Raw genomic sequence first — 57,671 nt, forward strand, 5'->3', positions numbered from 1 at the left:
ATTCATACTAGCGGCACGACCACGACGATCACTCTTATGAATGTTATCAATCAAATTCTGGTCATTGGTGTAAGCATGAACGGTTTCCACGTGGCCAGACTCAATGCCGTATTCGTTCTCTAATACAGATAGAATTGGAGTAATGGCGTTGGTCGTACAAGAGGCAGCTGAAATGATACGGTCATCTTCGGTAACATCGCTATCATTCACACCAAACACTATATTCTTCATTTCTTTGCCGGGTGCCGTTAATACAACACGGCTAATACCAGGTCGATTCAAGTGTACATTCAACCCATCACGATCACGCCAGCGACCAGTGTTATCCACTAACAGAGCGTCATCAATACCATGAGCGTGATAATCCACTTCAGCAGGATCAGATGCGTAAATAATCTTTACTGGCAAGCCGTTAATGATCAGAGCTTGATTAACCTCATCTACTTTCACTAAGCCTTCGTAGACGCCATGCACAGAGTCATATTTGAGCAGGCTAGCGCGCTTGGATAAATCATTATTGCAAGCTTTACGAACCACAATAGCTGCCAAATTCATCCCTGGTGTAGTGTGTCCCAAAGTGCACATTCGACGAGCTACTAACCGGCCAATTCGACCAAAGCCGTATAACACTACAGGCGTTTCCGCACCGCTTTTAGGCTTAGCGGCCAACACAGATGCAATATCTGCTTCAGCCAGCAAAGACTCTAATTCAACAACGGTATGAGAGACATCGCTTGCTAATACTTGCTCTAACACTTGATACACTTGAGTGAGATCTGATTCAGGATGCTGATCAAAAGCCGCCATCAAGCCTGTCACAGAATCGGCCATTAATGGATTACCAGCCAATTCAATTTTCACTGATCTTTCACGCCCAAGCTTGCCCAAAAGAGGAATCATTGATTCCGCCTGAGCAAGTGTTTGTAACCAAGTATTTGTCATGTTCTGCCCCTCGAAAACACACTGTCAAACCAAAATTTGATCGCAGCTTAACGGCAGATTAAGACAAAAACAAATTGTAAGAAGGCAACAAAAAACCTTTAAAATCGGTAATTTAGGGCGTTTTTTTAGAGAAATAACGAAATAAATAGTAGAGGTTAGAAACTTTACCACATAATCTCAAAGCAAAACCTAATTCGCCTTTAAACAACAAGGTTATGTGGTAATTTGGCAACAAAAACTGGTAGAAACTTTCATAAATTATTTTATAAATGGCGCTTTCGTTCAGCTAAAATCCCCAATAAACAAAAGCAAGCGAACACAAGAACGGGGCGATATATTAAATCTACTTGTGTAATCCCCCAGTAAACCAATGGCTGACTCCAGAGTGTCAGTAAGCCGTACCCAAAAGTACACATCAAGATAAAGGCTGACACTCGCGCAATGAAAATCCAAGAAGAAACCAGCTTCTTCAGAAAACCATTTATTTTGTCGCCATAAATGACCAAACAAGTCGCCACTAGCGCCAAAGAAATATCATGTAAATGAGATTGAACAAAGTGAGCTAGGCGAAGATTTAAATCGAGAATAAGCATGGTTAATGAATCAAACAACTTTCTAATTAAGAGTTAATATATACAACTGTCAGCAATGCTATTGGTTTTTTCGAGACAAAGCTTCTACGTCAATCTTTCCCGACCTAGATTGCACTCTAGGTCGTTCATCTACATAAGCAAGCGACACATCAAAAGTGGTATTACGCAACTCAATCGTAGTGCCCTCTCGGAAAAGCCATCTCGCCTTGCCAATACCATTAGATAAATAACCCGCTGCTGGTGCTCCGTATTTCTGCTCTAACAATTTACCAAGAGAACGGCGATTTTCATTGCTCTCAACTACACCGGACAATAAAGCCTGTTGGATATAACCAGATGAATTTGTGAACACAGTAGCATTGGTTACACCTAAGATTCCTTCTGTTCCCAAACTGTAGCTGGTTTGACCTTCTTTATAGGAAGGATAACTTGTTATTCCCATGCTTCGCAGCTTGCTATTCAACCTACTTAGACTTAAATCGTTGAATCGTAAGCCAAACAACTCTGCATAACTTGAAGCGCCTACAACGCTCTGAGTTGCGGCATAAACAGACAAACTTCCCAATCCACTCAAAAAAAGCAGGCAGATAAACACAATTGACGCTTTTCTTTCTAGCATTAATAGTTTCTCTCTAAAACATCATCCAGTTTAAACAGGCAAAAAACACCAAATCTGATATATAATACAACACTATAAACACCTTCTACTCAAGGTGCTGAAAATTTTATTGTCTAAGCTCGACTTATTTTTGGGCTTTATTTATTTGAGGTAACAAATGGCACTTGTTATTGGTATCACTGGCGTATCAGGAAGTGGGAAAAGTCGGCTCTGTTCTTTATTAGCAGAAGGTCAAGGCGACAAAATCACTGTTCTATGCCAAGACAGTTTCTACAATGGTTGCGGTAGCATTGACCCTGACGTCTATAATTTTGACGATTTGAGTTCATTGGATCTTGAAAGCCTTACTCTGGCCATTCATAACTGCAAGAACCGCCAGCAGCCAAATGAAATTCCTGTGTATGATCATTCACAACACAAGCGTACTGGTTACCGCAACCTAGACCCAACACACGTAGTACTGGTTGAAGGTCACATGATGTTCCAAGACCCAGGTATTCGTGATGCGGTCGATTATCTTTTGTTTGTTGATACTGACATGGACATCGCCATTGTACGACGCCTAAAGCGCGATATTGCAGAGCGCGGCCGTGATGTAAACGAAGTAACAAGCCGCTACATGCGCCACGTTCGTCAAGCAGCCCTGAAAACCATTGATATTCGCAATAAAGCGGACTTTATTATTCCGAATAACAAAAGCTTTACCAATGCCGCGAACTTGCTGCGTAACCACATTGATTACCTACTAAAAGAAAAAGGCGCTAAATAAGCGCCTTTTTTACTTTATTTCCAATATGATCTTAAAAAATCACTTACTTCTTAATATCATCGAAGAAGCGTTTCACGCCATCAAACCAGCTCGTTTGCTTAGGTGAGTGATTCGTACCTTCACCCATGCTTTCTGCCAGCTCTGTAAACAATTCTTTTTGGCGAGCAGTAAGATTCACAGGAGTTTCAATCACCACCTTACAAATCAAATCACCTACTGGGCCGCCGCGTACAGGTTTGACACCTTTACCACGCAAACGGAACAGCTTATCAGTTTGACACTCTGGCGTTACTTTCAAGCGCACTCGGCCATCCAGCGTAGGCACATCGATATCGCCACCTAATGCCGCAGTTGAAAAGCTAATAGGAACTTCGCAATATAAATTCGCGCCATCACGCTCAAAAATGCTGTGTGGTTTCACAGACACTTGAACAAACAAGTCCCCTGAAGGTCCACCTTGAGAACCCGCTTCGCCTTCGCCTGATAAACGAATTCGATCACCTGTATCAACGCCCGCCGGAATTTTAACGTTGAGTGTTTTGTATTCTTGCGTGCGACCTTGTCCATGACATTCAGGGCATGGGTCAGAAATAACCTGACCTTGACCATGACAGTCAGGACACGCTTGTTGAACAGAGAAGAAACCTTGAGACATGCGGACTTGGCCAGCGCCACCACATGTAGTACAGGTTTTCGGCTTAGAACCTTTCTTCGCACCTGAGCCATCACAAGGCTTACAGCTCACCAATGTTGGGATGCGAATTTTTTCGTCACAACCCCAAACCGCTTGCTCAAGATCCAATTCCAATGTGTAACGCAAATCGGAGCCACGACGTGTTCGGCTTTGACCGCCACCACCACCGCCGCCAAAGATATCGCCGAATACATCGCCAAAAATGTCACTAAAGCCACCAGCACCGCCGCCGTAACCACCACCACCTTGACCATTTACACCTTCATGACCAAATCGATCATAGGCAGAGCGCTTTTCCTCTGAAGATAAAATTTCATAGGCTTCAGCTAACTCTTTGAATTTTTCAAGGGCTTCTGGATTATCAGGGTTTTTATCTGGATGATACTTATTCGCTAAAGAGCGATAAGCCTTTTTGATGTCTTTCTTATCCGCGTCTTTGGCAACACCAAGAACGTCGTAATAGTCTCTTTTACTCATTGCAGGAATTCCTGAATTAAAAAGCCTGAATTGAAAAGTTTGAATTGAAAAGTCTGATTTTATAAAATCCACACTTATAAAATCTAATTCAACCTGCTTACTTAGAAGTGTTGTAAACAGCAAAGCACGGTGTTAAACCGTGCTTCCTGTAAACAGCCCCAATAAAGGGGCTACGAAATAAGGTTTAACGCTTATTTTTTGTCGTCTTTCACTTCTTCGAATTCAGCATCAACAGCATCATCATTTGATTGAGCACCCGCTTCTTCAGCGGCGCCTGCTGCTTGCTCGCCAGCTTCTGCTTCAGCGTACATTTTCTGAGCCAAAGAACCAGACGCTTGAGTCAACGCATTGGTTTTCTCTTCGATCTGCTCTTTGTCATTCGACGTTAGCGCTTCTTCAAGTTCAGTGATCGCTGTTTCAATCGCTGTTTTCTCTTCTTCTGTTGCTTTATCGCCAGCATCAGTCAACGTTTTACGCGTTGCGTGAATCATGCCGTCAGCCGTGTTACGAACTTGTACAAGCTCTTCGAACTTACGATCTTCTTCTGCATTCGCTTCAGCATCTTGAACCATTTGTTCAACTTCTTCATCACTCAAACCAGAAGACGCTTTGATTACGATAGACTGCTCTTTACCTGTTGCTTTGTCTTTCGCTGAAACACTCAAGATACCGTTGGCATCGATATCGAAGCTTACTTCGATTTGAGGTACACCACGTGGAGCCGGTGGAATATCAGCCAAGTCAAAACGACCTAGAGATTTGTTTTGAGCCGCTTGCTTACGTTCACCCTGTACCGCGTGAATCGTTACCGCATTCTGGTTATCTTCTGCTGTCGAGAACGTTTGAGATTTCTTAGTCGGAATCGTTGTGTTTTTCTCGATCAAGGCAGTCATTACACCACCCATTGTTTCGATACCTAGAGACAACGGCGTTACGTCAAGAAGAAGAACGTCTTTTACGTCACCAGCTAATACCGCACCTTGAATAGAAGCACCAATAGCAACCGCTTCATCAGGGTTTACGTCTTTACGTGGCTCTTTACCGAAGAACTCAGTTACTTTCGTTTGAACCAATGGCATACGTGTTTGACCACCAACCAAGATAACTTCATCGATCTCAGACGCAGAAAGCTCAGCATCTTTAAGCGCTTTACGGCAAGGCTCAAGTGAGTTCAATACTAGATCTTCAACCAAAGACTCCAACTTAGAACGAGTCAATTTCACGTTCAAGTGTTTAGGGCCAGTCGCGTCCGCTGTGATGTAAGGTAAGTTCACTTCTGTTTGTGACGCAGAAGACAACTCAACTTTCGCTTTTTCACCCGCTTCTTTCAAACGCTGTAGAGCCAACGGATCATTATGCAAATCGATACCAGACTGTTTCTTAAATTCGTCTGCTAAGAACTCGATAACGCGCATGTCGAAATCTTCACCACCTAGGAAAGTATCACCATTTGTAGACAATACTTCGAACTGTTTCTCACCATCTACATCTGCGATTTCGATGATAGAGATATCGAATGTACCACCACCAAGGTCATATACAGCGATTGTAGAATCGCCAGTACTTTTGTCTAAGCCGTAAGCCAATGCCGCTGCTGTAGGCTCGTTGATGATACGCTTTACTTCTAGACCAGCGATTTTACCCGCATCTTTTGTTGCTTGACGTTGGGAGTCATTGAAGTAAGCAGGAACCGTGATAACCGCTTCACTTACGCTCTCACCTAGATAATCTTCAGCTGTTTTCTTCATTTTCTTAAGAACTTCAGCAGATACTTGTGGTGGCGCTTTCTTATCGCCTTTGATTTCTACCCAAGCATCGCCATTATCAGCTGAAACGATTTTGTACGGCACCATAGAGATGTCTTTCTGTACAACGTCGTCTTTAAACTTACGACCAATCAAACGCTTAACAGCAAACAAAGTGTTTGTTGGGTTTGTTACTGCTTGACGTTTTGCAGATTGACCAACCAATACTTCGCCGTCTTCAGCAAAGGCAACAATCGAAGGCGTTGTGCGATCGCCTTCTGCATTTTCAATTACGCGTGCTTTTTCGCCGTCTAATACTGCTAGACAAGAGTTCGTTGTACCTAAGTCAATACCAATGATTTTACCCATGGTTTGTATCTCCAATATTTTGTTTATTACGTTAATAATTCTGTATTTGGGTGCGCTTCTGAGTATTTCAAGCACTGAGCGTCAAAAAAATGACACTCTAATTTATGCTGCGCTTGAAACAACAACCATTGCTGGGCGTAAAAGACGTCCATGAAGCGTATAGCCTTTCTGTACAACATCCATAACTGTATTCGGCTCTAACTCTGGATTAGGTACCATTGTCATAGCTTGATGCAGTTCTGGACTGAAAGGTTCGCCATGTGGGTCAACGACTTTCACTTCAAAGCGTGCCAACGTTTCAATCAAATCTTTCAGGGTTAATTCAACACCTTCACGAAGAGGGTCTGCTTCACCTGTCGCTGTTTCTGACGCTAGAGCACGCTCTAGGTTATCTGCAACATTAATAATGGACTTAGCAAATTTTTCAACGCCGAATTTATGTGCTTTTTCAACGTCTTGCTCTGCTCGACGACGCACATTTTGCGAGTCTGCTTGAGCACGAAGTGCCGCTTCTTTATATTGCGCAACTTCTTCTAATGCTTTTGCTAATTCATCGTTTTCAGCGACTTCTTCTAAAACCTCAACCTCAGGCTCTAAAATCTCTTCCACTGTGTCGTTCTGTGTTTCGCTTTTCAAATCTTGCTCCGCTTCTAGGTTAGGATTTTTTTGCTGTTCACTCATGGTGCACTCCAAATAACAGAAATAATTGATTCTCTGTGCTGGTTATATGGGGACAGCTTTTTGCCTTTCAACACTAAAACCATATTAATTTTATGGGATTTTTCAACTTCATTTATAAAGCGTAAAAAAGGAAAACTACAGGTAAAAAAAACTGAATAAAAACAAGCATAAAAAAAGCTGAAACAGCAGCCCTTAATATTTAACAGAACAAAAAAACCTAAGGTTCGATAATAATAAATTGTCACGATACTATTCTGTTGCGACCACTTTCCTTTGCTTGATACAACTTATTATCTGCTTCAGTGAGCATTTTATCTGGAGTTCCCCCAGATCGGCAGCTGGTTCCTCCACTAACAGTAATCACTCGATCAATACCTTCTATAGTTAAGCTCTCGACTTTATTGTCGAATACGCTCGACCAAGGCGAACGCCTCATCATTAGAGGTGTCTAGTAAAGCAACAAGTATTTCTTCTCCGCCAAAGCGCCCAACAAAGTCCTGTTTACGGGTTTGTGATTGGATACATTTTGCTATTTCACATAGAGCATCATCTCCAACCAAGTGACCGTACTCATCATTAATTCTTTTGAAGTGATCAATATCAAAGAGAATTAATGCCAACGATTGTTGATCGGATACAGGAGAGCTCAATAAGGCTTGCAGCTGAGCGTCAACAAAACGTCGGTTAAACAAGCCCGTTAAGTCATCTTGATGCAGCAATGTATTAATCTTTTCCGTCTTTTCATTAAAGACTTTAGCAAGGTCGTCAAACTCTTGATAAGTCACATCGTCATGATTAATTAGATTCATTCGTGCGGAGCTTTTTTGTATATGATCTGAGAAAAACTCGATACCTCGCCGAATCCGCTTAATCGTATAATGCGCCAACAGAACTCCAAGTAACCCCAAGCCAAACATTAACGACAATATATTCAAAATGCTCGACTGCAATCTATCATTCAGCTCTTGTTGGTTTTTCTCTATTACAGCTTGTAACACTGTCATATCAACATTCAATCCAACAACCCAATCCCACTCAGGAATCGCGGCCACATAAGTTAAGGAGTTGTAATAGCCTTATGCTCTCAATATGTTAACTAGACACACAACACTACCCTGTTTATTTAAACATCAGCCAAAATTATTAAGCCCTTTACAAAGGATAAAAAAAAGAAATAACTCTCTCTAACACTTGTCAAAAAACAGCCAAGTACTGTATAAATAACCATATGTATTTTTTCTCTTTTGGAGCCCTCTATGCTGACTAGCATTGCTATTTCCAATTTCGCGATTGTTGAAGCCTTGGAGCTTGAATTTAAACAAGGTATGACGGTTATTTCAGGTGAAACCGGTGCAGGTAAATCCATCATGGTGGATGCTTTATCCCTTTGTTTAGGCGATCGTACGGATGCTGCTGTCGTCAGGCACGGAGAGAAAAAAGCCGATATCAGTGCGAGCTTCGATATACAGCATTATCCACACGTACATGAATGGCTTGAAGAGAGAGACCTAGAGCACGATCAGCATTGCATCTTACGGCGTGTCATTAGTAAAGAGGGGCGCTCAAAAGCCTATATTAATGGCCGCCCGTGTACTTTGAGTGACTTAAAAGAAGTCGGCAGTCATCTAGTCGATATTCATGGTCAACACGAACACCAGTCGCTACTTAAGAAAAATGCTCAAAGACAACAACTAGATGCTTATGGACAACTCACCGATTTAGCAAAAAAAGTTAGCGTACAATATGCGACTTGGCGACAGTTAAAAGAAGAACTGTCAGCAAAACAGAGCCGATCTTCAGAACAAGACGCGAAAGTTCAACTTCTGTCCTACCAAGCACAAGAGCTGCAACGCCTTGATTTAAAAGAAGGCGAAATTGAATCTCTAGAAAGCGAGCAGAGCTTCTTATCCAATATTGCCGACTCTCAATTAAAAGCCTATCAAGCCAGCAATATTTTAATTGATAGCGACGAAGGCAATATTTGCTCGCTACTGAATCAAGCCCTTAGCACCGCAAGCCAAATTAGCCCTGCAACAAAAGAGCTAGAAAGTGCGCTGGAAATGATGAACGACGCTCTCATTCAAGCACAAGAAGCCGCGGACAGCTTACATCATTACCAAGATACCCTAGAGCAAGACCCAGAACGATTAGCGGAAATCGAACAACGTTTGTCTGACATCTATGATACAGCACGCAAACATAGAGTCTTACCAGAAGCTCTAGTGCCACTGAGAGAAAGCGTTGAAGAAGAGTTAGAAGGACTGCAAGGCAGCGAAGAAAGCCTAGAAGCGTTGAAAGAAAAAGAAGAACAAGCCTACGAAACACTCACAGCATTGGCTACAACCTTGACAGAAAAACGCATCATAGCCAAAGACAATTTAGCTAAAAAAGTAGAAGAGCAAATTCATGGTCTAGGCATGCCTCATGCTCGATTCTTTATTCAATGCCAACCATTAAACCAAGTCACAGCGAATGGTTTTGAAGACATAGAATACATGATTGCTTCTAACCCAGGACAACCCGCTCAACCTTTACGGAAAGTTGCATCAGGTGGCGAATTGTCTCGCATCAGTTTGGGCATTCAAGTGGTTACAGCGCATACTTCTATTATCCCAACCTTAGTATTCGATGAAGTAGATGTGGGTATCAGTGGCGGCATCGCCGAGGTTGTTGGTCGTATGCTGCGCTCTGTAGGCCAGCGTGGACAAGTATTCTGTGTTACGCATTTAGCTCAAGTGGCTGCACAAGGCAATCAACACTTAAGAGTAAGTAAAAACGTATCTAATGAAGCCACTTCGTCACAAGTAGATTTATTGAAAGATCAGGATCGCACACAAGAAATTGCGCGTTTGCTTGGCGGTTTGGAACTTACCGAGCAAACCCTCGCCCACGCCAGAGAAATGCTAGGTAACGTACAACTTCAATAACTCAGAAAAAATTACAACATAGCAAAACAAAAAGGAGGTTAAGCATTCCACTTAACCTCCTTTTTTATAGAATAAAGCTTTGAAGAGTGAATCTTTTAAAAGCCAGCACTTACTTTGATTTTGGACGTACGTACAAAATCAAGCTGTGGTCTTCAATCTCAAAGCCATGCTCTTCCGCAATCTCGTGCTGACGTTTTTCAATAATAGGATCAACAAATTCAATTACTCGACCACTTTCTAAACAAATCATGTGATCGTGATGATCGCCTTTCGCCAATTCAAACACCGCCGTGCCAGCTTCAAAGTGATGGCGCTGAACCAAGCCCGCAGTTTCAAATTGAGTTAACACGCGATAAACCGTTGCCAGACCTACGTCTTCGCCTTGATCAAGCAGGGTACGATACACATCGTCCGCACTCATATGACGCTCGCCTGCACTCTCAAGGATCTGTAAAATTTTCACTCGTGGTAAAGTTACCTTGAGTCCCGCTTTCTTTAGCTCTTGATTTTCGCTAGTCATGAGTCATTCTCTATTCGTTCTTGTTGATAATTACTTTATCATTAGCACACCAGAGTAAGGATAATACAAATGAAAAAATCAGTTTTAATTTTATGTGCCGCACTTTCACTCAGTGCATGCAGTTTATTTACACCTTACAAAGTTCCAGTTACTCAAGGGAACCTTGTGACACAGGAGCAACTATCACAGCTAGAAGTTGGTATGTCTGAATCTCAAGTCACTTACCTACTAGGTAATCCTATGATAAGAGACACATTTAAACCAGACGAATGGCATTATATGTTTACCGTTCTTCATCCAGCAACAGATACCCAAACCAGTGAAGTGAACAACCTAATGCTTATCTTCAGTGACGGTGTTTTAACACAAATCGAAAACAACTAATCTTAGCTGTTTTTTGCTGCTCGGTTGGCTCTAGCTTGTTTAGGGTCAACCTTCAGTTCTCGGTACAGCTCTACGCGCTCACCTTCTTTTAATGCTTGGTCGCTGGCATTTCTAACGGCTTTACCGAAAATGCCTACCTTGATCGTTTCCACATCAATATTGGGAAAAAATGTCGTTATATTTGAACGACGTACTGCATCACGAACAGTACAACCCTCTTCAACCTCTAAAGCTACAATCTTTTGCTTATCAGGCTCAGCATAAGCTACTTCAACTCTCATACTCTATTCACCGTACACCACTTTTGCGCGTTTACTAAAAGAGTCCACCATGGCATTGGCCACTTGACTAAACACCCCGCCAAAGGCGAACTTCAACATACCACTTAACTCAAACTCAATGCTCAGCATAATTTTACAGCTTGTCGGTGACAGTTCTGTAAAAGCCCAAACGCCATGCAAGGTTTTAAATGGCCCAGACACCAAAGCCATCTCGATACGATTGTACTGCTCTAATGTATTTCTTGTTGTAAAGGATTGTTTCACTGGCCCCTTACCAACATCTAAGGACGCTACTATTTCTGTTGCTGTTTGTGAAATTAACTTAGAGCCTAAACACCCAGGTAAAAATTCTGGATAAGCATCAACATCATTAACCAAAGCAAACATTTGCTCGCAACTATAATTAACATGAGCAAACCGCTCTACATGACTCAAACTAAACTCCTATCCAACCTGCAACCGTAATCATCACCATTGCAGGAATACTTATATACTTCAGGACGTTATACCACCACTGAAAATGGCTAAGGCGCTGTGTGATCATCTCATTTTGCAACATGGCGTGCGGAATAAACCAAGCTACCAATATAGACAAAAGAATCGCTCCAATAGGTAATAGAATCAACGAGGTTACTGAGTCTAACACTTCAAAAAAGTTCAGCCCTAAAACAATATCGCTGTCCCAATGATTAAAAGACAACAGCACAGCAACACCGACAAACCAAACCAGCACACCCATCAAAAACGCAGCTTTCAAGCGAGCAATATAGAACTTTTCGTGCAACCAAGCGACAAACAACTCCAACATTGAAATGGCTGAGGTTAACGCAGCTATCACCAACAATAAGAAGAAAATACTGGCAAAGAACTGACCACCAATTAAATTACCGAAGATGATAGGCAAAGAGACAAAGGTCAAACTTGGTCCAGCTTCCACATCAATTTGAAAAGCGAACACTAAAGGAAAAATCACTAACCCTGACAATAAAGCCACCAGCAAATCCACGCCAACAACAATCGTACAAGCACGAGCAATCGACATACGCTTATTAATGTAAGCACCGTAAGCAAACATAGCGCCCATACCAACACTCAAACTAAATAACGCAAGGCTAACAGCGGCAAGAACCACATCGAACGTCACATCTTGCCAAGACCACTGAAACATAAAACGTAGTGTTGAATCCATGTCACCTATTGAAACAGAATAAACCGCTAACGCACCCAAAGTAATAACGAGCGCAGGCAATAAAAATCGAACGACAGCAGACAAACCACGGGTAACAGACTGCCCTACTGTCATCACAACCAACACCACAAACACAGAATGCCACAACAACATTTCACTCGGCTCTGCCAGCAACTCACTAAACATATCGGTGGCAGAAGAGCTCGTAATCCCCATGAAATCACCAGATATGGCCCTCTCTAAATAGGCAAAAGACCAACCAGCAATCACACTGTAAAACGACAAAATCAAAAAGCCTGTTATGCCCGCGATCCAAGGTACAACCACCCAAGCAGAATGAACAATACGGCGCTCACTTAAATCGTTTACCGTATCAATAGGATTGGAACGAACAGTACGTCCCAAAGCAACTTCTGCGATCAAAACAGGCAAGCCAACCAAGAGCAAACACAAACAATACACCAACAAAAAAGCGCCACCGCCATTTTGCCCTAGCACATAAGGAAACTTCCAAATGTTCCCCAACCCGACCGCAGACCCGCTCGCCGCAAAAATAAATATCCATGGACTGGACCAGATACCTTGTAAACATCGACTTTCCGGCATAAATTACGCTCTAAATAACAATAAGGACACTAAAGGATAGGTCGCAAATACAAACTTAGCGACGCATTCGCAACACCTAACCAATCAAAATAAGTAATAGGTATGAATTTTCTTACATTCGAGCGCATACCTCAAGAAAAGCATAGGTTTTTACCTCTATCGACCGTATAATTTCCCACTATGAGTAAAGCAAAGAAAAAATCCAACAGCACAGGCACCATCGCCCTCAACAAACGCGCCAAGCACGACTATTTTGTCGATCAGAAATTCGAAGCTGGCTTAGCGCTATCTGGTTGGGAAGTGAAAAGCCTACGAGAAGGCAAAGCCCAACTGGTTGACTCCTTCGTTATCATTCACCAAAACGAAGCTTGGTTAGTAGGTGCTCGAATTACACCACTATTAAGTGCTTCCACTCACGTGGTTTGCGAGCCTGTGCGCCAGCGCAAGCTTTTACTAAACCGCAAAGAGATTGATCGCATCATCCAAGTGACGGAACAAAAAGGCAAAACCTGTGCCGCCATGGCTCTATACTGGAAAGGCAACAAAATTAAATGTGAAGTTGCCCTAGTAACAGGTAAAAAAGACCACGACAAGCGTGATTCAGCCAAAGAACGTGACTGGGCTCGCGATAAAGAACGATTAATGAAACACAGCGTTTAAGACGGTGAACGTCTAGCGAAACCACTTAGTTTCCGTTAGAATGGCCGCAACTTCGGGGATGACTTGGTTTCGACGCCGGTTACAAAACCTGAGGTGCATGTCGAGAGTGATACGTGATCTCGTAAATCCCCTCGTATCAATTATATAGTCGCAAACGACGAAAACTACGCTTTAGCAGCCTAAACCCCTGCTAGTGTGCTGCCCTCAGGTTGCTTGTAGCCAGAGATTCCGCAGTATCATAAATTACAAGATGCTAACTGATGCCCCGCCTAGGGATAAGGTTCTAAGACTAAGTAGGCTCGCCATTAACACCCTGTCCTTCGGGCGGTTCGTGGTCAAACAATAGAAGTGACTAAACATGTAGATCCGATGGCAGAGGACTGGCGGACGGGGGTTCGAATCCCCCCATCTCCACCAATTCAAAAAAACCACCTTAGGGTGGTTTTTTTATGCCTGTAGCTTTTGCCCCCAATCAAGAACGCTGTAACAGTTGGTTGATGAAGTGGCTAGATTTTTCTCTTAGCTCTTTGGTGTGGCTACTTAATTGGTGGACAGATTGTTTCACTAAAGCCGCTTCTTGGTCTGTGTTTTGAGCTTGTTGGTAGATGTGGTTAGAAGAGTGCTGCGCTTGATCAGATTGCGCCACTAGCTCACTTAATTCTTTATGCACTTTATTTGTGGTGTCGCCTTGGTGACTTACATCTTGGGCAACTTCCAGTGACAGTTCGTTTATTTTCTTGATGGTTTGGGAGGTTTTTTCAATACCATCAATGGTCTCGCCTATTGTGCTTCTTACTAATTCGATTTGCTCTCCAATGCTGTCTGTGGCGTCTGATGTTTGCGCGGCTAGATTCTTCACTTCAGAAGCCACCACCGCAAAGCCTCGGCCAGCTTCGCCAGCTCTTGCGGCTTCGATTGCGGCGTTCAAGGCCAATAGGTTTGTTTGGTCTGCAATGGATTTTATTAAGGCAATCACTTCGCCTATATTGGCGGCGGAGGAAGACATTTTTTGAATGAGTAAGTCTGAGCATTCCGCTTGCTCCACACCACTTTTGGCAACGTCTGTGGTGCAGGCAATCTTTTTAGAAATGTCTTTTGATGTATGCCAAAGTGTTTCTACAGTGCTCGAGATTGTTTGGGCACTTGAAGCCGATGCGGACGTCATCTCTGCAATATTTTTTGATTCTTCCAGTGTTTGCTTAACCGCTGATGCAAGCTGCTCAGAACAATGCCCCAGCATATCCACAGAGCGACTAATGTTTTGAGTTGTGTCTTCTACATCATTCTTGAATTGTGATGTGAAGCCCTCTAACAATTCTTTATTTTCTAGGATAGAAATAGTGTAAGGCGTTTTCCCCACCAAACTCATCGTCACAATCGCAGAAGTGGTAAATGTTGAACCATCTGCCCGTTGATAGGTCAGCCCGCCACGCCAGTACTTATACTGTTTAAGTTGGTCTTTTCCTTCTGCCATCATGTCATCACGGCTGCGATTACCAGGCTGTACTTCACATAAAATCGTATTCAGGTGTTTGCCCACTAAAGCTGAAGCCGATGAATATCCTAAAGCCTTTAACATGGCGACATTGACGAACGCCAAACCTTTGTTTCTCCCTGAGCCTAGGCAATTAATAAACGCAGGAGAAGATAGGTTTTCAATAATATGGTGACCAATAGCATGATGGCTAAATGGATTCACTAACTTCATTTTGTACTTCCTTATAGTGGCCATGAAAATCAGGCAAAGTAAGATCGTTACTCAGCCTAGTGGATAAAACACGATATAACGCGAAAGCAATATCATTGAGGGTATGACGAGCCGTAAAAACACTGTCGACGCCTAGTTTTTCAAATACACTTTCTTCCTCAACAGGAATAACCCCACCTAGAACCAGCGGGCAATCGACACGTAATGACGTTAATAATGTCGAAACAAAGGCTTGTTGCGCTCCAGACAACACAGACAAACCAATGCAATCGTAATGCTGTTTTAGGTCCGCATTTAGGATGTCATCTGGTGTAGAAAAAACAGGCAAATAATCGACTTCAATACCCAAATCATTAAGCAATGACACAATCACTTTCGCGCCACGATCATGGCCATCCAGCCCTACTTTGGCGACTAAAAAGCGTAATTTTCGACCCACGTTCTCGGACAAGATCCGAAATTTGTCTATTGTTTTGGGGTCTAAAGCCTGTTTAAAAGAGCCTTGCTTGATGGTTTCTGGCTTGTGGTATCTGGCTTGCTCATCGGTTAAAGCTTGAATGCATTCTCCTACAGTTGCTCGCAAGCGAATGGCGTCGATCATAAATGGCATCAGATTGTTTTTGTTCCGCACCGCCATTTTTAGTGCTTCTAACGCTTTTTGAACCGATTGATTGTTACGCTTTAATTTAAGGTGAGCCATTTTTTGGGCTTGTTGGGAAAGGGTTTTCTCAGCGTTAATGGCCTTCTTTTCTTTTGTTGAATTCATTACTGACGGCTCGCTTTGCGAGGCTGAAGACGCGACTAAAGTGCTTTTCTTACCAATTATTGTTTTATCTTGGTTCTCTTCTGCAATGGCCGACTGTAATGCATGTTGATGAATAAACGCCGTCAACTCTCCTGTTTCAACTAAAGACCTCACGCCGCCCTGTTCGTCTATTTCTTGCTGAACTTGATAAACATAATCAACAATGTTTTGGGTCGCGGTTTCCATCATATAAGAGCCGCCCCAAGGATCGACCACATCACCGATACCTGTTTCATTCAATAAGATTAATTGAGTATCCAGCGCAACTTTACTGGCTTGGTCAGATGGCAAAGAAATCGCTTCATCATAGGAGTTCGTATGAAGAGATTGCGTGCCACCAAATACGCCAGCCATGGCTTCGATAGTGGTACGCACAATGTTATTCAGAGGTGACATTTCCGTTAAAGAAGAGCCGGAGGTTTGGCAATGCATTTTCAGGCGTTTGGCGCTACTGGAGTGCACGCCAAACTCTTCTAGCAATTCGCTCCACAATAGGCGCGCGGCTCTTAATTTCGCGATTTCTTTGTAAAAATCCATTCCCACACAGAAAAAGAAGCTCAAGCGTTTGGCCACTGATTCGATATCAATCCCGCGTTGCTCAAAGTGCGTTAGATACGTTCGAGCATTTGCCATGGTGAGTGCTAGCTCTAATTCGGGTGTCGCTCCGGCTTCTTGAAAATGGTAACCAGAAATGGAAATACTATTAAAACGCGGCATGTTTTCCGCACAATACGCGACGACATCGCTGACGACATCAAGAGAAAAGTCTGGCGAGTGTATGTAAGTATTGCGAGCAATGTATTCCTTGAGAATGTCATTTTGTATGGTGCCTGTTAACTGCTCTAAGGGAACACCTTGCTCTTGCGCCGCGACAATGAAGCACGCCATAATCGGCAACACCGCACCATTCATGGTCATAGAAACACTGACTTTAGCCAGATCAATTCCATCAAATAACACCGACATGTCTTCTACTGAATCAATGGCTACGCCAGTGCGTCCCACATCCGCCTGCGCCAATGGATGATCTGAATCGAATCCTAAATGAGTGGGTAAATCGAAAGCAACAGATAATCCCGTCTGGCCTTCAGCAAGAGAACGTTTAAAAAAAGCATTGGTTTTTGATGCCGTTTCAAACCCCGCATATTGTCGGATTGTCCAAGGCTTACCTTGGTACATTTCGCGGTAAGCACCTCGAACGAAAGGCACTTGGCCATGTGCATGACACCAATTTTTTGCGGTTTCAGGAACGACAACATACGCGCCTTTAATCGGTTTCAAAGGAGAGATGTTCATTGATTTTCTCCTTTCTTAGCCATGCCACTATGGTTCGCCTGAAAGGAAGCGAGAGGATGTTCCATATAAGCTTTTCGGGTCGAAATAGTGGCAATCGGTTTATGATCTGAGAGGCGGTATAAACTCCCCTGATGACGGATCTCATCCGTCGTTTTGTCTGTACTTTTCTTGTCCTGAGTCTGCAAACTCACGAGCAACGCATCATCCAAATTGATATTGCCGTAGTAACAGATTGTTCTATCGAGTGTCCGCCATAAGCGAGAATCTTGCGACTCTGTTGATTTCATCTGGAAATGCCGTTCGGCTCGATCCATAACGGATTGGAACTGCGCAAAGTACAGAAAATCCGCGCCATTAAAATCGGAATACGGACAAGGTTGGTAGGTATAAAACCGCTCATTAGCGTCAGTGGCATTATTATGAGCGCGCTCTGCTTCTGACACATGGATCGTTCGACCTGCTTTGTGTTCCTTCATCATCAAAAGCGCATTGTCATTGTCCGACCACTCGCCTTTGAACACATCACCACGAGCAACACTTTGATTGTTACCTTGCTCAGTACGATTCACAAAGCTCGACAGCAATTCAACGTGGCCACAGCATTCCCCTGCCACTTGTATTTCATGATGACTATAAGACCTCGATGAAGAGACTCGTTGAAGCTGTGTGTTAATCGTCAACGAACTGTTTTCATACACTTTTTCAAAAGCAGCTTGAGTGATCTTCACCACCAAAAATGCCGCATACATTTTATGACCTTGTTGACTAACAAAGTCAGGATTGGGTAAGCCAAGGGATTTTGCCAGTGCCAGCCAATGCTGATGGCCACACTCTTTGAGCAACCAGTTTTCACTCAGTCCACCTAACGCTAGTTGTGGCATGCCAACAACAAACGTTTGTGTCAAAACTCCCTCAGGCTTCCCCATATTTCACGATACCTCTGGCAAGGTTTGGTTAGCACTTTCTTGGTTTTTCACTGAAGCAGAAAACATCTGAACATATTGAGTAAGATATTCTGCATCCGTCGCAACGCCAGAGAATCGGCCTGAACCCCATGTATGCAACCAAGGCAAACCAATAAAGTACAAACCCGCTTCATTCGTCACACCACGATGATGCACTGGCGCGCCCATGCCATTAAACACAGGTAAATCCAACCAAGAAAAATCAGGCGTGAATCCAATACACCAAATAATGCTGGTAATACCTGAAGCCGCTAGATCAAGATTCTCACGCTCTTCTTTAGGTTCCCAAACTGGCTCATAAGGCGCTTCTTCTGGGGCACTAATGCCATTTTTTTCAATGTGACTATCGATACGAGCATTGATGTTTTTATAGGTATCGTCTGCGGCTTTTAGGTTGTCGCTTAGATCCGGCTTGAAGATGAGTTGACCGTCTTGATAATTCTCCATCAAGCCAAACAGTTCCATGCCTTCCAGCGCGAATCTACGTAAATCAATTTCACGGCCACCATCGCGACCAGTGACATAATGATTGGTGTTATCACGAACCCCTTCACGCAATGGATGCTCATCCACTGTTTTCTGGTAATACCCCATATCATCAAGCCATTCGACAACATCTTTTCCTCGATATTGACGCGCCACACGAGGCGCATTCCCTGTTGCCAGAAACACTTTTTTCCCATCAATGTGTAAATCTTCGGCGATTTGCGCGCCAGATTGACCAGAACCCACCACCAATACACCGCCTTCTGGTAGTTGTTGGGCATTTTTATATTGGTTGGAATGCATTTGTAATATCGTCTCAGGGATGCGCTCAGCCATACGAGGGATGATAGGTTTTAAATAACCGCCAGAGGCAATCACTACTTGTTCAGCGGTAAATTCCCCTTGGGTAGTCAATACGACAAAATGACCATCGTCTGATTTGGTAATTTTCTCAACGCTGACACTTTCTAATATTGGCGGTTTTACTTTCGCGGCAAAACGGTCCAAATAGCCAATAATCTCATCGCGTTTCATAAAGCCTTTTGGGTCATCACCATCATAAGGATGGTTCGGCAATGCACACTGCCAGTTAGGCGTCACCAAAGTAAACGAGTCCCAACGTTGCGTTTTCCAGCTGTGCATCATGGTATTTTTTTCGAAAATCAAATGATCAATACCACGTTCTTGCAAGCAAACACTCATCGACAAACCAGCTTGGCCACCACCCACAATCAAAACGGTATAATGACTTTTTAAAGCGCCTTGCTTTACGAATGTATTTTCAGGTGTATTTTTCGGTGTTGATAAAGACATAATCGTATCCTCTAATCGATAAAGCGTGTCATTTTCACGGCGGCATCGGGTATATTTTCAAAGCCAGTACAACGCGTTTTAATCACGCTTAACTGATCCATTGCACTAGAACAAGCAAAACCAAAACGCGCACCAACTCTCTCACTTGCGGCATTAAGTGCGGTTTCGCTGATATGTAAGAACTCTTTTAATGGGTAGGATTGCCCTTCTGAAAAGTGCTCTTTAATGACACTGGAAGGGGAATAACACGCTTCGGTTGTGCCATCAGGCCAAACCACTTCAAAATGAACTACAGGCATAAAGACTCCTTTTGATCTGCGCTTTTTATGAAGCCTAAAAAATGATGCTTCTCAAAGTCCCAGAAAACAGATGTTTGTTTGAGGTGTGATGTATCTTGGTCGATGCCAAGACAGCGATCAGCAGAAGTGGTATCGATATAAGAGACATCAATAGAAGCGCGTTCTGTGACATGACCAATGCAAGCAGCATCAATATCACGGCGTTTGAACAACGCAGTCACCTCGTCTATTCGATCCACGGGGCAAGTCATTAGAAAACCAAAGCTTGGAAACGCACAAAGCCAGTCTTCCCACTTAACGTGCTTAGGTTTTGGAATGTCATTCAAAAAAATGTCCGCCCCCGTTTGAGAGCAATCCATAAACATGGCGAGCGTGCCTAAAAGCCCAGCTTGGCTAATGTCTTTACATCCCGTCAAATAACCTTTCTCGGCCAACAAAGGCAACAACTCTAAATCGCCCTTAAGCCGCTCTGCTGGTGCATTCGTGGTGGCATTCCAATTAAGGTAAGGCGCTCTGAACTCACCTCGTTGATCCATTGCCACAATAATGGCGTCACCCGCTTTGGCGTCAAAGCTCGATAACACCTTGTTAGCATGACCCAAGATAGAAACCGCCAATTGAGTGGCGTCACTTTTATGGCTTGTGTGACCACCAACAATTGGCACGCCATACGTTTCAGATGCGGCTTTCATTCCCAGAAATATTTGCTTGGCGGATTCGTCAGAGCTTTGCCACAGCGCATTAACAACCGCTCGTGGGCGACCTCCCATAGCGGCAATGTCACTGATATTGACCATAACGCCACACCAACCAGCAAACCACGGATCATTCTTTACAAATTCAGGAAGAAAGCCCTCGACTGCAAATAAGTCATAACCACGGCTATTTTTTAGTACCGCCGTGTCATCACCATTTGAGAAACCTGAGGGGTTGTGTTGTTCAAACGAGGAAATCACGGGAGCCAACGCCACTTTAGAAGCCACACCAGGATAATGGCGAACCTTATCCAGCAGAGATTCCAGCATGGGCTGTCTCCTCAATAAGATTATTTGGAATCGCTGCATTGAAATGAACTTCGTCACCAAGCAAATAAGCACTGACAGATTGAGTTTTTACTGGGCGCCCAGTGACCCAAAAACCCAACTCTGGCTGGTCTAAAGCAGGATAATGTTGAAGGTCAGCCTGCATTTTGGCGTGCTTCATACCGTGTATTGTTTCGTACCCAATGGTGTCCCAATTCAGCCGCCTAAAAAGCACTTCATTTTGCTCTTGAACCGTCGCCAAAAACGTATGACAACCAATGGTATTTGCACTAGAAACCGCCAATTTAATCAAACTTGCGCCTAACACACCTTGGCGGCGAAACTCTTTCTTAACGGCTAAACGCGCCCCCCACCATAAACCCGGCTCAGATTGATGAATACGCACGGTGCCAACCACTTCTTCAGGCATACCAATAATCGATGTGGTCACAATCAAAGGTTGAGCAATGGTGTCGATTTCATCCCTATCGTGTTCTTCAAAAATGCCTTGTTCTTCACAAAAAACCGCTTGGCGAATACGTTTCGCCTGTTCAATTTCCCAGTCATTGGTTGCCCATTTCACCTGAAAAACACGACCTTTTTTATGCGATTTGTCGTTCATCTTCGGCCTCCTTCTCAAAACGAGATAAAGACGAACAAGCACCACAACGAGCACAACCCGCTTTTACCTTGTCTGACGTCATGTCTAGATTAACCAGCTCTTTGGCAAGAGGACGAAGTACCGCTTCCATAAATTCAGAGGTGGGCGCAGGCCTGTCTTCCAACGGCGTTCCTGAGATGGGAACAAATGGCACAACGAATGGGTAAACCCCTATCTCGATTAACTTGCGGCAAGTGTCGACAATGGTTTCTTGTGTATCACCCAAGCCGGCTAAAATGTAAGTACTTACTTGCCCACGACCGAACACAGCAACCGCATCTTCAAAAGCTTGATAATACTCATCCAAAGAAACCTCGGCCTTGCCCGGTGTAATGCTTTTTCGCAATTCTGGCGTGATCACTTCTAAATGCATACCAAGTGCATCAATCCCTGCATCCTTCATTCGTTGATACCAAATAGGATCTTTTGGTGGTTCACATTGACCTTGGATCGGTACATCGACAACGGCTTTGATGCCTTGGGCACTTTCGCACATCACTTTTGCGCCACGGTCAGCGCCAGCGGGCGTTCCAGTTGTCATGACAATGTGCTTAATACCATCTAATTCCACAGCCGCTTTGGCGACTTCGGCCAATTGCTCTGGTGTTTTATGGGCAATAGTACGACCCGCTCTCAAAGATTGGCCTATTGAGCAAAATTGACAGGCTTTACGACGGCTCTCATAACGAATACAGGTTTGTAAAACCGTCGTCGCAAGCACATCGGTACTGTGCAATGTCGCGATGTGAGAATACGGAATCCCATCTGCTGTCGTTAAATTATAAAAGTTCGGGTCTTTGGCAAAGGTAACATCGGCCAAAGGAATCTTATCGGACAACAAAGTCGCACTCTGTTGCCCTGTTTCCGTCTGTTGTAACTCATCACTGTCAGACAAAGTAAAAGGCGACGACCACGCTGTTTGCGTATAGATTGGCACCATCAATGTTGTGCCATCCACTGTGATTGCCTGATGATCAGATGGGCCAGCGCCACCGCGACGGCTTACATGCGCTTGATCTGCCGACTGTAAGCGCAAGCCCTTCGTTTGTAATTCAGTTAGAAACTGAGACTGTTTCATCTTGAGCTGCGTCATCACTTGACTCTCCTTTATTGAAAAGGGAAACATTCGAAACTGGCTGAGCGTTATTTGTTATAGGCAAACCATCAACATACTCTGTTGCCTTTGAATTCATCTGTAAGCTCAGTAATTCTGGGCGTGCATAATGGCCTACCGAATCCATCATACGTTTGCGTTTGTCTATTAAGCGAAAATCCAAATCTGCATAAATAAAGCCTTCTCCTTCTGTCAGAGATGGCGCAAGGTGTTTGCCTTCAGGGGAAATAATGGCGGTATTACAACCTTCTCTTAATGCATTCTGCATTTTTGTATCTGGCGTAATACTTTGAATTTGTTCTTCGGTTAACCAGCCGGTGGAATTAATCACAAAACAGCCTGATTCAAGGGCGTGATGACGAATAGTCACGTCCATCTGTTCACCAAAAATAGGGCCAACTAACGAGCCGGGGAATTGAGCGCAATGAATTTGCTCGTGTTGCGCCATTAATGAATAACGGGCCAATGGGTTGTAATGCTCCCAACAAGCCAAAGCACCGATACGACCTACAGCCGAATCAACCACTTTTAAGCCTGAAGCATCTCCTTGTCCCCAAATCATTCGTTCATGGTAAGTGGGGGTGATTTTTCGACGTTTAAGAATCAATTCACCCGTGGCATCAAATACCAACTGAGTATTATATAAACTGCCGTTATCACGCTCATTCACGCCTATCACAACGACCATTTGACGCTCTTTCGCCTTATTACCAATCGCTCGTGTTGTATCACTTGGCACAACCACAGCCTCTTGATATAAGCGCAAATGCTCTGGACCTTGACTCACAGGGGGTAAAACAAAAGAGAAATAAGGGTAGTAAGGTAAAAACGTTTCAGGAAAAACGATGAGCTCTACTCCGCTCTCAGCCGCCTCATCAATCATGTTTAATACTTTGTGCAGCGTACCGGACAAACTCTCCAAGTCAGGAGAGATTTGAACGGCCGCGGCACGAACGATTGGGTAATCACTCATCGCCGCGGCTCCTTTTACATTGTCCAAGTATCAACAATGATGGCATTGTCACGGGTATGTAAAAGTTTGATATCCAAAACATCGAGTGGATTAATTGGCGTAATTCCCTCGATCAATGAACGCTCACCATGACCATATAAAGCCTGTAGAGCAAAACGACAAGCGTAAACTTTACCGCCTTCTGCCATGAATTTTTTCAACTGATTGTTGAAGTTCATGTGACCAGGAAACGCCTCATCACCCAAAGTAGGGAAACCACGTTGAACACCCAAAGTCACACCAGGTCCGTATAAAAGAATACTGGTCTCGTAACCTTTTCTTTGTAAACGCGTTGCTTGCAACATATTTACAAAACCAATTGATCCTTCAAAGGCTACCGTGTGAAATGTTACTAATGCTTTCTCACCCGGTTCCGCTTTTACGTCTTCAAACACTTTTTCTTCGTAATCGACTAAAAAATCACCGTCTTTATTTGGCTCGTATTTTACTTCTGGCATCTTCTTTCTCTCCGGTTTATTAGTTTTTGAAAAAATCGATCTGATCAATTTCAACTAATACATTGCAACCTAGGTGCCAATGATTGCAAAATAAAAAGCAATCAATTTGCAAAAATGATGCGATAAAGTAAAATGCCAAACGCAAAAAAACAGAAAAATATTTTTTCTGATTATCTTTTAATAATCAAAAAAAATGCTCAACACACAAACAAAACGCCCTAAAATGACGCCAAAAACTAAAAACACGACCAATTCAGTGCAGACAACTTGTCTTTGTAAAAATATACTTACATTCTTAAAAATCTAAAAAATAACAAAACACACTAAAAAAACAGAACACAAATTGAATGCAAAATAAAAGCACTCAATAAAATTCAATGAATTCACTACGTTTCAAGGAACATCACTACATGCCCACTTCAATGCTGATTACATGGAAAAAAGAACTCGATAAGAAAGGAAAATATCCAGCTTACAAACGAATAGCCGAATTAATAAATGAAGACATTGAGTCTGGTAAACTGCAACCACAAGATAAACTCCCACCGATGAGAGATTTGGCTGACGCCCTAGAAATAAACTACTCCACCGCCTCTCGTGCCTACAGCGAAGCCAAAAAACGAGGATTAATTGACACCACAACAGGAGCAGGAAGCTTCATTAAAGGCAAGGTGCCAGCGATAAAACCAAGCTTAGCGCCTTATGAAATGACCATGAACATGGTGATTGAGCCCGCTATTCCAACGCTTATTGAAGAGATAAAAGACGGAGCTTTAAGCAGTATCGCCATGTCGGATATTTTGAGCAGTGTGCGTTACCAAGATTTTGGCGGCAATAAAGAGACCAAACAGTGTTTTTTAAGCTTAATTAAACGCCGCGTTAAAAATGCCACTCTGGATCGTGTTGTTTCATGCCCGGGAATTCATGGCGGCTTAGTCGCTTTAGTGTCTCAGCTGTGCGGCCATCAGCAAGTCATTTGTGTCGACAGCCTAACTTACCCTGGAATCAAATCCATTGCGGCCCAGCTTGGTAAAGACCTTTTATCTCTTGAAAGAGACAGTGATGGCCCATTAGTCAATGCATTTGAAGATGCTTGTAAAACCCACGAAGTAGCGGCGTTGTATATTAATCCAACCATGCAAAATCCAACGTCCAGCAGTATCTCGAAAAGCCGTCGGGAAGCACTAGTGGATGTTGCGCTTCGTTTTAGCGTTGCCATTATTGAAGACGATGCTTATGGATTAATCAGTGATGACACAGCGCCGACTTTTGCCACACTGGCGCCAGAAATAACGTATTACATAAACGGCTTATCTAAATGCTTTGGCCCGGGCGTAAGAGCTGGCTTTATCCTTTGCCCGACGCAAAGAAAAGCCGAATACACTGCAGGTGCTTTACGCTCGTTAAACGTCATGGAGAATCCGCTTATTCATACTATTATTTGCCGCTGGATAAAAGAAGGGACTCTCGATCACATGATCCAAGGCATTAAAAGAGAGGCAAACTTGAGGCAGGTTTTAATTAAAAAAACATTAAAATCACATCATTACACTATGGAGGAAAATGCTTTCCATTTTTGGCTAAAATTGCCTAAAAATCTTGGCTGGAACCCATCCGACTTAGCCACAAAACTACGAGCTCATGGTGTTAATGCGGTCTCTAGTGCGGCTTTCGCAACGGATAACAACCCGCCTCAAGCGTTGCGCATTTGTTTTGGCGGCCCATCTTCGCAAAAGGACTGCCAAGAACAAATAAACACTCTGTATGAAATGATTAATCAGCCCGCTCATTTAAGCAACATAGCCCAATAAAATTGGGCTATGTTGAAGAGCATACATATTTTTCGATTAGGCAATGACATCGCAACAAAAGCATTACCTAGTTATTTTTAATGCCTATTCTTATCGTTCGTCTTGTTGATGCTTGTCTAAGTAGGTTTCCGCTTCGCCTCTTCCCATGTATTTACCAAGGGTTTTGAGCGGAACCCGACGTAAGTCCACCACGATCAAACCATCTAGCGTATCGTGGAAAGCGTGATCCACGTTGAAACTAACAAGCTTGCCATTCATTTTAAGATATTGTCGCAATAACACAGGTAAACCTTTGCCATTTTCCATACGAGCCAATATTTTGGATAGCAGCTCAACACTGGCCAAAGCAGACAATAAATTAGGTTGCCAAAACTCTGAAGTTCTCTTGCGCAGTGGCGTAGAAGCCGTCACCAATTGCGCTTTGGCTTGATCGTAATGATGTAACGACAACGCTTGCGCCATTAATTGTCGCGCATTCTCGCTGTAGTCATTACTGATGCTGACAGGGCCAAATAAATGCGTGTAATTAGGATGACGAGACACTAGCGTCGCAATCCCCTTCCACAACATAAGTAAAGAGTTTAAGTTCCTCTGATAGGCCTGTGCCACCACAGAGCGACCAACTTCAATACTCTTATCAAGCGTATTTAGAAATGTTTCGTCATACTGAAATAAGCTACGAGAATACAAACCATTTAAGCCGCGCTCTTTAATTAGCTGATCCACAAATCCTAAACGATAAGAACCGACGATTTGCCGGTCTTCTTTATGCCACACAAACAACTGCTGATAATATTCATCGTATTTATCAATATCACAGGCAAGTCCGCTGCCTTCACCGACACCACGAAAACTCACTTCTCGAATACGACCAATCTCTTTCATCAAATTAGGGATGTTTTTTGTGGGTGTGCAATAAACAGCAAAATCACCTTGCTCAAGCAACAAAGCGTCTTCTGGCAGTTGAGCCAATTCCTCTAATAACAGGTTCGTCTCAATAGGAGAAATGATAGGTAAATCATCGTTTTTCGGTGCTTCTTGCTCAGCTTCTTTGCGATCTGGACTCATCAAGTAAGTATTCAGCCTGAGATAATTCACCAGATCTTTTTCATCATTAAAACCTTTCAACTCAGAAAAAGGAATCGCATTTCCCACAGATAAATTAATGGTTTTCGATTGTTTATTAAGCAGCTCTTTACCAAGCAAAGCCGTACGCAGCAGAGGATGAACTCGCCCTGCTTGGTAAAACAATACACTGTTTTCTCCATCGATAAAAATAGGAACGGTGGTGGCTTGGCTACGGTTAACAAATTTAGCCACTGAATTACGCCACTCCACATCGACCAGAACTTTACTGCCTTTTGCATAAGTCGACACTTCACCAGCGGGAAATATCACCAAAAGACCGCCATCCGCTAGGTGTTTATTCGCTTCACGAATCGCAAGGCTGTTGGTTTTTTTCGCCTTCTCACCACCAAAGACATTCACCCCTATGAATAGATCACTAATCTCAGGAAGACGCTTCAACATTTCATTCGCCAACACTTTCACATCTTGGCGAACTTCTGCGAGCATATCGGCAACAATAACACCTTCGATCGCACCTAAAGGATGGTTTGCCACGACAACAACAGGCCCTTCTTTAGGAATATTATCGAGTGAACCTGCTGTAATATCGTATTCCACATCCAACGCTTTCAATGTGTAGTTCATGAATTCGAAGGTAGATTTTGTTTTAGGACGTTGTTGATAAAAGCCATCAAGCTTACTCAACCCCGTCATCCATTCCAAAAAGCGCTCACCCAACCCAAAAGGAGTCACTCTTGGTAAACGAAACGGACTGTTATTCATACTTTTTCTCTTACTAAAACGTTTTCTTATTATTTAAAAAATGTCGTGTACAAGCGGCTCAAAACACCAGATTCGCTTTTCAGATCTCGCAGCGATAAAAAAGCAGCAGATAACCAGACTAAACAAGCCATACCAAATAACAAGCCGCTGTCATAACCAATAATTTCACCTGCGCCATTAAATTCAGGCATCACAACGCCTAATGGTGTGAATAGATGAAAAATAATCGCACCAGACATGATGCCAACCGCCATCAAAGCGCCAAGACCATGCCAACGTGAAAACAATAATATAGTTGCAATCAATTCCGCTGAACCAATCACGTACGCACCATATTGTGCAAACAAGTCAAACCCAGACCACTCACCTAACGTACCAAAAATATACTCGGTCTCGTACGAGCCAGTAAATTTGAAAAACAAAGACTGAACAAAAACAAAACCGATAAAAACGGCAGGAAGATACTTACTTAGCTGAGATTTCATAGGAATTTCCTTTTGTTATTTTATTAAATTAGGCCAATTTTTATCAGCTTGTTGAATATGCAAAGCTCTGTCCGCATCCCACTTTTCTTTCACCGACTGGTTGTAGTTCAAATACAACTTACCCTCTACAATTGCCCACTGTTCTGGGTCAGATGAAGCAAAATCATTTTGAGCAGAGATAGCCCAAGCGCAATATCCACCAAATTGTGGAGCATATTTTTCTGGCTCCGCTTTAAATAGATTTAAATGCTCTTGTGACGAAAAATACCAATCCGCCCCCTGGTATTCTGCTTTATATTTGTTGCTTCCTTTCACTGGACGATTTTCAGTAAAGTAAGCAACGGTATCGTAGCCACTTACGGCTTTATTGCTTAAAAAACCAGTTGAAATTGCATCGGCTGCAAAGCTAAATTGGCTTACAACAAATAACAAAACTGAAAATACAATTTTCATATTTACACTCCTTTATAGGGCGACTTCTAACGCCTTTTTGTTAGGGAAACTGACAGTGTTTTTAGCAAGAGCTTCCTTGGTAAAATGACCACACAGAGCTCCAGACACATAAGACATACTTTGTGTTTTCTCAGATACAGAAATTCGCGTAAGACTGACTGTTTCGGCATCATCACGATGCATACAAACAGACAAGTGAGAATGTTCTGGATGATGATGTTGATGGAAAGCTAACAGATTTTCTTGAGTCGGCTCGCTGCCCACAATTTGGCCATAAATAGCGTAACGATAAGCCATCACCTCTTCCAACTTTACGCCAGAAGAAAACAACGGCGCTTCAATCGGCTCAATGACTTTATCGACACCATCCCATTTAATGGCGATTACTGACTGGCCTTGCTGACAAATACTGAGATCAAACGCCAACAAAATAAAAGGAGCGAATTGAGGCAAAGATAAGCGCTCAAATGCTATGCATACGTCTTTGATGCTCTTTTCTTTCGACAAAGTTTTGAGCAGCAAACCACGGCTAAACAACACATGCTCAGGCATTCGACCTTGATAATTATTCAATAAGCAAAGACTCAAACCTACTTCGTTTGTGCTAATCCAGCTCCCTTGCCCAACAGGGTCAATCGGCATCAGAATTTTCATGTCGTCCATATTTTGAACTCGTGGAGGCAAAGCGGCGGCGCGCGTCTTCTGCTCATCACGATTAAAGAAAATTTCATAGCCTGTGTTATTCACAAGCCAAGTAACAGAGCACATGATTATTGGCCTCTCATATAAGACAAAGTAGCCGGAGCTAAACCAAAGTCATCATTCACTTTAATGCCCAACAAACTGATGGTGACTTTCGTCATGGCAAAATGATGATTCGCGTGCAGTGCCACAAACGCTAGCTCACGCTCTAAAGTAGACTGCATTTGCTGAGACTGCTTGTGGGTTAAAGAAACTTCTGTTGATAATTTAACCGTCGCTTTTAGCTGCTTTTGTGAAACGCTTTCTAACCAATGAATTAAGTGCTCAATTTCAGATAAACCACGCTGACGTGAAGTTTCAACTGAGTGACCGCGACGTCTGTAATCATAATCAATCATTTCTGGGGCATTCTGACTCTGCCCATGCAAATGATAGGCGCTATAAACCGCATGAAATAAATCCAAGAGATGACGAAAGTGTTCTCCAATCGTACTAGTGACATGCGGTGGCGCAGACCATAAATATTGATCGTCCGTTAATACGCTCAAACATTCATGACCTTGCTCTAAGGCTTCGATGCAACCTTGTAGCACTGGCAGTTCCCGACCAACTGGCACGCCTTGATGATTCTTTGGTGTAGCAAACATACAATTCTCTTTCATTCGTTAATTCATTAATCCGATAGACTTATTCCTACTTAGTCGGTACTTGGATAATGTTCAGTTAAGCTTTTCTCTTCACGCCATGCGGCTAATAAAGTTTTAAAAGATGGCGGTTTGTGCCCTCGTTTCTTTTGCTTCGCGCCAATCGCGTATAAAAGTCGGTACTGAGTTAAGAGCATACTGAATATATTTTTCAGTGGCGTATTTCTGTCCCAAATATGTGCGGCTTCGCTGCTTGCGCCATTGAGCTCCAAAATGGTGAATTTCTCACCTTTCATAAAGTCGTGAAGGTTATCGAATTTAATATCCAAACGACCGTAGTGATAACCTTCCACATCATGAAGAATCGCATCTAGTTTGCGAGTTAACGCGTCAGTAATGTATTGATTACCATCTCGGAAGATGGAACCTCTGCTGTGACTGCCAGCAAAAGCAAGTTGAAATTCCTCGCCTTCTTCTGGAATCCAATCGAGCTTATCCGTGTGACGAGGTAAATATAGATGACTAAGTTGCCCAGCACGCGGACAACGCTCGATCAGCTGTTTCAATGTATGCTGGCCGTCGCCTACAACAGTAGGTGTATATTTCAGCGTGATCGAAATGATCTTTCCTTGAGCCTCACCAGGTTGGCGCACGTAAAACACCCCAGCTTCCGCTTGATAAGGCGCTTTTTCTTGCAACAGATATCGCGCGTTTTCAGGAAAATCAGCAATATACTGTTCAAGCTGACTTTGATTACGTAACAACTTAACGCCTACACCACGACAACCTAAATCTGGCTTAGCGACAATAGGAAAAGACAGATTAGCGGCTTGCATTGCAGCCAAAGCATGGGAAGCTTGATTCGAAACCTCTGCCTGTTTTTTAGTTTGCGTTATAAAAGGAGAAATCCAAGGAGACGCAATTGAACCTGCTAGATTCATAATATCTTGCTTGGATTCACCAACCATGCCGCTCAGTTTAATGCTTGGATTGGCAACCAAAGGCAATCGAAAATCACGGTAATACACACCTTGTAATAGGCTTTGCAATACCACTGGCGTATAGAAAAACCAGCTGGGAAAAAATTCATAGCGAGATACACTGTGCTCTTGATCTATTTCAAGAACGGGCATGCCAGCATTAATTTTATCTGATGGTATGAGGTGAATGTCCGGCGTCGAATTCATGATAGACCTTTAGTAAATGATTTATTAATTAGACGATTAACAATGAAAAAAACGGCAATCGCGATAGGAATCAATACCCATTGATATTGAGTCGTTTGCAACCAAACTTGACTGCCTAGGTAATAAATGACGTAGAAGATAGCCGCTGTCCAGATTGCCGTTGCTGAAACCACTGCACAGAAAAACACGAACAAAGGAATCGAAAAAAAGCCACTTAGAGTAAAGCCAACACTTCTTAAACCTGGAATGAATCGAATGATAAAAAGGTTTAAAAAAGCATTATGGTGGAAGCGAGAACGCAGCTTTTTAAAAGAGGGATTCGTCAAAGCCTTATAACGTAAAAAACGCACTTTACGTCCATAACGGCCCAAGCAATAAAGTAGAAAATCCCCTGTTGCAATGCCAACGAAGACAGCCAGAAGTGCCGTCGATGGCATAATGCTTCCTTGTGCCGCCAAAGTGCCAGCCGTCACAATCGCTAAATCTTCCAAAAAGTAAGACAGTAAGATAATGCCGAAAAACAATAGGGTATTTGAAGACTGTCCTTCAGCAAGAAATGCCTGTAACTCAGCGATCAAGATTCACTCCTTCATTCGAATAACGGTAATGCATACTCTTTTCATAGAGGAAAGGAGTCATAAGCAACGCTTTTAAGTATTAGATATATGAAGTTAGTCGTTACGAGAATCAAAAATATTACAAAAGAATTTTATTTTTTAATTTGAAGAAGATAATTCCCGAACATAAGCTTTAAAGAAACGAAGATTAAGGCAAATTACGTTTCTTTCCTTAATACGATCAGCGTAAGTTTTGTTGGAAAGGAAAGGCCGGTCTCTGTTTTCGAAGGACAATTCATTAAAGGCGCAAGTGAAGGAACTTTTTCTGCTACCCTCCTTCTAAAATAGTAATGTTTTTCCAAGCATTTATGATATTTTTTCCTATGTCTTTGGTTTTAGACTATTGATTCGGTTAGTAAAAGGCTATGCTTGTTTATTGTGAAATCCACATTGTTGTCAATTTAGTTGGTAGAAATCAGCACATATGAGACCGCCTGTTAGGACGATAACCATGCGCGCACCATCCTTTGATTGTGACTTATTCTTAATAGTAGAGGAGCTTTTTTCTTGAACTCTCTTATCTGGCTACCCTTTCTTCCATTATTAGGAACCTTAATTCCACTTATTTCAAACCGCCTCAGCCGTACTGAATGTACCTTTCTGACCGCGGTATTACCTGCATTAACACTAGTTCTGATATTGATGAACGCTGGAGACATTATTCAAGGGGAACGCTTCCAAGCGGCTATTCCATGGATTCCTTCCATTGGTTTGGAATTGGCATTTAGACTCGACGGATTAGCCTTGCTCTTCTCAATTCTTATTTTAGGCATTGGCTTACTAGTTATTTTGTACGCCCGATATTATTTGTCTGATAAAGATCCAATGGGAAAATTTTACGCTTATCTCATGCTGTTTATGTTTGCCATGTTAGGTGTGGTGCTGTCTGACAATCTGATTCAACTGTGGTTTTTCTGGGAACTGACCAGTATCAGCTCCTTCTTATTAATCAGTTTTTGGGGGCATAAAACAGAAGCACGAAAAGGCGCTAGAATGGCACTTACCGTAACCGGTGCCGGTGGTCTCGCGTTGCTTGCAGGTTTATTGATTCTAGGGAATACAGTTGGCAGTTTCAGTCTGCAAACCGTGCTAGACAGTGGCGACCTCATTAAAGCCAGTGCGAGTTATCCAGTCATTGTTGTCTTGGTTTTACTCGGTGCTTTTACAAAATCCGCTCAGTTCCCTTTCCATTTCTGGCTACCAAACGCGATGGCAGCACCAACGCCAGTAAGTGCCTATTTACACTCAGCCACTATGGTAAAAGCCGGCATCTTTTTGATGGCCCGTTTTTATCCTGCTCTCGCCGATACAGATTTGTGGTTCTTGATTGTCAGCTTGACTGGTCTTGCAACCTTCTTAATGGGTGCTTATATCGCGCTATTCCAACACGACTTAAAAGGCTTGTTGGCAAATTCCACCATCAGTCATTTAGGGCTGATTACCTTATTGTTAGGAATGGGAACAGATTTAGCGGCAGTGGCAGCTATTTTCCATATTATTAACCACGCCATATTTAAAGCTTCCCTGTTCATGGCTGCTGGTATTATCGACCATGAATCTGGCTCCCGTGATATGCGTCAGCTCAATGGCTTATGGAAATACATGCCTTATACGGCAACCTTGGCCATGGTGGCGTCCGCTTCGATGGCGGGTGTGCCTTTAATGAACGGCTTCTTATCAAAAGAAATGTTTTTTACTGAAACTCTGCATCAAGCGTCTCTTGGCTCTTTATCTTGGCTCATTCCTGTATTGGCAACCTTAGGTGGTGTTTTTGCGGTCGCTTATTCTATGCGTTTTATCCACGACGTATTCTTCAATGGTGAACCAATCAATTTACCGAAAACGCCTCATGAACCACCTCGCTACATGCGAGTTCCAGTCGAGATTCTTGTGGCTTTATGTTTGTTGGTTGGGGTTTTCCCTAGCTACATGGTTGGCGATCTATTGTACTCGGCAGCAAGTGCGACACTCAATACGACTCCGCCAAGTTACAGCTTGTCCATTTGGCATGGTTTTAACTTGCCACTATTGATGAGTATTATCGCCTTAATTGGTGGTTTGGTTATGTACCAGAATCGATCACATCTATTTAAGTTCCAAGCTCAATTTCCGAAAAGTGACCCTAAATTAGTCTTTGAAGGCGTTGTGCAATCATTAACATCTGCTGCTAGTCGCTTTATCAGCTTCACCGAAAACGGCTCTTTACAGCGCTATACCTTCTTCACTTTGCTGTTGGCCGTCATTATGACCGCCGCATCTTTAATAAAGTTAAACGCAACAGCAGGCCAACGTCCGGAAATCCCGGTTGATGCAGTGTCTATAACAGCTGCTGTATTACTTTCAATTTCCGCTTTAGCCACTGTGTTATGGCACAGGCGACGTGTTGTTGCTCTTATTACGTTGTCTGTCGTGGGGCTGATAGTCTCTTTAGCGTTTGCTCAATTCTCCGCTCCGGATTTAGCGCTGACTCAGCTTTCAGTAGAAGTCGTGACCGTTATCTTGTTGATTTTAGCCTTGTTCTTTTTGCCACAAAAAACACCTAAAGAATCCTCTCCACGTCGTGTTGTTCGCGACTTGAGCCTGGCCTCTTTAATCGGTGGCGTGGTGGGAACCATTTGCTATGCATTGATGACGCGTCCACTCGACACCATATCCACCTTCTTCACTGAAAACAGTAAAACAGGCGGTGGCGGCACCAACGTAGTCAATGTCATTTTAGTAGATTTCCGTGGCTTCGATACGTTAGGTGAAATTACCGTATTAGGCATCGCCGCGCTTGGTATTTATAAATTAATCGCGAGAATGCGCTTATTTATGCCGTCCAGTAACGACAGAGGATTGGCTTGGTCAGAAGACAAAAATCCTATTTTGCTTGCTGTTATCTCGCAGAGTTTGTTGCCTCTCGCCTTGCTTGTGTCAGCTTATATTTTCTTACGCGGGCACAACATGCCAGGCGGTGGCTTTATCGCTGGCTTAATCACTTCCGTTGCCATTATTCAACAATACGTGGGTCATGGTGTGGAATGGATTAAAACCCGCGTTAAGTTGGATTATCAGATCATGATCGGCTCAGGAATAGGCATTGCCACCCTTAGTGGTTTAGGAAGTTGGGGATTTGGTCACACCTTCTTGTCTTCTTGGTTCGATTACTTCTACTTACCTGTCATTGGCAAATTCGAGCTTGCTAGTGCAATGATATTTGATCTTGGAGTTTTCCTTACTGTAGTGGGTGCCACTATGTTGATTCTTGCTAATCTTGGTCAATTAACCACCAGCGAACGTCCTATACAAAAGGAGAATGATTAATGGAAGGTATATACGCTTTTTGCGTCGGCTTATTAACCGCCTGCGGTATTTTCTTAACTTTACGCGGACGCAGTTTTTCTGTGGTAATGGGCTTAACCTTATTATCCTATGCGGTAAATTTATTCTTGTTCGCAAGTGGGCGTCTCAAACTCAATGCTGCGGCAGTTTTAGGACAGTCGGAACAATACAGTGATCCACTTCCTCAAGCATTAGTTTTAACAGCAATTGTGATTGGTTTCGCGATGACAGCGTTTGCCGTCATATTAGCCATGCGAGCCCGTGCGGACTTAGGAAACGACCATGTGGACGGTGTGCTGCCTGCACAACCAGGTGATCCAACCTATAAATCAGGAGGGCATCACTAAATGCAGCATTTGAGCATTTTTCCGATTCTGATTCCCTTGTTGTTTGGCGCAATTATGTTGCTACCGCCAATTTCTCGTGACATCAGTTCACAACGTATCAGCTCTATTGTCGGTACATTGTTTTTACTTGCCTCTTCTGTCGCACTACTTTTTAAAGTAGATAACGAAGGGGTCCAACTTTATGCCTTAGGTGGCTGGCAAGCCCCATTCGGCATTGCACTCGTTGCCGACAGGATCTCCAGCTTATTGGTTTTACTAACCTCCTTTCTAGCCTTTGCTGTTATGTTGTATTCGATCTCTGGCAAAGACAAAGGTGGCGCTTATTTTCACCCATTATTTATGTTCCAAATCATGGGGATTAACGGCGCCTTCTTAACAGGAGATATATTCAACTTATTTGTTTTCTTCGAAGTACTGCTTATTGCGTCTTACGCTCTGCTTGTTCACGCCGGTGGCAAGCAAAAAACACAGGCCGCAATGCATTACGTCATTCTAAACCTTGTTGGCTCCAGCTTATTCCTATTCGGTTTAGGGATTTTATACGGCACACTTGGCACACTAAATATGGCTGACATGGCCATCAAAGTGAGTCAATTGGAAGGTGAAACTGCTACACTTGCCAAAACAGGAGCTCTGTTACTATTAGTCGTTTTTGGATTAAAAGCCGCTATGCTGCCTATGCATTTCTGGCTACCAAAGACCTACGCTAGCGCCAGCGCGCCAGTTGCCGCACTTTTTGCCATCATGACCAAAGTCGGCATTTACAGTATTTTTAGAGTATATACCGTCATTTTCGGTGAACATGCTGGGGAGTTAGCAAATGTCGCAACGCCTTGGTTATGGCCGCTGGCGTTACTTACGATTCTTATTGGCAGCATTGGCGTGTTTGCTAGTCCGAACATCCGTATCATGAGTGCAAATCTGGTGATTGTTTCCAGCGGCAGCTTACTTGCATGTGCAGCTATCAATTCTGAAGCAGCCACATCAGCAGCCTTGTATTACATGGTTCATAGTACGTTGGCTTCTGCCGGCTTATTTTTACTCGCTGATGTTATGGCAAGACAACGCGGTAAGGCAGAAGATCGCTTTGTTCACTCGCGTCCGTTTGTTCAGCCAAAACTGCTTGGGGTTGCATTTGCGTTTTCAGCGTTAGCATTAATCGGTATGCCTCCGTTGTCTGGTTTCGTTGGCAAGATCATGATTCTTCAAGCTACTCAATCAACAGCACAAACTATGTGGGTTTGGCCGTTAATCTTAGTCGGAAGCCTAGCTGCACTGGTGACTTTTTCAAGAGCAGGTACAACCTTATTTTGGCGTCATAATGGCTCCGCCTCTTCAGATGCAGAACCAGCTAAACCGACTGAAATAGCAGGTATTGGCTTATTGCTTCTAGCATCACCAACACTGGCTCTGTTTGGTGGTGAGATCAGTGAGTTTACACAACAAGCAGCTTATTACCTGCATGACATCCAGTCTTCTGCTTATGACTTATTACCAGGAGTAACCCGCTAATGTTATTTCCTATGCCTTTCCATAGCCTTTTACTTTTTACTGTTTGGCTATTACTCAATAACTCAGTCAGCGCAGGACATATCGTCTTAGCGACCTTTTTCGCTATTACTATTCCTTGGCTTGTCAGAGGAATGCGAGACGAGCACCCGAAGATACTCAAGCCTTGGCTAGCAGTCCGTTATGTTCTCATGGTGATGTGGGATATCGTGGTTGCTAACTTGGAAGTTGCCTTGTTAATTGTTGGACCTCTAAAACGACTCAAGCCCGGTTTTGTGGCGGTTCCAATAGAAATGAACTCTGATCTCGGTATTACTATTTTGGCCAGTACCGTATCGCTTACACCAGGAACAGTCAGCGCTGAAGTGTCAAAGGATAGAGCATGGCTTTATATTCATGCTCTTCATTTGGATAACGAAGCCGAATTGATTAAATCCATTAAGCAGCGCTATGAAAAGCCTATTAAGGAGATTTTCGGATGCTAAATTTGACCATAGCTATTGTTGCTTCTTTTATTTGTGTCGCTTTGATTTTGAATTTATGGCGGTTGCTGAAAGGCCCGACACTATCAGAAAGAATTTTAGCCTTGGATACCATGTACATTAATGCGATTGCACTTATATTGTTGTATGGCATTTACATGAGAAGCACCTTGTATTTTGAGGCGGCACTATTAATTGCCATGTTAGGCTTTGTGAGCACTGCTGCACTTTGTAAGTACTTACTCCGCGGCGACATCATAGAATAGGATATATTCATGCCCTTTTATCTCGAAATTATTATCTGTATTGCGTTGTTAATTGGCGGTGTGTTTTTGCTTGTCGGTTCTTATGGACTAGCTCGCCTCCCTGATATTTACATGAGACTTCATAGTCCAACCAAAGCCTCAACGCTAGGAATCACAGGCGTTTTGGTTGCTTCTATGGTATTCCAAAGCCATTTGAAGGGTGTTTTCTCTGTTCAAGAGTTACTGATTACGCTTTTTCTTCTCATCACAGCACCGGTTGCAGCAAATATGATTGCAAAAACCGCTTTGCATTATCGTACTAAGCCAATCGAAAAAACTAAAAACCAAGAACTTATGGAAACGATACGAGAGCGCGAAGAGCCAAAACCGTAAAGCTATTCTAAAGTAGTTTTACAACCTCATCACTTTTCATTGGTTTATGGTAAAAATACCCTTGGAATATCTCGCACCCCAGAGACTTTAATGTCTCTGCTTGCGATATTGTTTCGACGCCTTCAGCAATAACAATTAAACCTAGCCCATTTGCCAGACTAATAATAGTTTCACAGATTTTCACGTCTTCCGTATGCTTGTCACACTCTTCTATAAAAGATTGATCAATTTTTAAGGTGTTCAAAGGCAAACGTCTTAAGTAATTAAGAGACGAATAGCCTGTACCGAAATCATCTATAGATATTTTAATATCCAATGCCTTTAACTCTGTCATAACTTCAATACAGCGCTGAATATCTGTGAGCAAAACGCCCTCGGTAATCTCTATCTCCAGCATGCTTCCTGAAAGGTTATAGAAATCTAGTTTTTGTGAAATATAATCCACCACGCTTTCAGACACTAAATGACGTCCCGATAAATTGACAGCAATAGGCACAACATCAACACCTGTATCACACCATGCTTTTTGTTGCTTTAAGGCCGTATCAATAACCCACTCATCGACCTTGATAATTAAATTCGACTCTTCTGCGATAGGAATAAACTCTCCAGGGGAAATAAAGCCTTTTGAAGGGTGGTTCCAACGAACTAATGCTTCCAAGCCTAAGATGTTCTCTTTTTCCATTTGTACCTTGGGTTGAAACACCAAAGAGAACTGGTCAGAAGCGAGAGCGTCTTGTATCTCTTTATCAAAGCCAAACCTCTGAGTCACTAAACTCGCCATTTCTTGCGTAAATAGTTGGGCGTTATCACGACCTTTTTCCTTCGCGCAGTACATGGCAATATCTGCTTGCTGAATAAGTTTAGCCGCTTCTATTGTCTGCTCATAAGAACAGGCAATGCCGATACTCACTGGAACTGAACAATCTTGTCCACTTAATACAAAGCTTTTTCGCATAACATCTAAAATCTGGTTTGCTCGGCTCATTAAATGATTTGTGCTGACGTTGTCCGTCATCATAAAAATGAACTCATCACCACCCCAGCGGGCGACCACATCACTCTCATCAGCAACTTCAAATAAACGTCGAGCAACTTCACAGAGCAGCTCATCACCCGCTTTATGTCCTAATGTGTCGTTGATTAATTTGAACTTGTCTAAGTCTAAAAACAGAACGCCAACGGACTCTTTCTTCTTTTCTGATACAGCTAAAGCACGAACAAGAGAATCCATAAAATAAGTTCGATTGTACAAACTTGTTAGCGGATCACTGTACGCCAGAAACTTTAAACGTTCCTGTAGTTTCATGTCACGCGTCATATCTTTAATGTGAAGTGTGTACTCACTGTCACCATTAGCTTGTGTTTTTGTGATCGTAATTTCAGCTGGAAAATGATCGTTTGGAGCTCGCTGTAAACGAAATGGATTACGGCGATTCAAGATCAAACCAGTTGAAGTAGAGAAACCAGAATCGAGACTCTGAAAAATTTGCTTTCTATCTTCTTCAAGTACAAATAAACCAACAAAACTCTTTCCTTCCACCTGATTTTTTAAGCAGCCAAAAGTACGCTCAGCTGAGGGATTAAACTCCATAACAGAGCCAAAGCGGTTAATCGTAATGATGCAATCCATCGAAGAGTTCAGAATGGCAGATTTACGCATTTCACTTTCTTGAAAGCGCATTAATGCATCATCTCGTTGCGTGATTTCACTGCTCACGCGCTCAATAACCTGGTTATATTTACGAGCAATCTGACCTACTTCAGTAAAAGGCTCCTCTGGCACGGGGGTCGAAAAATCTGCATTGTTTTGCTGATATTGCATGGTGGTAAGCAAATCAAACAATTCCGTTGTGGCTTTATGTTCAGAAACATTAAGACCTTGCTCTTCTTGTTCTTTGGTTACTCTTAACGGCATAAAACGATTTATCAGCCATATAAATGCATAACCGACAATGAAGCAATACAAGCCAATCACAACAACACCAAAAGCCTGAATCCATAACTGATCCCAAAAGGTTAAACCATTAGCAATTTTGTCTTTTTGCCCAAATAAGGCCACACACAAGGTTCCCCATATACCAGCAAATAAATGTGTTGGCACAACATCAAGAGCATCATCCAAGTTCCATGCTTTCATTAGCAGATTACCAAAATACGCAACTAAACCAGACACGCCGCCAATAATCACAGAAGCACTAGGTGAAACAATATGACAAGCTGCGGTAATACCTACTAAGCCAGCAATCACACCACCAAGAACCGCACTAACATCAACATAACCATCACGGAAGTAATTGATGGAAACCGCTACGAGTCCTCCCCAAGCAGCAGAGATAAAAGTATTTAAAATAATCGTTGGCACATTATTCGTTAACGCCAGCGTACTTCCGCCATTAAAACCAAACCAGCCCAACCAAATTAATAAAACGCCAAGAGTCGATAAAGGAAGGTTATTTCCAGGAGGCAACCGGATCTTCTGTTCAAAGAAACCAATTCGAGGTCCAATAATCATAATGGACACTAATGCGATCCAGCCACCAACAGAATGCACTACGGTAGAGCCCGCGAAGTCGATAAAACCCTTAGCCTCTAACCAGCCTTGACCTCCTGTCGAAGAATAGACACCGGACCATGACCAATGCCCAACCACTGGATAAATCAATGTACTCAGCACTACTGTAATGGCTAAATACCCCATAAAAGTCATTCGTTCAGCCACAGCGCCCGAGGTTAATGTCGCAGCTGTGCCGCAGAACATCATTTGGAAAACAAAAAAGCTGATCTGCCAAGGGGTGTGTTGCTCGCTAAAAAAGAAATCGCTGAAGCCAAAGAACCCACCAATCGAATCACCAAACATAATTCCAAAGCCGAATAACCAAAACAAAATCGTCGATACAATGAAGTCTGATATATTTTTAGCTGCAACATTAATACTGTTTTTACTTCTTATTCGACCACTTTCCAAACATAAAAAGCCTGCTTGCATAATGAATACAAGCACAGAAGTAGTCAGCAACCAGTAAAGCTCAGACATATAATCCCTCATCAAAACCAAAATAACGCGTCAAGCTTAAAAGCGCCCAAATAGCATTTTAAAACAAAGATATAGAAGTAAAAAGCGCAGTGCTTCAAGCATTCAATTGTTAGGCCAATTCTTGTAACAGCCACGTAATAAAAAAGGCGACCTCAGATGAGATCGCCTTTTTTAAGCAAGATTAATCAATATTTAACGAGTTCTATTAAGCGTTAAGAGTAAGAACACTCGTTTTACTGATTCGATGACGATAAATCTCGCGAAGATACTTAATGGCATTCTTCACGTTATTTACGTCTAAACGAATATCATTAATAGACACGAAGCTTTGAGGACTCTCGATAAGCTCACGGTACTTCTTCTCGTACATAGGCTTAATCGCATACCAGTTCGTATCAAGGATCTTAGCTGGGTTTTCATAAGCCGTGAAATATTTATCCACTAAAGCATCATCAAATTCATCATCTTGAATCATGCTGATAATGGCTTGGTCTATTTCATTTGTATAACGGAACTCATCACGCGCAAAACACCGCTTCATGTAAGCGACCATCAAGGTCAAAAAATCATCACTTAAACATGGACTTTTTGCAATCAAAGTGGTCAATGATAAATTTGCCGATGCACCAATAACAAGCGCGTAACGCTTCAATGTGGTGTTTGGACATAAACGGTTCAAATGCATTTTCAGGCGATTCAGCGCCGTGAATGACAATTTGTAATCTCGTGGTAGAGAGATAATAGACACAATAGATGAACAGTTTTTAAAGAAGTGCAGATGATTTAACGTGCTCGCATCAAAACCGCTCTTTCTATATACCTTAATCGCATCGCGATATTTCTCTGACTCGACGGGCAACACACTAACCCCTTCAATTGCGGAGGTTTCAGCATTAAAATGTGGCAATTCGATCGAACGACAGAACAAATCATCAATATCAACATTGTCTTGGCGAACACCATCATTTACCACACTTTCGGCGTAAGCAACCGCAACAGGACCCGCTAAACTCATAAACAAGTCATTGGCATCCAAACGAATGGTTTCAGAAATATCAATACCAGCTCGACGAAAGTAATCTTCATCATAATCTGTTGTTACCGCTTGAGCGGTCAAAATATTAAAGATCTGCTGAGAAATATACTGGTTCGCGTATTTCTCCATTGTATTCACATCGATACTTTCAACATCACCACCGTCTTCCTCTTCTGCATAACGCATAATATCGTTAGATATCAACATCATGGAGTTCCAAGGGCGGATACGTTCCATAACATCTTCAGGTAATTCGTCGTTATCTCGCTCTTCGTTATAAGAGAAGTTCCACTCTTCGGATATGTACTTGGTCAATAAACGACCAGCATTGATATGAAGCGCTTCTGAAATCTCAACATTCTTCCCAGAGATGTTCGGTAAAATACAAATACCAGAGGTAAAAATAGGTTCAAACACAAAGCTGTGTCGCTTATCAGCCAAACGGCTTTGGCTTTGATCTGAGCGGTAGTCGAAGGTTTTACTCAAATAAGAGAACTGTTGAGCCAAACCAAACTCAGACGCCATACCAGAACCTGTACCACCGCCCGCACTAAAGATGTAAAAGTAAAGTCGAGATTGATTAGCTTTGATACCACAAGAATCAACAAGGTAGGAATGCAGCTGCTTCCACTCTTCATTAATAAAGGTCGTTGCGTCTTTATTCAGGATAATCTTAGCCAAATATTGACCTAAGATTGGTGCGTTACCTGCACCACCAGCATGAACTTCGGACAAGTCCATAATCTGTAATTTTTTATATTCTTTTAAGAACTGTGCACGGCCTTCATCATTAGAGAAACGAATACGGCCTTCGATGTCTTTATCTAAGTCACCCAATAAGACAATTGGCTCAATGAGGAAAACTGGCTTGAATCCATCCTTATCTTCCATTGGTAAATGCTTTCTGATCCATCGCATCGGACGGAACTCTTGTTCGCCATCCAATATGTCTTGGCTCTCAATCTCACGCATGTAGCTTGCTCTTGCTTCGTATACCAAAGAAGCAACATCTAACGCAATATTAGACCCACAACGCCCTAAGCCAATCAGGCAAACTGACGGAAAAACCTGCTCATTTACACCATCTTCCTCCACTAACTGCGGATGAATCTTATTACGAACAACATCAAGATTTTCTAAAATCTGTTCCAGATTCGTTTCAGTAAAATAAAGATGTTCTATTGGGAGTTTTTCTTGGCTCATGCGGTATCCTTTTTGAAGCAAATTACTTACAACAGATAATTTGGACTGTTTACCCAACAACCTCAAGCAGATATGCAATCTGTAAGATATGCGGTTGTTTAGTCATATTCTTATAAACAATATCATCCTTGTATAGCAATGACACTAATATGCTTAATGAGAATTTAAAATAAATCCAAGTTTTTCAAAAATGGCGAAAGATACAAAGAACCAGAAAACTACGCCTTCTTTTCCGATCATCTAAAAAGAGTTGAAATATTCAAAAAATAGACTACATTTATATGACTATAATCAGGTAAATCAGACAACTATTATAACGGTGGCTGTTTTGTCGATCTCTTCAATATCAAACAACTCATTATATATGCCTTCTCTTTCAATGCAGGCAGACAAAGACACGCACTCAAACCCTCGAGAGGCATCTGGCTTTGTGCAAATTTCAGATCAAGCTAAGCACATGCTTGCCAACCAAAACCAAGCAGGCCTGCTAGAAAAGACAGAAGAAGAAAAAGAAGGGAAAGAGACGGTACAAATTACATCAAGCATTGGTCGTCTCTCTCGAATATCCGGACTGCAGCGTGAAGAGGTCGCAGATCTATATCGCTCTATCGATAGCTTAAGCTAAAGACTAGCTAAACGTCAGCGTATACCCAACAACAGCTAATGCTTCGGCTTCCCGTTGTAAGTTTGCCAATGTTAGCGGTCGCCCATCTAGCCATTCAGGCAAAAACTCAGCATGCAAGCTCTTACCATCTGCCTTTAAAGTGAAAATTGGCATATCGCCCTCTTTCCTATCATCATGCAGCAATATCGACAATCTCAGAAGAATAGATAAACCATCTAAGTCCTGTTGATCACTTTTTGTAAATCGATAATCCAATGATTGAGTAAATTTACGTCGATGGCGCAGAATCAAATTGGCCAGAGCTTGCTGCTCCTGCTGAGAGAAGCCTGGCATATCAGACTCTTTAATAATATAAGCACCATGTTTATGGTATCGGCTATGAGAAATCCCAGCGCCCACTTCATGCAACAAGCCTGCCCAACGGAGCAAGTCTTCACTGGAAATACTGTTTAGATTCCAATTATCTTTCACTTGCGCAAGCGCAGACAAAGCCGTGTGCGTAACCAATTTGGCCTGCTCCGTATCAATATGATACTGATTCAACATGTAGTTTACTGTACGCTCACGAATGTCCGTTTCAGCATATCGTCCCATGATGTCATATAAGACACCTTCACGAAGTGCACCGTTTGAAAAGTCCATTTGTTTAATAGAGAAGCATTCAAAAACGGCCGTTAAAATCGCAATACCTGCTGCAAAGGTATTTTTCCGTTCAGGTTTAAGCCCTATTAGGTCAATATTATCTGCATGACCTGCGGCGAATAGCGCCTTTTGGATTTGCTTTAGTGTTTTAGGGGTAACTCCTTTTTTGCCCCAGTTATTTTCTTTAATAATATTAAACGCAGCTTTAGCCGTACCAGATGAACCAATCGCCACATCCCATGACTCATCAAGATAATCATCTTGGATACTTAATAATTCTAATCGTGCGGCAGTCACTGCTTTTTGAAAATTCGCTTTATTAATTACGCCATCATCAAAGAAGCGCTTTTTAAAACTCACACACCCCATATGAAGACTTTCAGTGAGAATAGGCTCAAGCTGCTGTCCTATAATAAACTCCGTACTGCCTCCACCTATATCAACCACTAATCTTTTTGCATCGCCATGATCCATGGTTCTAGAAACACCGACATAAATCAATCGGGCTTCTTCCCTGCCCGCAATGATCTCAACTGGGTGGCTCATGATATCCATAGCCTTACCAATAAAGTCATATCGATTCTTTGCGACTCGTAATGCGTTGGTTCCTACAATTCGAACCGATCCTGCCGGCATGTCTGCAATCACTTGAGCAAATTGCGCTAGGCAATCTAAACCTCTTTGTTGCGATTCATCATCCAAGTGACTGTCCACCAACCCTGCAGCAAGCTGAACCTTTTCACCGAACTCACCAGTGATACGCAGTTGCCCGTGCGTTACTTGAGCTGTAACCATGTGGAAACTGTTTGACCCAAGGTCAATAGCTGCGATTTTTTCAAATGGAAAATCATGAGATTGTTGCAAAAAGAGAGATTGCATTGACGTCGCCTTATGTCTCAGAAATCATAGTAAACACAAAGTATATCAGTTGAAGAGACACTTCATGATTAACAAAGTATCAAAAACAAGCCGTGTTAGATGAATTTTTTATAAATCTAAACCTAGTTTTGTGAAAATCAAGCACTATGGAACTATTTAATAGATAAAAAACCTGAACTTGATCAAAAAATTAACAAAAAAGTGGTTTTTTCCTGAATTTGACTATAGACCTCACCTTTAAGTCGAACTATAGTACTGACTGTTGGAATAGGAATGTAGAAATATATCTTTCTTATTTTAACTCCAATCAAATTGTTTCGCGCTGTATTGGCTTACCCGAATCGGGTCTTTCAAACAGGGGCAAAAACTAAATATTATTGCTCCGTGTTTTTTCGTGCCGAGTAGCTGATACATTGTTAAATACTTCCAGACATAGATTATGGTTGCTTATTAAGTAACATTGATTCCGTCATTTTTCCTCAGATGAGCTAATACAAAAAACCCATTTATGAACCTTACCGACTTAAAACAGAAATCAGTACACGAACTTTTAGAAATTGCATCAGAAATGGGCCTAGACAACATGGCTCGTTCTCGTAAACAAGATGTTATTTTCTCGATCCTAAAGCGTCACGCTAAAGGCGGAGAAGACATTTACGGTGACGGTATTCTAGAAATTCTACAAGACGGCTTCGGCTTTTTACGTTCACCTGACTGCTCTTACCTAGCAGGACCAGATGATATTTATGTCTCGCCAAGCCAAATCCGACGTTTTAACCTTCGTACTGGCGACACAATCGCAGGGAAGATTCGTCCACCTAAAGATGGCGAACGTTATTTTGCATTATTAAAAGTAAATGAAATTAACTTTGATAAGCCAGAAAGCGTTCGCAACAAGATTCTTTTTGAAAACTTAACACCTCTGTTTCCAGATGATCGCTTATTAATGGAAGCAGGTAACGGCTCTACTGAAGACGTTACATCTCGTATCATCGACCTTGTTGCCCCAATGGGTAAAGGTCAGCGTGCCTTGGTTGTTTCTCCGCCTAAAGCGGGTAAAACCTTCATGCTACAAAACATCGCAAATGCCATCACGCGCAACAGCCCTGATTGCCATCTGATCGTTCTACTTATTGATGAGCGCCCAGAGGAAGTAACAGAAATGTCTCGCACAGTGCGCGGTGAAGTATTGGCGTCTACCTTTGACGAGCCACCAGCGCGCCACGTACAAGTTGCTGAAATGGTAATTGAAAAAGCCAAACGCCTTGTCGAACATAAACGTGATGTTGTGATTCTTCTTGATTCCATCACTCGTCTAGCTCGTGCTTACAACACAGTCATTCCTTCCTCTGGTAAAGTATTGACTGGTGGTGTGGACGCAAACGCATTGGAACGTCCAAAACGTTTCTTTGGTGCCGCTCGTAATATCGAAGAAGGCGGTAGTTTGACTATCATCGCAACAGCGCTTGTTGATACTGGTTCAAAAATGGACGAAGTTATCTTTGAGGAATTCAAAGGTACAGGTAACTCAGAGCTTCACCTTGATCGTAAAATTGCTGAGAAGCGTACTTTCCCTGCGATTAACATTCGTCGATCTGGCACACGCCGTGAAGACTTATTAACGTCTGAAGACGAATTACAACGCATGTGGATTCTTCGTAAACTATTGAATCCTATGGAAGATGTTGCCGCAACAGAATTCCTAATCGATCGACTAAAAGTAACTCAAACAAACGATGAATTCTTTGAGTCTATGAAAGGCAAAAACAAATAAGCTTGCCTAGTGTGCAAGACAAACAAGCCACTTGATTAAAGTGGCTTTTTTTTACCTACATTAACAGATTATTATCACCAGTCAGCGCCTCTACCTTTGTAGACATGACTTGTATCGGAGCTTTATATGGAAGACCTCACCGCAAAGGTAAACACTGTTGAGTTAATTAACAAAGATGTATATCAAGTTACTTTGCAGGTAAACGACCTCTCTTTTATTGCAGGTCAATACTTAATGATTGCCTTACCAACAGGAGAACAAGTTCCTTACTCGATTGGAAGCGCTCCTCATGAGCTACCCAACCTTACCTTATACATTCTTGTTTCGGGCCCTGAGTCATTAGCTCATAAAGTGGTAGAACATATTAAATCAAATGAGGCAATCACAATTAAGGCTCCAGGTGGCGACTGCCATTTAGAAAATGGCGTTTTACATTCTGCACCAGAGCACATTTTATTGATTGCTGGCGGTACAGGATTTGCGCAAATAAAAAGCCTTTATAGTTCATTGGTTGAGCAAAAATTTTCTGGGAAAGTTTCCTTCTATTGGGGATTAAGAAGCGCTGAAGATATCTTTGCACAAGCTTGGTTAGCAGAAGCTAAAGAAGGTGCATCTTTCTCTGTGGATATTATCGTCAATGAAAGCAATGACACATGGCAGGGAAGAACAGGTTGGCTGTATGAAGCTGTTTTAGAAGACCACTCCAATTTGAGCAATTCTGCTGCCTTCATCTGCGGTTCTGTCGGAATGGTTTACGGCACATTAGACCAACTTGAGCTGAAAGGATTAACACAAGAACGCTGCTTCTCTGATGTTTTTGCTTACGCACCACGTCCAGCTAAGCCAAGTCTGTAGCCCTTTATTTAGCGCAAAAAAGAGAGACCTTACTAAAGACCTCTCTTTTTTTATTGATATCTTGCTGCTGCTTTTTTATTCTGCTTGTTCGCAGACTGCATCCCACAATGCAATAATTTGCTCTTGATCCGCTTCCACAACACCTTCTGCAATAAGCGTTTCTTTTAACACATCAGTGAAGGCAACATCAAACGCACTCTTCCCTTCACCTTCTGTACTACTATGAAGCCCCAACAAACCTAAAAGATAAGCACAATAAAATAGCTGATCTCCTTCTTCTGCTTGATGCTCCATTTCACGTAATGTATCACATAGCTGATCTGCACGATCTGCAAACGTTGTTGTCATATTTAATCTCTTTTCTCTTAACCACTTAGTAGAAGCGCTATAAAAAAGCTGGGACAGACCCAGCTTTTCAGCATCTTATTTTTATCGATGAAAAATTAAGGCTTTAGGTTCAATGTTGTCAGTGTACGTTCACGGATAGACAGCAATAAATCCGTACTTTCCACCAATGACTCACCATATGAAGGCACCATTTCCTTCATTTTTTCTTGCCATTCTGGTGTCGCAATACGATCTTTAAAGCAGCGCTCCATAATACCTATCATTGTATTGACTGTTGTAGATGCACCAGGAGACGCGCCCAACAATGCTGCTAAAGAACCATCTTCTGTCGTGATCGCCTCAGTACCAAATTCTAACTTACCACCACCTTCAGCATTTTTCTTAATGATTTGAACTCGCTGACCAGCGTAAGCAAGTTTCCAATCTTTATCCTGTGCATCAGGAAAAAACTGACGTAAAGAATTACAACGATCTTTATGAGACTGTCTCACTTCACTGATCAAGTAACGAGTCAGATCCATATTGTTCTTACCGACACTCAGCATGGGTTTAATATTGTCGAACTGGATACTTTTCGGTAAATCTAAGAAGGACCCTGTTTTCAAAAATTTTGTCGTGAAGCCTGCAAATGGGCCGAACAAGATCGCTCTTTTACCATCAATGATACGAGTATCTAAATGAGGAACAGACATAGGTGGCGCGCCAATCGGTGCCGCGCCATACACTTTGGCAAAATGCTGATCGACCAATTCTGGGTTTTCACAAACCAACCATTGACCACTTACAGGGAAGCCACCAAATCCTTTCCCTTCTTTCACTTCTGCTTTTTGTAGCAACGGCAATGCGCCGCCGCCAGCACCTAAGAAGACAAATTTTGCATCTATAACAGATCGAGTACCATTCTGCTCAATTGTCACATCCCAACGACCATCCACTTTTTTCTTCAAAGCTTTTACTTCTGTGTTCAAGCTTAAGTCAAAGCTTTCTACACTTTCTAAATGCTTCACCATATTACGAGCAATCGCGCCAAAATTCACATCAGAACCATGTTCAATACGAGTCGCAGCAAGCGGCTCATCACCGCTACGATTATTCATAATGAGAGGCATCCATTCGCTCATCGTTTCACGGTCTTCCGTGTACTGCATTTCTTTAAAAGCAGGATGAGCGCTCATTGCTTCATAGCGAGCCTTCAACATTTTGACGTTATTTTCGCCCCATACGAAACTCTGGTGAGGAACACGACGTATAAATTCTTGAGAAGATGGCATTAGACCTTGTTCAACAAGGTATGACCAGAATTGAAGGCTTACTTCAAAAGCAGCATTAATATTCACTGCCTTGTCGATATTAATTGAGCCGTCTTTGTTGGAGGAGGTATAGTTCAGCTCGCAATAAGCAGCATGCCCTGTACCAGCATTATTCCAGCCATCAGTACTTTCTTTCGCTACACCGTCTAAACGCTCAACCATCATCATGGTCATATTAGGATCTAGTTGCTTTAGGAGCATTCCTAGGGTCGAGCTCATAGCACCGCCCCCGACTAGTAAAACATCTACAGAATTTGAGGTCATAGGATTTCGCCGTGTCTTAGCCAATAGTGAATTTCAGAGTGATTAGAAAGGAGGCTTTTGGCCAGCAATCAATACACAATTAAGGTAATTGCATTACTTTCTCGTCTTTTCTCAGAACGCGGTTTTATTGCATTTAAACACTGTCTATTCAAAGACAGATAACCCATAAAAGGTCTTATACAGATATACAACTGATTATACGGATTTTATGTATAATGTCTTGGATGCTAAAAGCAAAAATGTAGATATATTCGAAGCTTAAAAAACAAATTAAGCGACATTTGATGATCTTGTCATCACAATAATGCATTTTAACAACATTAACAAAAACCATGTTTCGATTTTGCTAATGTATTAAAATTATAATATTGAATATAAATATACTAAATCTCCACTTTACAGTGATAGAAATCAAACTCAGGGGATAGGCAATGAAAGCACAAGATATTATGACTCACAATGTCATCAGTGTGGATATGGATGATCGTCTTCCTGACATAAAAAAGATCATGGAAACGCATGACTTTCATCATCTGCCAGTCACCGACAATGGAAAGCTTGTCGGCATTATCTCAGATCGAGACCTTTTACGGCTAATAAGCCCTTTTATCAACAAGGTATCAGAACAAGCGAGAGACACAGACACCCTGAATCGAGCGGCTCATCAGGTCATGACTCGCCAACCTATTGCTGTAAAAGCGGAAACATCGATAGAAGAAATTCTCACTTGGTTTAAGCAACTAGACATATCTTGCCTACCTGTCATCGATGAAGATGAACAGGTCATTGGCATGATATCTTGGCGTGACTTGATCAAGCACGCTACCTTCTAAAATTAGTGGGTTTTCGCCTGATCGCCAAGCGAGTCCTCTAAATCGGCAGCCGTGAATTCATACTTCTCGGCGCAGAACTGGCAGTCAGCTTTGATACTGCCTTGTTCGATTAATATTTCTCGCACTTCTTCTTGCCCAAGAGACATCACAGCATCCATAGTTCGTTGACGAGAACAAGAACAACCAAACTGCATTGATTTAGTATCGTACAAACGCACCTCTTCTTCATGATACAAACGGTGCAATAACACTTCCGTTTCAAGCCCTAATAGCTCTTCCTCTTTTACTGTTGAAGCCAAATGAGCAAATCGCTCCCATGCGTCTTCATCGCCTTCTTTTGCTTGCTCACTCGGTAAGCGTTGCAAAAATAAACCGCCGCACTGAGCACCATTTGCTGCCAACCAAACTCGGCTCGGCAATTGTTCAGATTGAGTAAAATACTCTTCCAGACATTCAGATAAAGTGCCCCCTACAACCTCTACAATACCTTGATAACGTTGCCCATTTCTCGGCTTAATCGTGATAGCCAAATAACCGCCAGCTAATATTTCTTTTAAGGAAATCACCTCTGGAACTTCTTGACTGTCATCCCACTGCGCAATGCCTCGGAGATTCTGATGTTCATCACATTCCGTCATCAGAGTTGAGAGAAAACCATGACCTTTCGCTTGAATAGATAAAACACCATCAATCTTGATAATATCTCTTAACAAGGCAATCGCAGCGACAAACTCACCCAGCAGCTTTTCCAACGGCAATGGATACTCTTTACGCTTAATAATGTCTTGGTAGGCACTGTTTAAAAAGACACGCTCACCACGAACATTTGTGCCATCGAACGAAAAACGTTGGATTTCATTTATTGATACATTACTCACAAAATACACCTTACTCAGCCCAAACGTCCTGAGTTAAAAATTCCTATTAATATTTCCGCCATTTTACCTCTGTGATAACGAATCATCCACTTTAAAGCGTGGATAAACTGGGAATATGCAGACTTACTATTTCGTTTACACGAACGGCACTCTAAAATGTTCTCCATGATATTTAAGCGTCTATTTTTACTTCTCATAGTCGAGATAAGAGATTTCTAGTTTTTATGATCCAGTTTATTGAAGTTAGCTTACAGCGTGGCACTCAGTTTTTACTTGAAGACGCAGATCTCACGATATTCGAAGGCCAAAAAGTCGGTCTAATTGGCGCAAATGGCGCAGGGAAATCCTCATTATTTGCCATGATAAAAGGCGAATTACATGCCGACACAGGCGAGATTATTCTCCCAGGTAACCGCCGCATTGCTTTTATGGCGCAAGAGGTAGAAGAAACACAGCGCAGTGCCTTGGATTATTGTCTAGACGGAGACGATAGATTACGACTCATTGAACGCAACATTGCAAAGGCCCAAGAAAATGGTGACGACCACGCTCATGCAACTTGGTTAGGCGAATATGAAACAGCACACGGTTACACAGCTCAATCCAGAGCTGAAACGCTGCTTCAAGGTTTGGGCTTTAAAATGTCGGATATGCAGAAGCCCGTTTCGGACTTTTCTGGTGGTTGGCGTATTCGTCTAAATCTGGCTAAAGCGTTAATGTGCCCTTCTGATGTTCTCTTACTTGATGAGCCAACTAACCACTTGGATTTAGACGCTGTCATGTGGTTAGAAAACTGGTTAAGACAATACCCAGGAACGCTACTTTTAATATCTCATGACAGAGATTTCCTTGATGGAATCTGTAGCCACATTGTTCATGTTTATCAAAAACGCCTGACACTTTATAAAGGCAACTACTCAGACTACGAACGCCAACGTGCAGAGCACCTTGCTCAGCAACAAGCTAATCATGAGAAGCAATTAGAAAAGCGTGCACACTTACAGCAATACGTTGCTCGTTTTCGCTACAAAGCAGATAAAGCAAAACAGGCTCAAAGCCGTTTGCGCATGCTAGAAAAAATGGAAATCATCGGGCCGGCACACATAGATTCGCAGTTTCAATTCTCTATTCCCGTTGCAGAGAAAACCTCACAACAGCTCATCGATCTATCTCAAGCTGACTTGGGCTACATATCTGAGACAAATGAAGCCTTAGTACAACTAGGACAAACTAACTTCACTTTACGAGATGGACAACGCATTGGCTTACTCGGTCCTAACGGAGCAGGTAAATCAACACTAATAAAGTCCATTGTTGGCGAAATCAAAATATTATCCGGCGAGCGTGTAACCGGAGAAAACCTGAAGATAGGTTATTTCTCTCAACATCAGCTCAGCGCGCTAGATTTAGAAGCCTCGCCTTTGCTCCATATTCAACGCTTGTCACCAAAAGTCTTAGAAAGTGATATTCGTCGTTATCTAGGCGGCTTTGGATTTATTGGAGATGACGCACTGCGACCTGTAAAAGGCTTTTCTGGCGGTGAAAAAGCGCGCTTAGCGTTATCACTGATTTCATGGACAAAACCCAACTTATTAGTACTCGACGAACCGACCAACCATTTAGACTTGGATATGCGTCAGGCCTTGACCGAAGCCTTACAGGAATTCCCTGGCGCTATTTTATTGGTTTCCCATGACCGTCACCTTTTAAACAGTACCGTCGATGAATTCTATCTGGTCGCTGACAACCAGATTCAAGCATTTGATGGCGACCTACCAGCTTATCACGCGTGGTTACAGGCTCGACAAGCCAGCGAGACCCAAGCGGAAAAAAGTGAACAAAACGTTGGCAAAGTCGAAAAAACAGACCGCAAAGAAGAGCGTCGTAAAGCAGCCGAAATGCGAGAAAAGCTACGCCCTTTGCGCAAGCAAATTGAGAAGTTTGAAAAAGCCGTTCAAACGGCACAAGAACATCTCGATAACATTTCAGATGCCATGTCAGATTCCTCACTTTATGAAGCAGAGCAAAGGGATAAATTACAAGCTTTGCTAAGCGACGAAGCCAAGTGGAAAAGAGCGTTAGCAGAAAGTGAGGAAGCTTGGTTTGAAGTCCAAGAAGAATTAGAAGAAGCGGAATCAGAACTGGGTATGTAATAAGTGTCGAGAAAAACCAAGTAATTAAGAAAACACGTAAACATTGCTTTAACACCAAGCATTTGAACCCGTACTGACTTAATATTGTCATAATACTAAAGTAGATTTACAAACAGCGAAAAGGAGAGATATTGGATGACGTTTCCATATACTCGTATGCGCCGCATGCGTAAGAATGATTTTTCTCGTCGACTCATGCGTGAACACCACTTAACTGCAGATGATTTAATTTATCCGATGTTTGTTATTGAAGGAACAAACGTGCGCGAAGCTGTGCCATCCATGCCAAACATTGATCGTGTCTCTATCGATTTACTTCTAGAAGAAGCAAAAGAATTGGTCGAGCTAGGCATCCCAACCGTTGCTTTGTTCCCTGTTATTAATAATGATAAAAAATCCTTACTCGCTGAAGAATCTTATAACCCAGACGGACTGGTTCAACGTGCCGTTAAGGCTTTAAAAGCAGCGTTTCCTGAGCTTGGTGTATTAACAGATGTGGCGCTTGACCCTTATACAATACACGGTCAAGACGGCATCATCGACGATACAGGTTATGTATTAAATGACGTCACAGTCGACACACTTGTTAAACAAGCACTGTCTCATGCACAAGCTGGAGCAGATGTAGTGGCGCCATCCGATATGATGGATGGTCGAATTGGTGAAATCCGCGATGAATTAGAAGCGGAAGGCTTTATTAATACATTAATCATGGCGTACGCGGCGAAATACGCTTCGGCTTATTACGGCCCATTCCGTGACGCAATTGGTTCAAGCAGTAACTTAGGTAAAGGCAATAAATTCACCTATCAAATCGACCCAGCGAATTCTAATGAAGCCATTCGTGAAGTTATGCTAGATTTAGAAGAAGGTGCCGACATGGTCATGGTAAAACCTGGCATGCCTTACCTAGATATTGTCCACAGAGTAAAAACAGAATTAGAAGTGCCAACCTTTGCTTACCAAGTGAGCGGTGAATATGCCATGCACATGGCAGCGTTTGAGAAAGGTTGGCTTGATAAAGATACGGTAATGATGGAATCGCTCCTAGCATTTAAACGTGCTGGTGCGGATGGCATCCTAACCTATTTTGCAAAGGACGCAGCACGCCTACTAAAAAAACAATGATTCCATAACTTTCAACCACTTTGTTAGCTTTACTAAATAACAAGGCAGAAAGTTTGGGAGTGATATGTTTTCAGGTTGTGTAAGTCAATGTCGTTAGTGAATGGTTACTGATCTTTGCCGATATTCAATGCAAAGACACCAAATATATAAAAGACGGTATTTAGGAGTTAATAAAACCCATGTCTGAACAACCTGAAGTTAAAAACATAGAACCTAACATTGCTCTAGTACCGGATTTAGCAATCGATGCTGTGATAGAAACCGTAGCAGAAGAACTTGTGCTAGAACCTATTCCTGAACAACCACAAGATTCAAGCAAAGTCGCAATTGAGCAACGCCTACCAGAAGAAATTGACTTAGCGGACCCTGAACTCTACTTCAACAGAGAGCTCAGCCACCTTCAGTTTAATGCTCGCGTACTTGAGCAGGCGATGGATGAAAACCACCCAATTCTAAACCGTCTCATGTTCTTATGTATTTTCAGCTCGAATATGGATGAGTTCTTTGAGATTCGAGTAGCGGGTTTAAAAAGTCAGGTAGAATACAGCCGTGAAGAAAACGGCCCTGATGGCATGCACCCGAAACAGGTTCTAAAGCTAATTAGTGAACGAGCACATAAATTGGTTCGCCGCCAATATAAAATCCTAAATGACATCATTTTTCCAAAGCTAGCAGAAGAAAATATTCGCTTTGTTCGTCGTACTTTATGGACAGAGAAAGAGGCGGCATGGGTAAAAAGTTATTTTAATGACAATGTTTTACCTGTTATTAGCCCGATTGGCTTGGATCCAACGCACCCATTCCCACGCCTTGCAAACAAAACCTTCAACTTCGTCGTGGAACTTGAAGGTCGTGATGCATTTGGTCGGGAAAACGGATTAGCCATTGTACCTGCACCAAGCTCTTTGCCACGCTTGGTCAAATTGCCAGATGATGTTTGTGAAAGCGGCGATAACTTAGTTTTCTTGTCTTCTATCATTCACGCTCATGCAGATCAGCTTTTCCCTGGAATGACTGTAAGAGGCTGTTTCCAATTCCGCCTAACACGTAACGCGGATTTAGAAGTCGACTCAGACGATATCGGTGTCGACTTAGCTGGCGCTTTACGTACAGAGCTACAAAGTCGCCATTATGGTAGCTCTGTAAGACTTGAAATAGCAGAAAATTGCCCTCTGTACATTGTTGACTCTTTACTCAAACAATTTGATTTGGAACAGGCTGATCTATACCGCATTGATGGTCCGGTAAACTTAAGCCGTCTAATGGCTGTCATTGACCTGGTTGATCGTAGCGATCTCATGTATTCCCCTTTCTCACCAGGTTTGCCTAGAAAACTATCAAACTCTGCCACAATTTTTGAAGCAATTAGACAGCGCGACTATTTATTAATGCACCCATTTGAAAGCTTCGCTCCTGTTATCGACCTATTAAGTGAAGCAGCAAAAGACCCTAACGTCGTTGCTATTCGCCAAACCCTTTATCGCACTGGTGCTCGCTCACCTATTGCCAATGCATTAGTGGAAGCTGCTCGTAACGGTAAAGAAGTCACTGTTGTTATCGAACTTAGGGCGCGCTTTGACGAAGCAGAAAACTTAGCGTTAGCGAGCCGATTACAGGACGCAGGCGCAATTGTTGTATACGGTGTAGTACGCCATAAAACTCACGCAAAAATGATCATCATTGTTCGCAGGGAAGGCTCCGAACTTAACCGTTACGTACACTTAGGTACAGGTAACTACCATGCCGGAAACGCTCGTCTTTATACAGATTACAGCTTCTTAACATGCGATAAAGAAATTGGAGATGATGTTCATCGCGTCTTCCAACAACTAACAGGAATGAGTAAAGCGCTAAAAATAAAAAAGCTCCTGCATGCCCCATTCACATTACGCGATCGCTTGTTAGAAATGGTTAATAGAGAGGCTAAAAATGCTCTTAATGGCGAGCCCGCTCGCATCATTATTAAAGTCAACTCGCTGACTGAAAAGCGATTAGTACAAGCTCTATATAAAGCTTCTCAAGCAGGTGTAAAGATTGACCTAATTGTACGAGGCATATGTACTCTGCGCCCTGGTGTGAAAGGCGTATCATCTAATATTCGTGTGCGCAGCATCATTGGCCGCTTCCTTGAACATACTCGCGTTTACTACTTCTACAACAACCGTGACCCGCAAGTTTATTTATCAAGCGCAGACGGCATGGAGAGAAACTTAAACAACCGTGTGGAAGTGGCTTTTCCGATCCAAGACTTTAAACTGGCTCGACGAGTTAAAAGAGAGCTTGAAGCCTACTTATCGGACAATACGCAAAGCTGGTTATTACAAAGTGATGGCTCATATCAGTTATCTAAACCACGGAAAGACCAATACAGAAGCGCTCAACGCTTCCTATTAAGTGAGCTGGCTAACAGCATCCGTTAGTCAAATGGATAAACACCTAAGTTATTTACAATCAATAACCTAAATAGAGCTTCACTTATCATATAATCCCCAATGGAATTACCTATTGGGGATTTTTTTATTTTCAGCAAAACCAAAACTCTTAGCCTGCGCAAATGAGAT

Annotated in this window: 52 protein-coding genes and 1 other RNA gene (1 of these 53 only partly in view); 19 read left to right on the forward strand and 34 right to left on the reverse strand. The window is 42.5% G+C overall.

What is annotated here, in order from left to right; translation table 11 throughout:
• From ABFY09_RS11195 to ABFY09_RS11205, 3 genes are all read right to left on the reverse strand, one after another.
• Positions 1-942, reverse strand: the 5' portion of a protein-coding gene (locus ABFY09_RS11195) for a glyceraldehyde-3-phosphate dehydrogenase (protein ID WP_347984407.1). It extends 444 nt beyond the left edge of the window; only the first 942 of its 1,386 coding nucleotides appear in the window; the start codon lies at positions 940-942; its stop codon lies beyond the left edge, outside the window.
• Positions 943-1,205: 263 nt separating this feature from the next.
• Positions 1,206-1,535: a DUF3392 domain-containing protein gene (locus ABFY09_RS11200; RefSeq protein ID WP_347984408.1), complete on the reverse strand. Its 330-nt coding sequence runs from the start codon at positions 1,533-1,535 to the stop codon at positions 1,206-1,208.
• A 58-nt stretch (positions 1,536-1,593) separates the two neighbouring features.
• Positions 1,594-2,154 carry a uridine kinase gene (locus ABFY09_RS11205; RefSeq protein ID WP_347984409.1) on the reverse strand — a complete coding sequence of 187 codons (561 nt, stop codon included), beginning with the start codon at positions 2,152-2,154 and terminating at the stop codon, positions 1,594-1,596.
• A gap of 157 nt (positions 2,155-2,311) precedes the next feature.
• Here ABFY09_RS11205 and ABFY09_RS11210 point away from each other — a divergent pair, with 157 nt between their 5' ends.
• A complete protein-coding gene (locus ABFY09_RS11210) occupies positions 2,312-2,923 on the forward strand; it encodes an AAA family ATPase (protein WP_317002744.1) in 612 nt (203 codons plus the stop codon).
• 43 nt (positions 2,924-2,966) lie between these two features.
• Here ABFY09_RS11210 and dnaJ read toward each other — a convergent pair whose 3' ends face one another.
• The 4 genes from dnaJ to ABFY09_RS11230 form a co-directional block, all read right to left on the reverse strand.
• A complete protein-coding gene (gene dnaJ / locus ABFY09_RS11215) occupies positions 2,967-4,094 on the reverse strand; it encodes a molecular chaperone DnaJ (protein ID WP_347984410.1) in 1,128 nt (375 codons plus the stop codon).
• A 191-nt stretch (positions 4,095-4,285) separates the two neighbouring features.
• Entirely contained in the window at positions 4,286-6,208 is a 1,923-nt protein-coding gene (gene dnaK, locus ABFY09_RS11220; protein WP_347984411.1) for a molecular chaperone DnaK, read from the reverse strand.
• A 102-nt stretch (positions 6,209-6,310) separates the two neighbouring features.
• Positions 6,311-6,889, reverse strand: coding sequence for a nucleotide exchange factor GrpE (grpE, locus tag ABFY09_RS11225; RefSeq protein WP_347984412.1), 579 nt, complete (start codon positions 6,887-6,889; stop codon positions 6,311-6,313).
• A gap of 398 nt (positions 6,890-7,287) precedes the next feature.
• Complete coding sequence (locus ABFY09_RS11230) at positions 7,288-7,893, reverse strand: GGDEF domain-containing protein (protein ID WP_347984413.1); 606 nt, start codon at positions 7,891-7,893, stop codon at positions 7,288-7,290.
• Positions 7,894-8,145: 252 nt separating this feature from the next.
• On the opposite strand from ABFY09_RS11230, the gene recN reads away from it, so the two are divergent.
• Complete coding sequence (recN, locus tag ABFY09_RS11235; protein WP_347984414.1) at positions 8,146-9,816, forward strand: DNA repair protein RecN; 1,671 nt, start codon at positions 8,146-8,148, stop codon at positions 9,814-9,816.
• A gap of 109 nt (positions 9,817-9,925) precedes the next feature.
• On the opposite strand, the gene fur is transcribed toward recN, so the two are convergent.
• Positions 9,926-10,336 (reverse strand): ferric iron uptake transcriptional regulator, encoded by a 411-nt coding sequence (gene fur, locus ABFY09_RS11240; protein ID WP_347984415.1) that lies wholly within the window; start codon positions 10,334-10,336, stop codon positions 9,926-9,928.
• A gap of 69 nt (positions 10,337-10,405) precedes the next feature.
• Here fur and bamE point away from each other — a divergent pair, with 69 nt between their 5' ends.
• Entirely contained in the window at positions 10,406-10,720 is a 315-nt protein-coding gene (gene bamE / locus ABFY09_RS11245; RefSeq protein WP_347984416.1) for an outer membrane protein assembly factor BamE, read from the forward strand.
• A 2-nt stretch (positions 10,721-10,722) separates the two neighbouring features.
• Here bamE and ABFY09_RS11250 read toward each other — a convergent pair whose 3' ends face one another.
• Genes ABFY09_RS11250 through ABFY09_RS11260 form a run of 3 tightly spaced genes read right to left on the reverse strand, consistent with a single transcriptional unit; the run spans position 10,723 to position 12,796 of the window.
• Positions 10,723-11,001, reverse strand: a complete 279-nt coding sequence (locus ABFY09_RS11250; protein WP_347984417.1) for an RnfH family protein — start codon at positions 10,999-11,001, stop codon at positions 10,723-10,725.
• A gap of 3 nt (positions 11,002-11,004) precedes the next feature.
• Positions 11,005-11,436, reverse strand: coding sequence for a type II toxin-antitoxin system RatA family toxin (locus ABFY09_RS11255; protein WP_347984418.1), 432 nt, complete (start codon positions 11,434-11,436; stop codon positions 11,005-11,007).
• A 1-nt stretch (position 11,437) separates the two neighbouring features.
• Positions 11,438-12,796 carry a sodium-dependent transporter gene (locus tag ABFY09_RS11260; protein WP_347984419.1) on the reverse strand — a complete coding sequence of 453 codons (1,359 nt, stop codon included), beginning with the start codon at positions 12,794-12,796 and terminating at the stop codon, positions 11,438-11,440.
• Between the two features lie 180 nt (positions 12,797-12,976).
• Here ABFY09_RS11260 and smpB point away from each other — a divergent pair, with 180 nt between their 5' ends.
• Together smpB and ssrA are read left to right on the forward strand one after the other, a co-directional pair.
• Positions 12,977-13,456 carry an SsrA-binding protein SmpB gene (gene smpB / locus ABFY09_RS11265; protein WP_347984420.1) on the forward strand — a complete coding sequence of 160 codons (480 nt, stop codon included), beginning with the start codon at positions 12,977-12,979 and terminating at the stop codon, positions 13,454-13,456.
• A 54-nt stretch (positions 13,457-13,510) separates the two neighbouring features.
• Positions 13,511-13,873: a transfer-messenger RNA gene (ssrA, locus tag ABFY09_RS11270) on the forward strand.
• A gap of 55 nt (positions 13,874-13,928) precedes the next feature.
• Here the strand turns inward: ssrA and ABFY09_RS11275 are convergent.
• Genes ABFY09_RS11275 through ABFY09_RS11320 form a run of 10 tightly spaced genes read right to left on the reverse strand, consistent with a single transcriptional unit; the run spans position 13,929 to position 24,095 of the window.
• Positions 13,929-15,164: a methyl-accepting chemotaxis protein gene (locus ABFY09_RS11275; RefSeq protein WP_347984421.1), complete on the reverse strand. Its 1,236-nt coding sequence runs from the start codon at positions 15,162-15,164 to the stop codon at positions 13,929-13,931.
• Positions 15,142-17,265, reverse strand: a complete 2,124-nt coding sequence (locus ABFY09_RS11280; RefSeq protein WP_347984422.1) for a methylmalonyl-CoA mutase family protein — start codon at positions 17,263-17,265, stop codon at positions 15,142-15,144. The genes ABFY09_RS11275 and ABFY09_RS11280 overlap by 23 nt, the downstream gene beginning before the upstream one ends.
• Positions 17,262-18,191 (reverse strand): Pnap_2097 family protein, encoded by a 930-nt coding sequence (locus ABFY09_RS11285; protein WP_347984423.1) that lies wholly within the window; start codon positions 18,189-18,191, stop codon positions 17,262-17,264. The genes ABFY09_RS11280 and ABFY09_RS11285 overlap by 4 nt, the downstream gene beginning before the upstream one ends.
• 3 nt (positions 18,192-18,194) lie before the next feature.
• A complete protein-coding gene (locus ABFY09_RS11290; protein ID WP_347984424.1) occupies positions 18,195-19,529 on the reverse strand; it encodes an MSMEG_0569 family flavin-dependent oxidoreductase in 1,335 nt (444 codons plus the stop codon).
• A gap of 11 nt (positions 19,530-19,540) precedes the next feature.
• On the reverse strand, positions 19,541-19,828 hold the full coding sequence (locus ABFY09_RS11295; RefSeq protein WP_347984425.1) for an MSMEG_0570 family nitrogen starvation response protein: 288 nt from the start codon (positions 19,826-19,828) through the stop codon (positions 19,541-19,543).
• Positions 19,819-20,853 carry a sll0787 family AIR synthase-like protein gene (locus ABFY09_RS11300; RefSeq protein WP_347984426.1) on the reverse strand — a complete coding sequence of 345 codons (1,035 nt, stop codon included), beginning with the start codon at positions 20,851-20,853 and terminating at the stop codon, positions 19,819-19,821. Before ABFY09_RS11300 ends, ABFY09_RS11295 begins: the two co-directional genes overlap by 10 nt.
• The gene (locus ABFY09_RS11305; RefSeq protein ID WP_347984427.1) at positions 20,831-21,472 is read right to left on the reverse strand and encodes an MSMEG_0567/Sll0786 family nitrogen starvation N-acetyltransferase; all 642 of its coding nucleotides are present in this window, start codon (positions 21,470-21,472) and stop codon (positions 20,831-20,833) included. The genes ABFY09_RS11300 and ABFY09_RS11305 overlap by 23 nt, the downstream gene beginning before the upstream one ends.
• Complete coding sequence (locus ABFY09_RS11310) at positions 21,453-22,604, reverse strand: MSMEG_0568 family radical SAM protein (protein ID WP_347984457.1); 1,152 nt, start codon at positions 22,602-22,604, stop codon at positions 21,453-21,455. The genes ABFY09_RS11305 and ABFY09_RS11310 overlap by 20 nt, the downstream gene beginning before the upstream one ends.
• Complete coding sequence (locus ABFY09_RS11315) at positions 22,564-23,598, reverse strand: Nit6803 family nitrilase (protein WP_347984428.1); 1,035 nt, start codon at positions 23,596-23,598, stop codon at positions 22,564-22,566. The genes ABFY09_RS11310 and ABFY09_RS11315 overlap by 41 nt, the downstream gene beginning before the upstream one ends.
• Before the next feature lie 14 nt (positions 23,599-23,612).
• Entirely contained in the window at positions 23,613-24,095 is a 483-nt protein-coding gene (locus ABFY09_RS11320) for an MSMEG_0572/Sll0783 family nitrogen starvation response protein (RefSeq protein ID WP_347984429.1), read from the reverse strand.
• A 410-nt stretch (positions 24,096-24,505) separates the two neighbouring features.
• Here ABFY09_RS11320 and ABFY09_RS11325 point away from each other — a divergent pair, with 410 nt between their 5' ends.
• Entirely contained in the window at positions 24,506-25,906 is a 1,401-nt protein-coding gene (locus tag ABFY09_RS11325; protein WP_347984430.1) for a PLP-dependent aminotransferase family protein, read from the forward strand.
• A gap of 90 nt (positions 25,907-25,996) precedes the next feature.
• Here ABFY09_RS11325 and ABFY09_RS11330 read toward each other — a convergent pair whose 3' ends face one another.
• Genes ABFY09_RS11330 through ABFY09_RS11360 form a run of 7 tightly spaced genes read right to left on the reverse strand, consistent with a single transcriptional unit; the run spans position 25,997 to position 31,806 of the window.
• Complete coding sequence (locus ABFY09_RS11330; protein WP_347984431.1) at positions 25,997-27,757, reverse strand: GNAT family N-acyltransferase; 1,761 nt, start codon at positions 27,755-27,757, stop codon at positions 25,997-25,999.
• Between the two features lie 29 nt (positions 27,758-27,786).
• On the reverse strand, positions 27,787-28,242 hold the full coding sequence (locus tag ABFY09_RS11335) for a hypothetical protein (protein ID WP_347984432.1): 456 nt from the start codon (positions 28,240-28,242) through the stop codon (positions 27,787-27,789).
• 15 nt (positions 28,243-28,257) lie between these two features.
• Complete coding sequence (locus ABFY09_RS11340; RefSeq protein WP_347984433.1) at positions 28,258-28,695, reverse strand: YHS domain-containing (seleno)protein; 438 nt, start codon at positions 28,693-28,695, stop codon at positions 28,258-28,260.
• A 12-nt stretch (positions 28,696-28,707) separates the two neighbouring features.
• Positions 28,708-29,463 (reverse strand): NRDE family protein, encoded by a 756-nt coding sequence (locus ABFY09_RS11345; protein WP_347984434.1) that lies wholly within the window; start codon positions 29,461-29,463, stop codon positions 28,708-28,710.
• Between the two features lie 2 nt (positions 29,464-29,465).
• On the reverse strand, positions 29,466-30,044 hold the full coding sequence (locus ABFY09_RS11350) for a DinB family protein (protein ID WP_347984435.1): 579 nt from the start codon (positions 30,042-30,044) through the stop codon (positions 29,466-29,468).
• A gap of 50 nt (positions 30,045-30,094) precedes the next feature.
• Positions 30,095-31,228 carry a D-alanine--D-alanine ligase gene (locus ABFY09_RS11355; RefSeq protein ID WP_347984436.1) on the reverse strand — a complete coding sequence of 378 codons (1,134 nt, stop codon included), beginning with the start codon at positions 31,226-31,228 and terminating at the stop codon, positions 30,095-30,097.
• Positions 31,225-31,806 (reverse strand): DedA family protein, encoded by a 582-nt coding sequence (locus tag ABFY09_RS11360; RefSeq protein ID WP_347984437.1) that lies wholly within the window; start codon positions 31,804-31,806, stop codon positions 31,225-31,227. Before ABFY09_RS11360 ends, ABFY09_RS11355 begins: the two co-directional genes overlap by 4 nt.
• A 546-nt stretch (positions 31,807-32,352) precedes the next feature.
• Here ABFY09_RS11360 and ABFY09_RS11365 point away from each other — a divergent pair.
• The 6 genes from ABFY09_RS11365 to ABFY09_RS11390 are packed head-to-tail and all read left to right on the forward strand — an operon-like array spanning position 32,353 to position 38,145.
• On the forward strand, positions 32,353-35,151 hold the full coding sequence (locus ABFY09_RS11365; protein ID WP_347984438.1) for a monovalent cation/H+ antiporter subunit A: 2,799 nt from the start codon (positions 32,353-32,355) through the stop codon (positions 35,149-35,151).
• Positions 35,151-35,516 carry a Na+/H+ antiporter subunit C gene (locus tag ABFY09_RS11370; protein ID WP_347984439.1) on the forward strand — a complete coding sequence of 122 codons (366 nt, stop codon included), beginning with the start codon at positions 35,151-35,153 and terminating at the stop codon, positions 35,514-35,516. Before ABFY09_RS11365 ends, ABFY09_RS11370 begins: the two co-directional genes overlap by 1 nt.
• Positions 35,517-37,028 carry a monovalent cation/H+ antiporter subunit D gene (locus ABFY09_RS11375; protein ID WP_347984440.1) on the forward strand — a complete coding sequence of 504 codons (1,512 nt, stop codon included), beginning with the start codon at positions 35,517-35,519 and terminating at the stop codon, positions 37,026-37,028. It abuts the gene before it with no gap.
• Positions 37,028-37,510 carry a Na+/H+ antiporter subunit E gene (locus ABFY09_RS11380; RefSeq protein WP_347984441.1) on the forward strand — a complete coding sequence of 161 codons (483 nt, stop codon included), beginning with the start codon at positions 37,028-37,030 and terminating at the stop codon, positions 37,508-37,510. The genes ABFY09_RS11375 and ABFY09_RS11380 overlap by 1 nt, the downstream gene beginning before the upstream one ends.
• Entirely contained in the window at positions 37,504-37,773 is a 270-nt protein-coding gene (locus ABFY09_RS11385; RefSeq protein WP_347984442.1) for a K+/H+ antiporter subunit F, read from the forward strand. The genes ABFY09_RS11380 and ABFY09_RS11385 overlap by 7 nt, the downstream gene beginning before the upstream one ends.
• Positions 37,774-37,782: 9 nt before the next feature.
• Complete coding sequence (locus tag ABFY09_RS11390; RefSeq protein WP_347984443.1) at positions 37,783-38,145, forward strand: Na+/H+ antiporter subunit G; 363 nt, start codon at positions 37,783-37,785, stop codon at positions 38,143-38,145.
• A 7-nt stretch (positions 38,146-38,152) separates the two neighbouring features.
• Here the strand turns inward: ABFY09_RS11390 and amt are convergent, their stop codons facing one another.
• Positions 38,153-41,182 carry an ammonium transporter gene (gene amt, locus ABFY09_RS11395; RefSeq protein ID WP_347984444.1) on the reverse strand — a complete coding sequence of 1,010 codons (3,030 nt, stop codon included), beginning with the start codon at positions 41,180-41,182 and terminating at the stop codon, positions 38,153-38,155.
• A 205-nt stretch (positions 41,183-41,387) separates the two neighbouring features.
• Complete coding sequence (locus ABFY09_RS11400) at positions 41,388-43,421, reverse strand: hypothetical protein (protein WP_347984445.1); 2,034 nt, start codon at positions 43,419-43,421, stop codon at positions 41,388-41,390.
• A gap of 328 nt (positions 43,422-43,749) precedes the next feature.
• On the opposite strand from ABFY09_RS11400, the gene ABFY09_RS11405 reads away from it, so the two are divergent.
• The gene (locus ABFY09_RS11405) at positions 43,750-44,046 is read left to right on the forward strand and encodes a hypothetical protein (RefSeq protein WP_347984446.1); all 297 of its coding nucleotides are present in this window, start codon (positions 43,750-43,752) and stop codon (positions 44,044-44,046) included.
• A gap of 3 nt (positions 44,047-44,049) precedes the next feature.
• On the opposite strand, the gene ABFY09_RS11410 is transcribed toward ABFY09_RS11405, so the two are convergent.
• Entirely contained in the window at positions 44,050-45,567 is a 1,518-nt protein-coding gene (locus tag ABFY09_RS11410) for a Ppx/GppA phosphatase family protein (RefSeq protein ID WP_347984447.1), read from the reverse strand.
• A gap of 508 nt (positions 45,568-46,075) precedes the next feature.
• Here ABFY09_RS11410 and rho point away from each other — a divergent pair.
• Positions 46,076-47,341 carry a transcription termination factor Rho gene (gene rho, locus ABFY09_RS11415; RefSeq protein ID WP_347984448.1) on the forward strand — a complete coding sequence of 422 codons (1,266 nt, stop codon included), beginning with the start codon at positions 46,076-46,078 and terminating at the stop codon, positions 47,339-47,341.
• Between the two features lie 126 nt (positions 47,342-47,467).
• On the forward strand, positions 47,468-48,196 hold the full coding sequence (locus tag ABFY09_RS11420; RefSeq protein WP_347984449.1) for an NAD(P)H-flavin reductase: 729 nt from the start codon (positions 47,468-47,470) through the stop codon (positions 48,194-48,196).
• Positions 48,197-48,271: 75 nt separating this feature from the next.
• Here ABFY09_RS11420 and ABFY09_RS11425 read toward each other — a convergent pair whose 3' ends face one another.
• Complete coding sequence (locus ABFY09_RS11425) at positions 48,272-48,544, reverse strand: hypothetical protein (RefSeq protein ID WP_347984450.1); 273 nt, start codon at positions 48,542-48,544, stop codon at positions 48,272-48,274.
• 95 nt (positions 48,545-48,639) lie between these two features.
• Positions 48,640-50,118: a malate dehydrogenase (quinone) gene (mqo, locus tag ABFY09_RS11430; protein WP_347984451.1), complete on the reverse strand. Its 1,479-nt coding sequence runs from the start codon at positions 50,116-50,118 to the stop codon at positions 48,640-48,642.
• Positions 50,119-50,549: 431 nt separating this feature from the next.
• On the opposite strand from mqo, the gene ABFY09_RS11435 reads away from it, so the two are divergent.
• Positions 50,550-50,951, forward strand: coding sequence for a CBS domain-containing protein (locus ABFY09_RS11435; RefSeq protein WP_347984452.1), 402 nt, complete (start codon positions 50,550-50,552; stop codon positions 50,949-50,951).
• 2 nt (positions 50,952-50,953) lie between these two features.
• Here the strand turns inward: ABFY09_RS11435 and hslO are convergent, their stop codons facing one another.
• Positions 50,954-51,829, reverse strand: coding sequence for an Hsp33 family molecular chaperone HslO (gene hslO / locus ABFY09_RS11440; RefSeq protein WP_347984453.1), 876 nt, complete (start codon positions 51,827-51,829; stop codon positions 50,954-50,956).
• Positions 51,830-52,053: 224 nt separating this feature from the next.
• On the opposite strand from hslO, the gene ABFY09_RS11445 reads away from it, so the two are divergent.
• From ABFY09_RS11445 to ppk1, 3 genes are all read left to right on the forward strand, one after another.
• On the forward strand, positions 52,054-53,982 hold the full coding sequence (locus ABFY09_RS11445) for an ATP-binding cassette domain-containing protein (protein WP_347984454.1): 1,929 nt from the start codon (positions 52,054-52,056) through the stop codon (positions 53,980-53,982).
• Between the two features lie 135 nt (positions 53,983-54,117).
• Entirely contained in the window at positions 54,118-55,110 is a 993-nt protein-coding gene (hemB, locus tag ABFY09_RS11450) for a porphobilinogen synthase (protein WP_347984455.1), read from the forward strand.
• 179 nt (positions 55,111-55,289) lie between these two features.
• Positions 55,290-57,530 carry a polyphosphate kinase 1 gene (gene ppk1 / locus ABFY09_RS11455; protein ID WP_347984456.1) on the forward strand — a complete coding sequence of 747 codons (2,241 nt, stop codon included), beginning with the start codon at positions 55,290-55,292 and terminating at the stop codon, positions 57,528-57,530.
• Positions 57,531-57,671 lie beyond the last annotated feature (141 nt).

The sequence above is a fragment of the Marinomonas sp. 5E14-1 genome, assembly GCF_039939215.1.
In the GTDB taxonomy this organism is placed as follows: domain Bacteria; phylum Pseudomonadota; class Gammaproteobacteria; order Pseudomonadales; family Marinomonadaceae; genus Marinomonas.

What these genes read in the sequence shown, in the direction of transcription:
- ABFY09_RS11355 (WP_347984436.1), bottom strand. Translation starts at nt 31,228, where the DNA reads ATGAATTCGACGCCGGACATTCACCTCATACCATCAGATAAAATTAAT.
- ABFY09_RS11290 (WP_347984424.1), bottom strand. Translation starts at nt 19,529, where the DNA reads ATGTCTTTATCAACACCGAAAAATACACCTGAAAATACATTCGTAAAG.
- fur (WP_347984415.1), bottom strand. Translation starts at nt 10,336, where the DNA reads ATGACTAGCGAAAATCAAGAGCTAAAGAAAGCGGGACTCAAGGTAACT.
- ABFY09_RS11315 (WP_347984428.1), bottom strand. Translation starts at nt 23,598, where the DNA reads ATGAGTGATTACCCAATCGTTCGTGCCGCGGCCGTTCAAATCTCTCCT.
- ABFY09_RS11425 (WP_347984450.1), bottom strand. Translation starts at nt 48,544, where the DNA reads ATGACAACAACGTTTGCAGATCGTGCAGATCAGCTATGTGATACATTA.
- ABFY09_RS11325 (WP_347984430.1), top strand. Translation starts at nt 24,506, where the DNA reads ATGCCCACTTCAATGCTGATTACATGGAAAAAAGAACTCGATAAGAAA.
- ABFY09_RS11335 (WP_347984432.1), bottom strand. Translation starts at nt 28,242, where the DNA reads ATGAAATCTCAGCTAAGTAAGTATCTTCCTGCCGTTTTTATCGGTTTT.
- ABFY09_RS11320 (WP_347984429.1), bottom strand. Translation starts at nt 24,095, where the DNA reads ATGCCAGAAGTAAAATACGAGCCAAATAAAGACGGTGATTTTTTAGTC.
- ABFY09_RS11445 (WP_347984454.1), top strand. Translation starts at nt 52,054, where the DNA reads ATGATCCAGTTTATTGAAGTTAGCTTACAGCGTGGCACTCAGTTTTTA.
- dnaK (WP_347984411.1), bottom strand. Translation starts at nt 6,208, where the DNA reads ATGGGTAAAATCATTGGTATTGACTTAGGTACAACGAACTCTTGTCTA.
- ABFY09_RS11385 (WP_347984442.1), top strand. Translation starts at nt 37,504, where the DNA reads ATGCTAAATTTGACCATAGCTATTGTTGCTTCTTTTATTTGTGTCGCT.
- mqo (WP_347984451.1), bottom strand. Translation starts at nt 50,118, where the DNA reads ATGACCTCAAATTCTGTAGATGTTTTACTAGTCGGGGGCGGTGCTATG.
- ABFY09_RS11380 (WP_347984441.1), top strand. Translation starts at nt 37,028, where the DNA reads ATGTTATTTCCTATGCCTTTCCATAGCCTTTTACTTTTTACTGTTTGG.
- ABFY09_RS11305 (WP_347984427.1), bottom strand. Translation starts at nt 21,472, where the DNA reads ATGAACGACAAATCGCATAAAAAAGGTCGTGTTTTTCAGGTGAAATGG.
- ABFY09_RS11310 (WP_347984457.1), bottom strand. Translation starts at nt 22,604, where the DNA reads ATGACGCAGCTCAAGATGAAACAGTCTCAGTTTCTAACTGAATTACAA.
- ABFY09_RS11230 (WP_347984413.1), bottom strand. Translation starts at nt 7,893, where the DNA reads ATGACAGTGTTACAAGCTGTAATAGAGAAAAACCAACAAGAGCTGAAT.
- ABFY09_RS11345 (WP_347984434.1), bottom strand. Translation starts at nt 29,463, where the DNA reads ATGTGCTCTGTTACTTGGCTTGTGAATAACACAGGCTATGAAATTTTC.
- ABFY09_RS11200 (WP_347984408.1), bottom strand. Translation starts at nt 1,535, where the DNA reads ATGCTTATTCTCGATTTAAATCTTCGCCTAGCTCACTTTGTTCAATCT.
- ABFY09_RS11210 (WP_317002744.1), top strand. Translation starts at nt 2,312, where the DNA reads ATGGCACTTGTTATTGGTATCACTGGCGTATCAGGAAGTGGGAAAAGT.
- rho (WP_347984448.1), top strand. Translation starts at nt 46,076, where the DNA reads ATGAACCTTACCGACTTAAAACAGAAATCAGTACACGAACTTTTAGAA.
- ABFY09_RS11350 (WP_347984435.1), bottom strand. Translation starts at nt 30,044, where the DNA reads ATGTTTGCTACACCAAAGAATCATCAAGGCGTGCCAGTTGGTCGGGAA.
- smpB (WP_347984420.1), top strand. Translation starts at nt 12,977, where the DNA reads ATGAGTAAAGCAAAGAAAAAATCCAACAGCACAGGCACCATCGCCCTC.
- ppk1 (WP_347984456.1), top strand. Translation starts at nt 55,290, where the DNA reads ATGTCTGAACAACCTGAAGTTAAAAACATAGAACCTAACATTGCTCTA.
- ABFY09_RS11370 (WP_347984439.1), top strand. Translation starts at nt 35,151, where the DNA reads ATGGAAGGTATATACGCTTTTTGCGTCGGCTTATTAACCGCCTGCGGT.
- ABFY09_RS11400 (WP_347984445.1), bottom strand. Translation starts at nt 43,421, where the DNA reads ATGAGCCAAGAAAAACTCCCAATAGAACATCTTTATTTTACTGAAACG.
- ABFY09_RS11260 (WP_347984419.1), bottom strand. Translation starts at nt 12,796, where the DNA reads ATGCCGGAAAGTCGATGTTTACAAGGTATCTGGTCCAGTCCATGGATA.
- hemB (WP_347984455.1), top strand. Translation starts at nt 54,118, where the DNA reads ATGACGTTTCCATATACTCGTATGCGCCGCATGCGTAAGAATGATTTT.
- amt (WP_347984444.1), bottom strand. Translation starts at nt 41,182, where the DNA reads ATGTCTGAGCTTTACTGGTTGCTGACTACTTCTGTGCTTGTATTCATT.
- ABFY09_RS11390 (WP_347984443.1), top strand. Translation starts at nt 37,783, where the DNA reads ATGCCCTTTTATCTCGAAATTATTATCTGTATTGCGTTGTTAATTGGC.
- ABFY09_RS11435 (WP_347984452.1), top strand. Translation starts at nt 50,550, where the DNA reads ATGAAAGCACAAGATATTATGACTCACAATGTCATCAGTGTGGATATG.
- recN (WP_347984414.1), top strand. Translation starts at nt 8,146, where the DNA reads ATGCTGACTAGCATTGCTATTTCCAATTTCGCGATTGTTGAAGCCTTG.
- ABFY09_RS11275 (WP_347984421.1), bottom strand. Translation starts at nt 15,164, where the DNA reads ATGAAGTTAGTGAATCCATTTAGCCATCATGCTATTGGTCACCATATT.
- grpE (WP_347984412.1), bottom strand. Translation starts at nt 6,889, where the DNA reads ATGAGTGAACAGCAAAAAAATCCTAACCTAGAAGCGGAGCAAGATTTG.
- ABFY09_RS11410 (WP_347984447.1), bottom strand. Translation starts at nt 45,567, where the DNA reads ATGCAATCTCTCTTTTTGCAACAATCTCATGATTTTCCATTTGAAAAA.
- ABFY09_RS11340 (WP_347984433.1), bottom strand. Translation starts at nt 28,695, where the DNA reads ATGAAAATTGTATTTTCAGTTTTGTTATTTGTTGTAAGCCAATTTAGC.
- bamE (WP_347984416.1), top strand. Translation starts at nt 10,406, where the DNA reads ATGAAAAAATCAGTTTTAATTTTATGTGCCGCACTTTCACTCAGTGCA.
- ABFY09_RS11375 (WP_347984440.1), top strand. Translation starts at nt 35,517, where the DNA reads ATGCAGCATTTGAGCATTTTTCCGATTCTGATTCCCTTGTTGTTTGGC.
- ABFY09_RS11300 (WP_347984426.1), bottom strand. Translation starts at nt 20,853, where the DNA reads ATGCTGGAATCTCTGCTGGATAAGGTTCGCCATTATCCTGGTGTGGCT.
- ABFY09_RS11330 (WP_347984431.1), bottom strand. Translation starts at nt 27,757, where the DNA reads ATGAATAACAGTCCGTTTCGTTTACCAAGAGTGACTCCTTTTGGGTTG.
- ABFY09_RS11250 (WP_347984417.1), bottom strand. Translation starts at nt 11,001, where the DNA reads ATGAGAGTTGAAGTAGCTTATGCTGAGCCTGATAAGCAAAAGATTGTA.
- ABFY09_RS11280 (WP_347984422.1), bottom strand. Translation starts at nt 17,265, where the DNA reads ATGAACATCTCTCCTTTGAAACCGATTAAAGGCGCGTATGTTGTCGTT.
- ABFY09_RS11295 (WP_347984425.1), bottom strand. Translation starts at nt 19,828, where the DNA reads ATGCCTGTAGTTCATTTTGAAGTGGTTTGGCCTGATGGCACAACCGAA.
- ABFY09_RS11205 (WP_347984409.1), bottom strand. Translation starts at nt 2,154, where the DNA reads ATGCTAGAAAGAAAAGCGTCAATTGTGTTTATCTGCCTGCTTTTTTTG.
- ABFY09_RS11420 (WP_347984449.1), top strand. Translation starts at nt 47,468, where the DNA reads ATGGAAGACCTCACCGCAAAGGTAAACACTGTTGAGTTAATTAACAAA.
- dnaJ (WP_347984410.1), bottom strand. Translation starts at nt 4,094, where the DNA reads ATGAGTAAAAGAGACTATTACGACGTTCTTGGTGTTGCCAAAGACGCG.
- ABFY09_RS11285 (WP_347984423.1), bottom strand. Translation starts at nt 18,191, where the DNA reads ATGGGGAAGCCTGAGGGAGTTTTGACACAAACGTTTGTTGTTGGCATG.